This is a genomic window from Aquirufa sp., from assembly GCF_044239315.1.
Taxonomy (GTDB): Bacteria; Bacteroidota; Bacteroidia; order Cytophagales; family Spirosomataceae; genus Aquirufa.
This window is the reverse complement of sequence record NZ_JBIIBQ010000017.1, coordinates 1-57,139: the sequence shown is the minus strand read 5'-3', so window position 1 is coordinate 57,139 and position 57,139 is coordinate 1. Positions and strand designations below refer to the sequence as shown.

54 protein-coding genes, 1 tRNA gene and 1 rRNA gene are annotated in these 57,139 nt (G+C 42.4%); 37 read left to right on the top strand and 19 right to left on the bottom strand.

The annotated features are described in order from the left end of the window. Positions 1-92 (top strand): 5S ribosomal RNA (gene rrf / locus ACILP5_RS07725); the annotation flags it as partial. A 267-nt stretch (positions 93-359) separates the two neighbouring features. Beyond that, positions 360-1,622 (top strand): DNA recombination protein RmuC, encoded by a 1,263-nt coding sequence (locus ACILP5_RS07720; RefSeq protein ID WP_395618083.1) that lies wholly within the window; start codon positions 360-362, stop codon positions 1,620-1,622. A gap of 65 nt (positions 1,623-1,687) precedes the next feature. On the opposite strand, the gene ACILP5_RS07715 is transcribed toward ACILP5_RS07720, so the two are convergent. The 3 genes from ACILP5_RS07715 to ACILP5_RS07705 all read right to left on the bottom strand — a co-directional run bounded on the left by ACILP5_RS07715 (position 1,688) and on the right by ACILP5_RS07705 (position 4,435). After that, the gene (locus tag ACILP5_RS07715; RefSeq protein WP_395618082.1) at positions 1,688-2,218 is read right to left on the bottom strand and encodes a hypothetical protein; all 531 of its coding nucleotides are present in this window, start codon (positions 2,216-2,218) and stop codon (positions 1,688-1,690) included. A 103-nt stretch (positions 2,219-2,321) separates the two neighbouring features. After that, a complete protein-coding gene (locus ACILP5_RS07710; protein ID WP_395618081.1) occupies positions 2,322-2,549 on the bottom strand; it encodes a zinc ribbon domain-containing protein YjdM in 228 nt (75 codons plus the stop codon). A gap of 38 nt (positions 2,550-2,587) precedes the next feature. Continuing rightward, positions 2,588-4,435: a YgiQ family radical SAM protein gene (locus tag ACILP5_RS07705; RefSeq protein WP_395618080.1), complete on the bottom strand. Its 1,848-nt coding sequence runs from the start codon at positions 4,433-4,435 to the stop codon at positions 2,588-2,590. 118 nt (positions 4,436-4,553) lie between these two features. Here ACILP5_RS07705 and ACILP5_RS07700 point away from each other — a divergent pair, with 118 nt between their 5' ends. The 8 genes from ACILP5_RS07700 to ACILP5_RS07665 are packed head-to-tail and all read left to right on the top strand — an operon-like array spanning position 4,554 to position 13,506. Then, positions 4,554-5,321, top strand: coding sequence for an EboA domain-containing protein (locus ACILP5_RS07700; protein WP_395618079.1), 768 nt, complete (start codon positions 4,554-4,556; stop codon positions 5,319-5,321). 1 nt (position 5,322) lies between these two features. Then, the gene (locus ACILP5_RS07695; RefSeq protein ID WP_395618078.1) at positions 5,323-6,342 is read left to right on the top strand and encodes a TatD family hydrolase; all 1,020 of its coding nucleotides are present in this window, start codon (positions 5,323-5,325) and stop codon (positions 6,340-6,342) included. Next, complete coding sequence (gene eboC / locus ACILP5_RS07690; protein WP_395618077.1) at positions 6,342-7,217, top strand: UbiA-like protein EboC; 876 nt, start codon at positions 6,342-6,344, stop codon at positions 7,215-7,217. The genes ACILP5_RS07695 and eboC overlap by 1 nt, the downstream gene beginning before the upstream one ends. Positions 7,218-7,221: 4 nt before the next feature. Then, on the top strand, positions 7,222-8,367 hold the full coding sequence (locus ACILP5_RS07685; protein ID WP_395618076.1) for a 3-dehydroquinate synthase: 1,146 nt from the start codon (positions 7,222-7,224) through the stop codon (positions 8,365-8,367). Between the two features lies 1 nt (position 8,368). Then, the gene (gene eboE, locus ACILP5_RS07680; RefSeq protein ID WP_395618075.1) at positions 8,369-9,526 is read left to right on the top strand and encodes a metabolite traffic protein EboE; all 1,158 of its coding nucleotides are present in this window, start codon (positions 8,369-8,371) and stop codon (positions 9,524-9,526) included. Beyond that, complete coding sequence (locus ACILP5_RS07675; protein ID WP_395618074.1) at positions 9,523-10,884, top strand: alkaline phosphatase family protein; 1,362 nt, start codon at positions 9,523-9,525, stop codon at positions 10,882-10,884. The genes eboE and ACILP5_RS07675 overlap by 4 nt, the downstream gene beginning before the upstream one ends. A 1-nt stretch (position 10,885) precedes the next feature. Next, entirely contained in the window at positions 10,886-11,245 is a 360-nt protein-coding gene (locus ACILP5_RS07670; protein WP_395618073.1) for a hypothetical protein, read from the top strand. Between the two features lie 5 nt (positions 11,246-11,250). After that, positions 11,251-13,506 (top strand): carboxypeptidase regulatory-like domain-containing protein, encoded by a 2,256-nt coding sequence (locus ACILP5_RS07665; protein WP_395618072.1) that lies wholly within the window; start codon positions 11,251-11,253, stop codon positions 13,504-13,506. Here ACILP5_RS07665 and leuS read toward each other — a convergent pair whose 3' ends face one another. Then, entirely contained in the window at positions 13,507-16,323 is a 2,817-nt protein-coding gene (leuS, locus tag ACILP5_RS07660; RefSeq protein WP_395618071.1) for a leucine--tRNA ligase, read from the bottom strand. A gap of 118 nt (positions 16,324-16,441) precedes the next feature. Here leuS and ACILP5_RS07655 point away from each other — a divergent pair, with 118 nt between their 5' ends. The 4 genes from ACILP5_RS07655 (at position 16,442) to purQ (ending at position 20,912) form a co-directional block, all read left to right on the top strand. Further along, positions 16,442-17,374, top strand: coding sequence for a sulfite exporter TauE/SafE family protein (locus ACILP5_RS07655; RefSeq protein WP_395618070.1), 933 nt, complete (start codon positions 16,442-16,444; stop codon positions 17,372-17,374). Positions 17,375-17,404: 30 nt separating this feature from the next. Further along, complete coding sequence (gene murF, locus ACILP5_RS07650) at positions 17,405-18,703, top strand: UDP-N-acetylmuramoyl-tripeptide--D-alanyl-D-alanine ligase (protein ID WP_395618069.1); 1,299 nt, start codon at positions 17,405-17,407, stop codon at positions 18,701-18,703. 52 nt (positions 18,704-18,755) lie between these two features. Beyond that, complete coding sequence (ahcY, locus tag ACILP5_RS07645) at positions 18,756-20,072, top strand: adenosylhomocysteinase (protein WP_395618068.1); 1,317 nt, start codon at positions 18,756-18,758, stop codon at positions 20,070-20,072. Between the two features lie 153 nt (positions 20,073-20,225). Beyond that, positions 20,226-20,912 (top strand): phosphoribosylformylglycinamidine synthase I, encoded by a 687-nt coding sequence (gene purQ / locus ACILP5_RS07640; protein ID WP_395618067.1) that lies wholly within the window; start codon positions 20,226-20,228, stop codon positions 20,910-20,912. Between the two features lie 60 nt (positions 20,913-20,972). On the opposite strand, the gene ACILP5_RS07635 is transcribed toward purQ, so the two are convergent. From ACILP5_RS07635 to ACILP5_RS07625, 3 genes are all read right to left on the bottom strand, one after another. Continuing rightward, complete coding sequence (locus ACILP5_RS07635) at positions 20,973-21,575, bottom strand: outer membrane lipoprotein carrier protein LolA (RefSeq protein ID WP_395618066.1); 603 nt, start codon at positions 21,573-21,575, stop codon at positions 20,973-20,975. Between the two features lies 1 nt (position 21,576). Continuing rightward, the gene (locus tag ACILP5_RS07630) at positions 21,577-24,018 is read right to left on the bottom strand and encodes a DNA translocase FtsK 4TM domain-containing protein (RefSeq protein WP_395618065.1); all 2,442 of its coding nucleotides are present in this window, start codon (positions 24,016-24,018) and stop codon (positions 21,577-21,579) included. A gap of 61 nt (positions 24,019-24,079) precedes the next feature. Then, on the bottom strand, positions 24,080-25,108 hold the full coding sequence (locus ACILP5_RS07625; RefSeq protein WP_395618064.1) for a quinone-dependent dihydroorotate dehydrogenase: 1,029 nt from the start codon (positions 25,106-25,108) through the stop codon (positions 24,080-24,082). A 117-nt stretch (positions 25,109-25,225) separates the two neighbouring features. Between ACILP5_RS07625 and ACILP5_RS07620 the strand changes: the two genes are divergently transcribed. From ACILP5_RS07620 to ACILP5_RS07610, 3 genes are read left to right on the top strand one after another with little or no spacing between them, the layout of a single operon-like run. Continuing rightward, on the top strand, positions 25,226-26,188 hold the full coding sequence (locus tag ACILP5_RS07620) for an alpha-E domain-containing protein (RefSeq protein ID WP_395618063.1): 963 nt from the start codon (positions 25,226-25,228) through the stop codon (positions 26,186-26,188). A 58-nt stretch (positions 26,189-26,246) separates the two neighbouring features. Beyond that, positions 26,247-26,972, top strand: a complete 726-nt coding sequence (locus tag ACILP5_RS07615; protein ID WP_395618062.1) for a peptidase — start codon at positions 26,247-26,249, stop codon at positions 26,970-26,972. Continuing rightward, the gene (locus ACILP5_RS07610) at positions 26,969-27,823 is read left to right on the top strand and encodes a transglutaminase domain-containing protein (protein ID WP_395618061.1); all 855 of its coding nucleotides are present in this window, start codon (positions 26,969-26,971) and stop codon (positions 27,821-27,823) included. Before ACILP5_RS07615 ends, ACILP5_RS07610 begins: the two co-directional genes overlap by 4 nt. Here the strand turns inward: ACILP5_RS07610 and ACILP5_RS07605 are convergent. Continuing rightward, a complete protein-coding gene (locus tag ACILP5_RS07605) occupies positions 27,820-28,551 on the bottom strand; it encodes an MlaE family ABC transporter permease (RefSeq protein WP_395618060.1) in 732 nt (243 codons plus the stop codon). The genes ACILP5_RS07610 and ACILP5_RS07605 overlap by 4 nt on opposite strands. Before the next feature lie 38 nt (positions 28,552-28,589). On the opposite strand from ACILP5_RS07605, the gene ACILP5_RS07600 reads away from it, so the two are divergent. Genes ACILP5_RS07600 through ACILP5_RS07585 form a run of 4 tightly spaced genes read left to right on the top strand, consistent with a single transcriptional unit; the run spans position 28,590 to position 31,350 of the window. Beyond that, positions 28,590-29,291, top strand: a complete 702-nt coding sequence (locus ACILP5_RS07600) for an SDR family oxidoreductase (RefSeq protein WP_395618059.1) — start codon at positions 28,590-28,592, stop codon at positions 29,289-29,291. After that, positions 29,288-29,719: a tRNA (adenosine(37)-N6)-threonylcarbamoyltransferase complex ATPase subunit type 1 TsaE gene (tsaE, locus tag ACILP5_RS07595; protein WP_395618058.1), complete on the top strand. Its 432-nt coding sequence runs from the start codon at positions 29,288-29,290 to the stop codon at positions 29,717-29,719. Before ACILP5_RS07600 ends, tsaE begins: the two co-directional genes overlap by 4 nt. Further along, positions 29,704-30,924: an alanine dehydrogenase gene (locus ACILP5_RS07590; RefSeq protein ID WP_395618057.1), complete on the top strand. Its 1,221-nt coding sequence runs from the start codon at positions 29,704-29,706 to the stop codon at positions 30,922-30,924. The genes tsaE and ACILP5_RS07590 overlap by 16 nt, the downstream gene beginning before the upstream one ends. Before the next feature lie 3 nt (positions 30,925-30,927). Then, positions 30,928-31,350: a hypothetical protein gene (locus tag ACILP5_RS07585; RefSeq protein ID WP_395618056.1), complete on the top strand. Its 423-nt coding sequence runs from the start codon at positions 30,928-30,930 to the stop codon at positions 31,348-31,350. Between the two features lie 63 nt (positions 31,351-31,413). Here the strand turns inward: ACILP5_RS07585 and xerD are convergent, their stop codons facing one another. Continuing rightward, positions 31,414-32,313: a site-specific tyrosine recombinase XerD gene (gene xerD / locus ACILP5_RS07580; RefSeq protein ID WP_395618055.1), complete on the bottom strand. Its 900-nt coding sequence runs from the start codon at positions 32,311-32,313 to the stop codon at positions 31,414-31,416. A 73-nt stretch (positions 32,314-32,386) separates the two neighbouring features. On the opposite strand from xerD, the gene aroQ reads away from it, so the two are divergent. From aroQ to mog, 8 genes are read left to right on the top strand one after another with little or no spacing between them, the layout of a single operon-like run. Then, positions 32,387-32,812, top strand: a complete 426-nt coding sequence (gene aroQ / locus ACILP5_RS07575) for a type II 3-dehydroquinate dehydratase (protein WP_395618054.1) — start codon at positions 32,387-32,389, stop codon at positions 32,810-32,812. A gap of 3 nt (positions 32,813-32,815) precedes the next feature. Beyond that, a complete protein-coding gene (locus ACILP5_RS07570) occupies positions 32,816-33,862 on the top strand; it encodes an aminotransferase class V-fold PLP-dependent enzyme (RefSeq protein WP_395618053.1) in 1,047 nt (348 codons plus the stop codon). Then, complete coding sequence (locus ACILP5_RS07565; protein WP_395618052.1) at positions 33,852-34,427, top strand: MarC family protein; 576 nt, start codon at positions 33,852-33,854, stop codon at positions 34,425-34,427. Before ACILP5_RS07570 ends, ACILP5_RS07565 begins: the two co-directional genes overlap by 11 nt. Next, complete coding sequence (locus tag ACILP5_RS07560) at positions 34,428-35,051, top strand: viroplasmin family protein (protein WP_395618051.1); 624 nt, start codon at positions 34,428-34,430, stop codon at positions 35,049-35,051. Continuing rightward, positions 35,038-35,757: a tRNA1(Val) (adenine(37)-N6)-methyltransferase gene (locus tag ACILP5_RS07555; RefSeq protein WP_395618050.1), complete on the top strand. Its 720-nt coding sequence runs from the start codon at positions 35,038-35,040 to the stop codon at positions 35,755-35,757. The genes ACILP5_RS07560 and ACILP5_RS07555 overlap by 14 nt, the downstream gene beginning before the upstream one ends. 21 nt (positions 35,758-35,778) lie before the next feature. Beyond that, the gene (locus tag ACILP5_RS07550) at positions 35,779-36,732 is read left to right on the top strand and encodes a glycosyltransferase family 2 protein (protein WP_395618049.1); all 954 of its coding nucleotides are present in this window, start codon (positions 35,779-35,781) and stop codon (positions 36,730-36,732) included. 2 nt (positions 36,733-36,734) lie between these two features. Next, positions 36,735-37,526: a ThiF family adenylyltransferase gene (locus tag ACILP5_RS07545; RefSeq protein ID WP_395618048.1), complete on the top strand. Its 792-nt coding sequence runs from the start codon at positions 36,735-36,737 to the stop codon at positions 37,524-37,526. Then, on the top strand, positions 37,504-38,019 hold the full coding sequence (gene mog, locus ACILP5_RS07540) for a molybdopterin adenylyltransferase (RefSeq protein WP_395618047.1): 516 nt from the start codon (positions 37,504-37,506) through the stop codon (positions 38,017-38,019). Before ACILP5_RS07545 ends, mog begins: the two co-directional genes overlap by 23 nt. 129 nt (positions 38,020-38,148) lie before the next feature. Here mog and ACILP5_RS07535 read toward each other — a convergent pair whose 3' ends face one another. Both ACILP5_RS07535 and folP read right to left on the bottom strand, forming a co-directional pair. After that, complete coding sequence (locus ACILP5_RS07535; protein ID WP_395618046.1) at positions 38,149-38,964, bottom strand: aminotransferase class IV; 816 nt, start codon at positions 38,962-38,964, stop codon at positions 38,149-38,151. Continuing rightward, complete coding sequence (gene folP / locus ACILP5_RS07530) at positions 38,942-39,811, bottom strand: dihydropteroate synthase (RefSeq protein ID WP_395618045.1); 870 nt, start codon at positions 39,809-39,811, stop codon at positions 38,942-38,944. Before folP ends, ACILP5_RS07535 begins: the two co-directional genes overlap by 23 nt. A 75-nt stretch (positions 39,812-39,886) precedes the next feature. On the opposite strand from folP, the gene ACILP5_RS07525 reads away from it, so the two are divergent. Genes ACILP5_RS07525 through ACILP5_RS07515 form a run of 3 tightly spaced genes read left to right on the top strand, consistent with a single transcriptional unit; the run spans position 39,887 to position 42,071 of the window. Next, positions 39,887-40,465, top strand: coding sequence for a DUF1599 domain-containing protein (locus tag ACILP5_RS07525; protein ID WP_395618044.1), 579 nt, complete (start codon positions 39,887-39,889; stop codon positions 40,463-40,465). After that, a complete protein-coding gene (locus ACILP5_RS07520; RefSeq protein ID WP_395618043.1) occupies positions 40,465-41,547 on the top strand; it encodes a BT_3928 family protein in 1,083 nt (360 codons plus the stop codon). The genes ACILP5_RS07525 and ACILP5_RS07520 overlap by 1 nt, the downstream gene beginning before the upstream one ends. 5 nt (positions 41,548-41,552) lie before the next feature. Then, positions 41,553-42,071 carry a shikimate kinase gene (locus tag ACILP5_RS07515; protein WP_395618042.1) on the top strand — a complete coding sequence of 173 codons (519 nt, stop codon included), beginning with the start codon at positions 41,553-41,555 and terminating at the stop codon, positions 42,069-42,071. On the opposite strand, the gene ACILP5_RS07510 is transcribed toward ACILP5_RS07515, so the two are convergent. Next, a complete protein-coding gene (locus ACILP5_RS07510; RefSeq protein WP_395618041.1) occupies positions 42,068-43,621 on the bottom strand; it encodes a hypothetical protein in 1,554 nt (517 codons plus the stop codon). The two genes, ACILP5_RS07515 and ACILP5_RS07510, sit on opposite strands and share 4 nt — an antisense overlap. A 9-nt stretch (positions 43,622-43,630) precedes the next feature. Then, positions 43,631-44,635, bottom strand: a complete 1,005-nt coding sequence (locus ACILP5_RS07505) for a hypothetical protein (RefSeq protein ID WP_395618040.1) — start codon at positions 44,633-44,635, stop codon at positions 43,631-43,633. Positions 44,636-44,753: 118 nt separating this feature from the next. On the opposite strand from ACILP5_RS07505, the gene proS reads away from it, so the two are divergent. Further along, positions 44,754-46,226: a proline--tRNA ligase gene (gene proS / locus ACILP5_RS07500; RefSeq protein WP_395618039.1), complete on the top strand. Its 1,473-nt coding sequence runs from the start codon at positions 44,754-44,756 to the stop codon at positions 46,224-46,226. Here proS and ACILP5_RS07495 read toward each other — a convergent pair. Together ACILP5_RS07495 and glmM are read right to left on the bottom strand one after the other, a co-directional pair. Further along, on the bottom strand, positions 46,223-47,365 hold the full coding sequence (locus ACILP5_RS07495; RefSeq protein WP_395618038.1) for a cysteine desulfurase family protein: 1,143 nt from the start codon (positions 47,363-47,365) through the stop codon (positions 46,223-46,225). The genes proS and ACILP5_RS07495 overlap by 4 nt on opposite strands. Then, complete coding sequence (gene glmM / locus ACILP5_RS07490; protein ID WP_395618037.1) at positions 47,366-48,754, bottom strand: phosphoglucosamine mutase; 1,389 nt, start codon at positions 48,752-48,754, stop codon at positions 47,366-47,368. It abuts the gene before it with no gap. A gap of 87 nt (positions 48,755-48,841) precedes the next feature. Between glmM and ACILP5_RS07485 the strand changes: the two genes are divergently transcribed. Genes ACILP5_RS07485 through ACILP5_RS07470 form a run of 4 tightly spaced genes read left to right on the top strand, consistent with a single transcriptional unit; the run spans position 48,842 to position 52,715 of the window. Beyond that, entirely contained in the window at positions 48,842-49,792 is a 951-nt protein-coding gene (locus tag ACILP5_RS07485; RefSeq protein WP_395618036.1) for a bifunctional heptose 7-phosphate kinase/heptose 1-phosphate adenyltransferase, read from the top strand. Beyond that, the gene (locus tag ACILP5_RS07480) at positions 49,773-51,029 is read left to right on the top strand and encodes an AGE family epimerase/isomerase (protein ID WP_395618035.1); all 1,257 of its coding nucleotides are present in this window, start codon (positions 49,773-49,775) and stop codon (positions 51,027-51,029) included. The genes ACILP5_RS07485 and ACILP5_RS07480 overlap by 20 nt, the downstream gene beginning before the upstream one ends. After that, on the top strand, positions 51,026-51,805 hold the full coding sequence (locus tag ACILP5_RS07475) for a TonB-dependent receptor plug domain-containing protein (RefSeq protein WP_395618034.1): 780 nt from the start codon (positions 51,026-51,028) through the stop codon (positions 51,803-51,805). Before ACILP5_RS07480 ends, ACILP5_RS07475 begins: the two co-directional genes overlap by 4 nt. Further along, on the top strand, positions 51,792-52,715 hold the full coding sequence (locus ACILP5_RS07470) for a sugar phosphate isomerase/epimerase family protein (protein WP_395618033.1): 924 nt from the start codon (positions 51,792-51,794) through the stop codon (positions 52,713-52,715). The genes ACILP5_RS07475 and ACILP5_RS07470 overlap by 14 nt, the downstream gene beginning before the upstream one ends. A gap of 42 nt (positions 52,716-52,757) precedes the next feature. Here ACILP5_RS07470 and ACILP5_RS07465 read toward each other — a convergent pair. The 4 genes from ACILP5_RS07465 to ACILP5_RS07450 all read right to left on the bottom strand — a co-directional run bounded on the left by ACILP5_RS07465 (position 52,758) and on the right by ACILP5_RS07450 (position 57,040). Further along, a tRNA-Gln gene (locus ACILP5_RS07465) sits at positions 52,758-52,828 on the bottom strand. A 122-nt stretch (positions 52,829-52,950) separates the two neighbouring features. Then, complete coding sequence (gene fabD / locus ACILP5_RS07460) at positions 52,951-53,832, bottom strand: ACP S-malonyltransferase (RefSeq protein WP_395618032.1); 882 nt, start codon at positions 53,830-53,832, stop codon at positions 52,951-52,953. A 45-nt stretch (positions 53,833-53,877) separates the two neighbouring features. Further along, a complete protein-coding gene (locus ACILP5_RS07455) occupies positions 53,878-54,213 on the bottom strand; it encodes a thiol-disulfide oxidoreductase DCC family protein (protein ID WP_395618031.1) in 336 nt (111 codons plus the stop codon). Between the two features lies 1 nt (position 54,214). Further along, positions 54,215-57,040, bottom strand: a complete 2,826-nt coding sequence (locus ACILP5_RS07450; RefSeq protein ID WP_395618030.1) for a gliding motility-associated C-terminal domain-containing protein — start codon at positions 57,038-57,040, stop codon at positions 54,215-54,217. Between the last annotated feature and the right edge of the window lie 99 nt (positions 57,041-57,139).

The following is a 57,139-nucleotide window of genomic DNA, read 5'->3' as shown; positions in this document are numbered from 1 at the left end:
TGTTCACCTCTTCCCATCTCGAACAGAGAAGTTAAGCCCCGCACCGCTGATGATACTGGGATCAAACCCGGGAAAGTAAGTAAGCTCCAAGTTATTTAAAAACAACCGCCTCCTAACAGAGCGGTTTTTTTTTGCATAAAAGTAATCAGTAGTCAGTAATCAGTAGTCAGTAATCAGTAGTCAGTAAACAGGGAATAGAGTAGAGAGTATAGATAGGAACACCGGATACCGACTACCGGATACTGACTACCGGATACCGATTACTGATTACTGGATACCGATTACCGACTACTGGCTACTGTCGACCGATTATCAGCTTTATTCTTTGTGCTTTATGCTTTATGCTTTACTTTTACAGCATGACAATTCTCTACATCATTCTAGCCCTCGTAGCCGGTGCAGGCGCTACCTATCTCCTATTTCAAGGAAAATTAGCCCTTTTACAGAGCCAATTAGCTCAAGCAAGTCAAGACCAAACGAAACAAGCTAGTTTGGAGGCAGAAAATAGAGCCCTTTTTGGCAAATTATCCCAAATAGAAGGACAAAATGAGACCTTAAAATTAACGGTAGAAAGTCAAAAAGCGGACGAAGACAAACTCCGCAAAATGCTGGTGGATATCAGTAATGAATCGGTGCTGAGACAAGGAAAGATGTTAAGTGATCAACAGCAGGTGAAATTAAACGACGTTTTAAACCCGCTGAAGGAGAAATTAAAAGAATTTGAGGAGAAGGTTAACTTAGGCCAAAAAAACAGCCTAGAGCAAAGTACTGTGCTCATGGAGCAAATCAAGAATTTGACGAGCTTAAATCAGACCGTTACACAAAAAACAGAGGATTTAACGAATGCGCTCAAAGGTTCGAATAAATCGCAAGGAAACTGGGGAGAGATGATTTTGGAGCGCGTTTTAGAAAGCTCCGGATTGAAAAATGGGATGGAATACCAGACTCAATTTGTCACTAAAAACCAAGACCATGATACGATCAAACCTGATGCGGTGATCTTTTTACCAGACAATAAAAACTTAATCATTGATAGTAAGGTTTCCTTAGTGGCTTATGAGAGATACACAAGTGCTGAAGAAGGAACTGTGGAAAAAGAAATCGCTTTGAAAGCGCACATTGAATCCTTGAAAACACACATTAAGGAGCTTTCTTCCAAGGATTACCATACTGCTTTAGATTTGACTAGTCCTGATTTTACTTTGCTGTTTATCCCGATTGAATCGGGTTTTGTGGCAACTATCAGCCAAGATACGAGCTTATTTAACTATGCCTGGGACCGTAAAATTGTGTTAGTCTCCCCTTCTACCCTTTTGGCGACATTAAGAACCATCGCATCTGTTTGGAAAACTGAATACCAAACCAGAAATGCAATTGAAATTGCTCGTCAGGCTGGAGATTTGTATGACAAATTTGTGGGCTTCACTAAAGACATGGAAGATGTAGGAAAGCATATAAAAAGAGCCGAAGATTCCCATAACGATGCATTAAGCAAACTTAGCACCGGAAAAGGAAACTTGATCAATAGAGCTCAAAACCTACACAAACTAGGCATTAAATCCACCAAGAAATTAAATCAAGGATTGGTTCAGGATGAGGAGCTGGAGGTTGATGAAGAGTAAATAATGGTAAATGGTAAGCGGTAAATGGTGGATAAAATCATACTCTATAATCTCTACTCTCCTATTTAGCAACCTCCTTTAGCCACTCGTTTGTAAACCACCTTGCTGTCTTTTTCAAGGTAGTCGCCGTTAACAATTGGATAGGCATACTTAGGTGCTTTTGATACGAAACGGCTTCTGATGACAATTTTGTCGTTTACTTTTAGACTTTTTAATTGGGCTAATTCAGCTTTAGATAATTGACCTAGGGAAAGAATGTAGTCTTCACGATCAATCTTAACCATTAGACCATAACCTAATCTAGATCCCTCAGGAAGAGATAATGAGGTCACAATTCCCTGCATATTAGCGTTACTGCGAACAAATTTTCTGATTTTGGCTGCACCTGCATGTACTTTTTTACCTGCTGGAGATGCTTCCCAATTTTTGAATTGGATGCCATCCGGACTTGCTTCCCATTTCTTCAACGCGGCTTTATTTTCAGCAGTTGTTAAAGTTTTTGGGGTGGATTTTGCAGTCGTTTCACTTATCGAATCATAAGAAGTAATTAACAATCCGCTCGCTAAAACAAGTGATAACACAAAATTCGCTTTCATACATTTAAATTTTAAGAATTACTGACCACAGACTAGTGACTAGCGACTACTGACCAACGACAACTGTCTACTGACCACCGATTACTGACTACCGACTACTGTGTTATGCTTTCTTCAAAAACTCCGTCTTCAAAACCATCACCGATTTCTCCACTTTACCTTCAACCTCATCCGCATCGTCTGTTAGTCGAATGTTCTTTACCATCGTGCCGCGTTTGATCACGCTAGAAGAACCACGAACTTTTAAATCCTTAATAACAGTAACGGAATCGCCCTCTTTCAAAACAGCGCCATGGCTATCGCGAACGATTAATTCATCGTTTTTATCCATTGTATTCTTGTTTTTTGGTTAATTAATGAACGGCTGAATTATTTATTCCAGCTATTTTTGTTATTTCTAAATCCTAATAAGCGCTGCGCTAAGTCAGGACGTTTTAATTGTGTCAAGCGGTTGCGAATCCAATCCTTGTATTCTGCTTTGTACCAGAAGAAATACTTGTTTTGATTTTGCTTCTCTTCCCTCGTTTTAGCCGTTTTTACAGGCTGCAACGTGTATGGATGAACGCCTGAATAATAAATTACCTCAGCCACCGTCATCGGGGTAGGTGTAAAATCTTGCACCTGCTCTAAGTGAAATCCTAAGTCCTTTGTCTCTGCGGCTAAGTTTGCCATATCCTCTTCTTCACAACCAGGGTGAGAAGAGATGAAATACGGAATGAGGGGTTGTTTTAGGCCAAATTTGGCAGAAATCTCATCATACTTCTTCTTAAAGGCGTGAAAATACTTGAAAGAGGGCTTACGCATAACACGTAAAGTGGCATCAGAAGTATGCTCCGGAGCTACTTTCAAACGACCCGATACGTGGCGCGTTATTAATTGCTCCATGTATTCATCGTGATTTCCATCCTGATTATTCTTATTGAAATCATCTACTAAAAGATCATAGCGAACTCCTGACCCCACAAATGCCTTTTTAATGGCTGGATGGCTATCGACTTTGCGGTAAATATCCGTCAAAGGTTTATGCGATGTATCTAAGTTATTGCAAATCACCGGGTGTATACATGAAGGGCTAACACAGCGCGCACAAATCTCCTCGTCCTTCCCTTTCATGCGGTACATATTCGCAGATGGGCCACCTAAATCAGAAATGTATCCTTTAAAGTCGGGCGCCTTAGTGATCTGCTCGACCTCCTTCATGATTGATTTCTCACTTCTTGAGGCAATAAACTTGCCTTGGTGAGCCGAAATCGTACAGAAGCTACAACCTCCAAAACATCCGCGATGCATATTGACCGAGAATTTAATCATCTCAAAAGCGGGAATAGGTCCACGCTTTCTATATTTTGGATGTGGCAAACGGGTATATGGCAAATCAAAGGATTTGTCCATCTCCACCTCTTCCATCGTCTTGAATGGTGGATTAATGACTAGGACGTCCTCTCCTACTTTTTGGATGATTCGGTTCGCTTGCCACTTATTGGATTCAACTTCTACTATCTTAAAGTTAGCCGCGTATTTGATCTTGTCTTCTAAACAAACTTCATGGCTCGCTAATTCAACCGTTTCCCAGTCGCAAGTTGGTGCTGTTTTTCCTAAGAATGCTACTTGATTAATATGGGTCAAATCCCCTAATTTCTTTCCTTCCTTCACCCCTCGCATAATTTCGCGCAAAGGCTGCTCCCCCATCCCATAAACGAGCATATCTGCTCCAGAATCCACTAGAATGGAAGGGAATAATTTATCTGCCCAGTAATCGTAGTGTGTAACGCGGCGCAAAGAGGCCTCGATACCGCCGATTAAAACGGGAACATCTGGGTATATTTCTTTTAAAATTTTCGTGTAAACGGTGGTCGCATAATCGGGTCTGAAACCTGCTTCTCCACCTGGTGTATAAGAATCATTCGAACGAATGCGCTTATTCGCTGTGTAATGATTCACCATGGAATCCATACAACCGGCAGTAACTCCAAAGAAATACTTGGGCTTACCTAGTTTTTTGAAATCACGTAAATCGTCTTTCCAGTTAGGTTGTGCAACAATGCCCACCTTCAAACCTTCACTTTCCATGATGCGACCGATGACCGCCGTACCAAATGCCGGGTGATCCACATAGGCATCACCTGAAATTAAAATCACGTCTAGTTCATCCCAGCCACGTTTTTCTACCTCTTTTTTCGTGAGGGGCAGCCAGTCGGTTATCGGTCTTTCTTCCATAAAGCAAAATTAACGGAATTTAGGGGCTAAACCTATTGCACATCCTGCCAAAAATCAGGAAGCAATTCACATTTTTTTAGTAAATTCGTTCAAAGAGAAGAATCAAACCTATTTTAAATTGACTACCGCCGAATTAATCTTTCAATCCATCACATCCCTAGCTAATCCAACAGAGTTAGCCTGGATAGAGGAAAAAAGAGAAGCTGATGCAAAAAGCTTGGCTTTGGCCTTTGTTATGGTGCCGCGGAAGGTATCTAAAAATCCTATTAATAAAGATCTGGGATTATTAGCAGGGTGGAATTGGCAACACGGAACAGTAGATCAACTCATTCGCGTTTATTTCTTAATTCATTTAGCAGAAAAAGAAGACGGGAAATCTCGGATCGAGACCCTATTCGATACAGCCGAGATGAATGAATTAGTTGCACTTTATCGTGCACTACCTGCGTTAAGCAAACCTGAAATGTGGTTACATCGTGCCACGGATGCGGTAAGGTCGAATATGGGACCGGTGTTTGATGCGATTGCTTTCGGTAATCCGTATCCCAAAACCTATTTCAGCGAATTAGCCTGGAATCAATTAGTACTAAAATGTATCTTTAATGACAAGCCCATACACCTAATTGAAGGATTGGATGAGCGGGCTAATCAAGCTCTGGCAGATACCTTAGCAGATTTTGCGCAGGAGAGATGGTCAGCTGGAAGGCGAGTACCTTCACAGGTTTGGCGATTAATCCGTGAATTTGATACAAAAACAAAAAAACAAGACCTCGAAAGACTAGCAGCAAGCCAGGATCCAAACGATCAAAAAGCAGCCCAATTAGTCCTAAACAATAGCCCTCTAGAAGCCTGGAAGGTGTTAGAAAAAGAAGAAACAGCCTATTAATATGTGCCAAAACCCAAACGAACATAAATTAAATCCATCGCATTTCGAAGGATCCTCTGAAGAAAAACAGACTGCTCAAGAAGTGGAGGGCGGCTTTGCAGCCTACACGCAAGGGATGAAGTTTTTCGATCCACACTTGCACATGACTTCACGCACGACGGATGATTACCAAGCCTTGGCTGATGCAGGTGTGGTGGCTATCATTGAGCCGGCTTTTTGGCTAGGACAACCACGTACGGGATTAGCGTCGTTTAAGGATTATTTTGCGAGTTTAGTGGGTTGGGAACGTTTTAGATCGTCTCAGTTTGGCATAAAGCATTATTGTACGATCGGGTTGAACTCTAGAGAAGCAAATAATGAAGCACTAGCGGAGGAAGTGATGGACATTCTACCCCTTTTCCTTCAAAAAGAAGGCGTGGTGGGTGTCGGTGAAATTGGTTTTGATGACCAAACAGCTGCCGAAGAAAAATACTACCGGGCGCAACTTGAATTAGCGAAAGAGATGAATTTACCGGTTCAAGTACATACGCCACATAGAGATAAGAAAAAGGGAACAGAGCGCAGTATGGCCATCGCTTTAGAACATGGCTTAGCGCCTCATATGGTAGTGATTGATCACAATAATGAGGAAACTGTGAAGTCGGTTTTGGACCAAGGTTTTTATGCCGCTTTCACCATTTATCCCTTTACAAAAATGGGAAATGAGCGGATGGTGGAGATTGTAAAGCAATATGGTTCGGAGCGAATTATGGTTAATTCCGCCGCGGATTGGGGTATTTCAGATCCCTTAGCGATTCCTAAGACAGCTGCCTTGATGAAAATTAAGGGAATTTCAGAGGAAGATATTCAGAAGGTAACCTACCAAAACGCCTTGGATTCCTTCGCCCAAAGCGGACAAATCAACGAAGCCGATTTCATTCATGGTCTAGAAATAGATCAATCTTTGAAGTTCAATGGTAACACGGTTCTCCGAGGTGGCCAGGCTCCACGAGTTGATAAAAACTCCATTTTCATCCGCTAATGAGTAAATTAAGAGCTTTTGCTGAATTAACGCGACCTGCTAATGTTGTGACCGCCTTATCCGACATCATGGCGGGCTTAGCGATTGTGGGATTTACTTTTGGTAGTTTAGATTACCAATTCTACCCTGCCCTATTTTTAGGACTTTCCAGCATGTGCCTCTATGCAGGAGGTGTGGTATTCAATGACATTTTTGATCACGAATTAGATTCAACGGAAAGGCCAGAAAGAGCCTTGCCGAGTGGGAGAATTAAACGTTCTGAGGCCGTAACAGGTGGGATTTTATTGCTGGCGGCAGGTATTTTCCTCGCATTCTGGCAAAGCCGCTTGAGTGGATTTGTGGCGATTTTTATCACACTTTTAGCCTTATTTTATGATTGGAAGGGAAAGCACATGCGGATTTTTGGCCCAATCAACATGGGTTTATGTCGTGCCTACAATTTGCTATTAGGGATGAGTGTGTACGAATTAGGTGTTTTAGAGCATTTTTCCGTCATCCTAATTCCACTGATTTACATTGCTGCAATTACCTTAGTGAGTCGCGGTGAAGTACATGGTGGCAAGGCCACTACCCTCTATTTTGCTGGATTCTTGTTTTTAATTGTCCATGCCTCCCAACTTTATTTTGCAGAAAAAATTGAATTTGCGCTCGTTTTTGTGCTAGCCCACTTTATCCTGATTTTCAGAAAACTAGGTGTTGCAATTAAGAATCCGATAGGTAAAAACATTGGATTAACAGTAAAAACGGGGGTTTTGACACTTATATTAATGAATGCCGCTTGGGTCGCATCAAGTGGACAATGGATTATGGCCCTCTTTGTTTTAGCCTTATTACCCGTATCTTTGGGTTTAGCTAAGAAATTCGCCGTTACGTAAACCTATGCAATCCTTAAAACAACATTTTCAAGTACCGTATTCCTACGAAGTATTCTTCACAGAGCGTCTGTTTGCGGCCGAAAATCGCGTTTTTGCGGATTTCATACAAAACTACGGCAACCCCACTTTTCGCAAGAAAATACTTTTCGTAATAGATAAAGGGGTAACCGATATTCAAACAAAGTTAACAGCAGAAATTGTAGCTTATTTTCAAACTCATTCAACAGCTGATTTAGCCCCAGAAATCTTAGTATTACCCGGAGGTGAGGTCTGTAAAAATGACCCCCGTTTTTACGAAGAAGTGATCAGGGCTTTAGATGAGCACGGCATTGATCGCCATTCGTTTGTGGCGTGCATTGGTGGTGGTGCCTTCTTAGACATGGCAGGATATGCAGCAGCGATTTCCCACAGAGGCGTTAAATTCATCCGAATTCCTACGACTGTCTTGTCTCAAAACGATTCAGGTGTGGGAGTTAAAAACAGTGTCAACTATTTAGGCAAAAAGAACTTCCTAGGGACTTTTGCCCCTCCAGTGGCTGTATTTAATGATTACATTTTCCTTGAAAGCTTAGGGGATCGCGATTGGCGTTCTGGGATTGCTGAAGCGGTGAAAGTGTCCCTCATCAAAGACATCAGCTTCTTTAGCTGGCTAGAATCAACTGCCGAAGCGATGAATAATCGCGACAAGACAGTAATGGTAGAACAGATTTACCGCTGTGCCTCGCTGCACATGCAGCATATCGCAAGTGGTGATCCTTTCGAGCAAGGTTCGGCAAGACCCTTGGACTTTGGGCATTGGGCGGCGCATAAATTAGAATACTTAAGTGATTTCAAAATCCGTCACGGCGAAGCGGTGGCAATTGGTATTGCCTTAGATAGCGTTTATTCACACCTAATGGGTTATTTAACGAAAGAAGAGGTAGACCGCATTTTAGATTTATTACAAAAATTAGGTTTTGCTATTTTCCACCCGGCTTTGGCAGAAAACGATAAAGTAAACTTAACGAACGGACTGAACGAGTTTAGAGAGCATTTAGGTGGTCAATTAACCATCACTTTACTCGAAAAACTAGGCAAGGGAGTCGAGGTGCATGAAATGGATTTCGATATGATCAAAAAATCAGTCGATTATTTAGCCCAATTCGCCTAATATGAAAACGCCCTCCGGACATCTGAGTTATTGTAGTAATATCCATACCGGGGAGATTTGGTCTGAGCATTTTGCGCAATTAAAAGCGCATGTTCCTGCAGTCAAAGCACAGGTTTCACCTGACGAGAAGATGGGTTTAGGTCTGCGATTTGCAAATCAAGCGAGTATTGATTTGCAAGATTCGGTACAATTAAAGGCCTTGCAATCCTGGCTAAAAAAACAAAACCTTTACGTTTTTACACTCAATGGCTTCCCATACGGCGGATTTCACAATACAATCGTTAAAGACCAAGTACACGCACCCGATTGGACGACGACGGACCGCAGAGATTATACGATACGCTTAGCCCATATTTTAGCTCAGCTTTTAGAGGAAAATGAAGGGGGTATTTCCACTTCCCCACTCTCCTATCGCTACTGGTTTAAATCGGAGAAAGAACGGGAAGACGCCATGCTAAAATCAACTCAGCATTTGCTGGAGGTAGTGGAGGTTTTGGACCAAATCGCCCAAAATACAGGTAAAGTAATTCATATAGACATAGAACCAGAACCGGATGGTTTGCTGAGCAATCATACAGATTTCGTTCACTGGTACGAGGAGGTATTATTGCCTTTAGGAGATGCTTCACTCATCCGCAAACATGTACAATTGTGTTTTGACATTTGCCATTATGGGGTGAGTTTTGATGATCCTGAGGCTAGTATAGCAGAATTAAAGTCAAAAAACATTCCGGTGGGCAAGATTCAAATCAGTTCTGCACTGCGCATCGATCTTCGAAATCAAGAAGAGGCGAAAATAGACGAATTAAAGAAATACCGTGAACCCGTTTATTTGCATCAGGTCAAAGCCTTGCGCAAAAACGGCACCTACGAAGAATTCAAAGACTTGGATGAGGCTTTCGAAGCCTATCAACCGGAGACCTACGACGAATGGCGGGTACATTTTCATGTACCCTTGTTTTTAGAAAACTACGGGCTTTTAGGCTCGACCCAAAAAGAAATTAGAGAGACTCTTTCCATTCAGAAAGAAAATCCATTTACCAACCATTTGGAAATCGAAACCTATACCTGGGGAGTGTTGCCAGCCGCATTTCAAGTACCCATCGCGGATTCTATTAGCCGCGAAATCAAAACGATTCAAGATCTGTTAGGCTCATGAAAAAAACCGCTGTTATCGATGTGGTGGGACTCAGCGAAAGCGTAATTTCAGCTGAATACACGCCTTTTTTGTATGCCTATATCCAAAAGAAGCGGATTCAAAAAATCCAGCCTCCATTTCCAGCTGTAACGACGACATCCCAAAGTGTGTATGTTACAGGGAAAAATCCTTCTGAACACGGCATCGTGGGAAATGGATGGTATGATAAAACGGATTCGGAAGTGAAGTTTTGGAAGCAATCTAATCCCTTAGTAGGTGCTGAAAAAATCTGGGAGGCTGCAAAGAAAAAAGATCCAAATTTCACCTGTGCCAAAATGTTTTGGTGGTACAACATGTACTCTAGTGCGGATTATTCCGTTACTCCTCGTCCCCAATACCATTCAGACGGCGTTAAGGCTCCTGATTGTTACTCGCATCCAGCCGAATTAAGAGATGAATTACAAGCTAAATTAGGCACATTCCCCTTGTTTAACTTTTGGGGGCCTAATGCGAATATTAAGTCCACCCAATGGATTGCGGATGCGTCCATCTTTGTGGATGAGAAATACGATCCCACTTTGAACTTAATCTATTTGCCGCATTTAGATTATTGTCTACAGAAATTCGGAGTAGATTTGCCGGCGATTGCGAAAGAATTGAAAGAAATCGATCAAGTTCTGAAGCAATTAATCACCCATTTTGAATCGAAAAATTCGGAGATTATTTTACTTTCTGAATATGGAATAAATGACGTAAATACGCCTATTCACTTGAATCGTATATTGCGAGAGGCTGGTAAGATAGCGATAAGGGAAGAACAAGGATTGGAATTATTAGATCCAGGGGCAAGTGAGGCTTTTGCTGTTTCTGATCACCAGATTGCTCATATCTATTGTAAGAACGTAAAAGAGATCAAGGCGCTATTCGAAAAGGTGCCTGGCATTGCGAAAGTGCTAAGCGGAAAAGAATTAGAGGAGTACCAAATAGCCCACGAACGCTGTGGTGATATCGTTTTGGTCGCAGATTCTGACAAATGGTTTACCTACTATTATTGGTTAGATGACGCAAAGGCGCCAGACTTCGCACGCTGTGTGGATATCTTCAAAAAGCCAGGTTATGACCCTGTCGAAATGTTTATGGATCCTAAAAATCCGCTTATAAAGCTCAGAGCGGCCTATAAATTAGCTCGAAAGCTGTTAGGATTCCGCTACCGAATGGACGTGATTCCACTCGATGCAAGTCTTGTGAAGGGTTCCCACGGAAGTCCGTTCTGCGATGAAGCGTATTATCCAGTTTTTATTTCGTCGCAAAATATCACTGATCAGATACCAGCAACTCAAGTATATCAATATATTTGGGAAACTATTTTCCCCAAATAAAATGAAAAAGATCAGCACAATTTTAGCCTTCGTGGTAGCCATGATGGCATTCAGCACAAACATCCATGCGCAAGGAATGGATCCACAAGTTATGATTCAACGTCAAGTAGAACGCATGACGACTGAATTAAGTTTATCAAAAGATCAAGTAGCTAAAATTGAACCTCTGATCGAAGCTCGCATGAACAAGATGATGGAATTACGTCAGCAAGGAATGGAGAGAGAAGAAATGATGGCTGAGATGAAAAAAATCAACGATGCGCAAGCGGAACAATTTAAAGCGATTTTAACGCCAGAGCAATTAGAGAAATACAAAACGATGCAGAATCAAACGCGTCAAGGTGGGCCGCCAAGAAATTAAAAACTTTGAGAGTATTCATAATTATAGGACTTTTCATTTCTTATACTAGCTTTTCTCAAACCCAAAACATTAGAGGTAGGCTGTTGGATAAACATATCCAACAGCCTATTTTTTTTGCAGATATTTATCTTTCACCAGGCAACCAAGTCGTTAAATCTGACTCCTTAGGCTACTTTGCCTTTCCAAAACTTCCCTTAAATAGTTACCAAATACGAGTTAGAGCCTTGGGTTACGAAGAATTTAGTATTCCGAAGATTGAACTCATAGCTGGAAAAGAAAGCTATTTAGCCATCGAAATGGAAGAAAAACCGATCTTTTTGCAAGAAGTACGCATTCAAGCAGAGAAGTCAAAAGAGGTCGCCAAAAACGAATTTACCTTAGTAAGTGCTCGACAATTCAGCCTTTTAGAAGCCCAACGCTATGCCGGTGGATTTCAAGATCCTGCAAGAATGGCCCTAAATTTTGCGGGCGTCACAAACGCTGGTTCAGATCAAAATAATGAGATCATTATTCGAGGCAATTCACCCAAAGGATTATTGTGGCGAATGGAAGGAATTGAAATTCCTAATCCTAACCATTTTGGTGATGGACAAGGATCAACAAGTGGCATCATTTCCATGATTAACTCTACCAGTTTAGCGAATTCTGACTTTATGTCAGGCGCCTTCCCGGCTGAATATGGGAATGCCTCCTCCGGTGTCTTTGATTTGAGCTTACGAAGGGGAAATAACCAAAAGAGAGAATGGATGACTACGCTTTCCGTTGTCGGATTAGACGTAGCTGGAGAAGGACCATTAGGGAACAAAGGGGGGTCCTATCGAGTTGGTTTGCGGTATTCTACTTTGGAAATATTACTTAAATCAGGTTTGGTTAATATCAATACCGGGAATTTCAAACCCGCCTATCGAGATTTAAATTATTTATTTGAATTACCAACAAAAAAATCAGGCACCTTCACCTTATGGGGCATCGCAGGGGCTAATAATACAGAAGATATAAAAACAACTACGAGTGATTTTACAAATAGTCAGGTAGTTGTAGGTGGATTATCACATAAACTACCGGTTAAGAGTGGACATATTAAAACGGTTTTGGCCTACATGACAGAATCCACCGAAATTATTCAGGAGACGAGGTCAGTAACGACGCGAGAGCAAACTTACCAGTACCCCACCTGGCGTCTCAATTCCTATTATTTACATCGATTTAACTCCACCGCACAACTTAAAATAGGGGTTAATATGAGTCAATTAGGGTATAATCTGTACGAATTCCGTAATAAATTAATTTACTTAAACGATAAAGACAAAACGTATTATTGGCAACAATATATTCAATTTCATAAAAAATGGACCTCGCAATTGAGCATGACGGCTGGGATTCACCGCTATGAATTTGAACTAAACAAGGCCCAAGGATGGGAACCTCGCATGTCTGTTTTATGGGAAACTAAATCAGGGGGACGCCTTGGACTCGGCTTAGGTGTACATTCCCGATTAGATCCTCTCTCCTTGTATTTCTATAAAAGGTATACAGGTTCTACCTCTAGGCTACCTAATATGAATATAAAGCCTGCCATATCGCTTCACCAAGTGATTTCATATGATCAAAGAATAGGGGAAAATACACGCCTTAAACTTGAAGCTTATGTACAGAATATCAGTCAAGCGCCCGTGGACTCGAATAGAAATAGCCCTTTTTCACTCTTAAATTATAGTTCTGGAATTCCTACTCAAGTATTAGAAAATAGCGGAATAGGGGAAAACAAGGGTATTGAATTAACACTGGAGCGGTTTTTAAGTAATGATTTTTACTATTTAATTACTGCCTCAGTATTTGACACTAAATACCAGGCGAAAAAAAACGTTTGGTACAATACGCAATTCAACAATAACTATGCGGCAAATGTATTAGTGGGAAAAGATTTTCGCCAAAAATTTTCGGTGAATTTGAGGTATTTAATCAGAGGAGGTAATCGGTATACGCCCATTAATTTATCGGAATCCATCAAAAGAAATACGACCGTATTAACTTCTAGTCAAATAATGCAAGCGCAATATCCTACCTTCCAAAGACTAGATCTGTCAATTGCGTATAAACTGAACCGGGCAAAACATACTTGGACCATCAGAGCTGACCTCCAAAATATCTTAGACATCGATAATGTCATTGAAGAAAGATATGACTCAAATGCAAAAGCGCTTACCTACCGGTATGCGCTTCCACTGATCCCTATTCTAAGTACAAGAGTCGATTTCTAACTATTTTCCTAAAACGATATTCACTATTCGCTTCGGAACTACAATCACCTTCGACGGCGTCTTGCCCTCTAAATGCTTTGTCACTTGATCATTCGACAAAACGGCTGCCTCGATTTCCGCTGGCGTTGCTGTTACTGGAAATGCAAGCGTCAATTTCACCTTCCCATTAAAAGAGATAGGGTAATTGAAATCATTTTCCTCTAAGAAAGCAGCATTAAATACCGGGAATTTAGCGGATGAAATGCTTCCAGCTTCCTCACCTAAGGCAACCCATAATTCTTCTGAAATGTGCGGTGCATAAGGTGACAATAAGATAACTAATTCGCGTAGAACGGACTTCTTGGAGCATTTTAAAGCACCTAAATCGTTCACGCAAATCATTAAGGTTGAAACCACCGTGTTAAACGAGAAGCGATCTAAATCATCTTGTACTTTGCGAATCGCTGTGTGCAATACTTTTAATTCTTCTGGAGTTGCGGGCGCATCCACCACTTTCGAGGTATTCGCTTGATCGTCAAAGAATAAACGCCACACCTTGCGCAAGAAATTATGTGATCCAGAGATACTATTCGTATTCCATGGCTTAAATTGTTCTAATGGCCCTAAGAACATTTCATAGACACGAAGGGTGTCTGCGCCGTATTTAGCAATTAAATCATCCGGATTCACGACGTTAAACTTCGACTTCGACATCTTCTCCACTTCCCAACCGCACACATATTTACCCTGCTCTAAGATGAATTCTGCGTCTGCAGGAACATCGTTACGGGATTTTTTGAAGGCTTCCAGATCTAACACATCGTTTTCTACGATATTCACATCCACGTGCAGCGCAGCCACATCATATTGATCTTTCAAGCCGTGGGAAACAAAAGTGACTTTAGCTGAATCCTTTAGGCGATAAACGAAGTTCGAACGACCTTGAATCATCCCTTGGTTGATCAATTTCTTCGCAAATTCCTCTTCTGGCACATAGCCTAAATCTTTTAAGAATTTGTTCCAAAAACGAGAATACAACAAGTGACCCGTTGCATGCTCCGATCCACCGATATATAAATCAACGGCTTTCCAGTAGTTAATCGCCTCTTTCGAAGCGAATTCTCCCTCATTCAAGGCATCCATGTAGCGGTACCAATACCAAGAAGAACCCGCCCAACCAGGCATCGTCGACCATTCGTAATCGTATTGCCCTTGGTACTTCCATTCCGCAGCAGCACGACCCAAAGGTGGCTCGCCTGTCTCAGTAGGCAGGTATTTATCGATTTTAGGTAGTTCCAATGGCAATTCTGATTCTTCAATCAAATAAGGCAATAATTCGCCATTTACTGCTGTTTTGAAGTAAACCGGAACCGGTTCTCCCCAATAACGCTGACGGCTAAATACGGCATTGCGCATTCTGTACTGCACTTTCCCTTTGCCTATCCCCTGCTCTTCTAACCAGGCGATTAACGTATTCGTGGCTTCCTTATAACCCATACCATTAATCATTCCTGAATTAATGTATTTACCTTCTTTCGTGTTATCGGCTTGAATATCGATGTCTTTTTGAGCATCTAAAATAGATGGAATCGGCAAATCAAAATGCTTCGCAAAGTTCCAGTCACGCTGATCGCCTGATGGTACCCCCATCACCGCACCCGTTCCGTAACCGGCTAACACATAGTCAGCTAAGAATAAAGGAACGCGCTCTTGGTTCACAGGGTTGATCACGTATGTGCCTGTGAAAACACCTGAAACGGTTTTCACTTCGGAGACGCGGTCCAGTTCTGAACGAGTTTTGGCCCAATTCACATATTCCTCCACCGCTTCTTTCTGAACTGGTGTCGTCAATTCCTCCACCCACTCATGCTCCGGAGCTAACACCATAAAGGAAACACCATAAATGGTGTCCACGCGCGTCGTAAATACTTTTATTTTCTTATCAGAGACGTTTTCAATGGCAAATTCCACATCCGTTCCGATTGATTTCCCGATCCAGTTACGCTGTTGTTCCTTTAAAGAATCAGCCCAATCTACCTCGTCCAAACCACGCAATAAACGATCTGCATAGGCCGTAATGCGCATCGACCACTGACGCATTTTCTTTTGCTCGACAGGATAACCGCCACGCTCTGAAACGCCATCTTTCACTTCATCATTCGCCAAAACTGTTCCTAATTGAGGGCACCAGTTAACGACTGAATCATCTAAATAGGCTAAACGAAAGCTCAATAAATAAGCATATTGCTCGTCCGCAGACATCGCATTCCATTCAGATGCTGAAATTCGCTGAACATCTTCATCGCAAACGGCTTTTAAGCCGATGGAACCTTTGGCCCCTAAAATAGTCTTCAACGTCTCAATAGACTCCGCTTTATCTGTTTCCTGGTTATACCATGAATTAAATAATTGCATAAAAATCCACTGCGTCCACTTATAATACGACGCATCAGAGGTTCTGACTTCCCTCGACCAATCGAAGGAAAAGCCCATATTCTTTAATTGCTCAATGTAGCGCGTGATATTTTGTTCCGTCGTAATCGCCGGGTGCTGACCCGTTTGAATCGCATATTGCTCCGCAGGAAGTCCAAAAGAGTCGAAACCCATCGGATGCAACACCTCATAACCCTGCAGACGCTTGTAACGCGCAATAATATCAGAGGCAATATAACCTAGCGGATGACCCACGTGTAAGCCTGCACCTGAAGGATAAGGAAACATGTCTAAGACATAATATTTCGGCTTTGCCGGATTCACCTGAGCCTGGAAAGTTTTATTGGTTTCCCAAAAGCCTTGCCACGCATTCTCGATCTCTCTGAACTGATACTCTGTACGCATAAAATGTTTTTATTGTAAAAGGAGATGCAAATTACGCCTTTTTTGTGAAAAAATATTTACTCTACTTTGTTGGTAGATTAAGTAAAGTCTATTAGCTTTGTAGGGATTTAGAAAAACGATGCCTCCTAAAAGAAATTTTCCGAGTATTTTTAATGCCATCCAAACCATCTGGATGCGGGATCGCAGCATCACCGAAGTGATCATTCACATCAGTAATGCACTTGCGTTGATGATCGTGGGGCATCTATTATTCTCTTACCTAACCGCTGAAAAAGTCATTGCCGTTTTTAATACGGTGGATTCCTCGATTTTATATTATGTTTTGGGTGGTTTCATCGCCCAAATGATTGATGGCGCACTGGGCATGGCTTACGGTGTAACAGCCACCACTTTTTTATTATCGGTGGGCATCACCCCAGCCGCGGCTTCAGCCAGTGTTCACGCTTCAGAGGTATTTACTTCTGGTGTTTCAGGTTATATGCACTTGAAATTTGGCAATGTGAATTCCAAATTGTTTAAAACCTTAGTCATCCCTGGCGTCATAGGGGCCATTTTAGGGGCCTATTTACTATCGAGTTTAGAGCAATACGCCGGATATATTAAACCTATTGTTTCCGTCTATACCTTATTCCTAGGAGCTATCATTATCCGAAAAGCGATCATTAAACGCCAAGAAAAGAAACAATTGAAAAGAGTAGGCTGGTTAGCCTTATTCGGCGGATATTTAGATTCCATAGGTGGCGGCGGCTGGGGACCCATCGTTTCCTCTACCCTCATCGCATCTGGACGTCATCCGAAATATACGATCGGCAGTGTGAACTTGACCGAATTCTTCGTTTCTCTGGCGTCCTCTTTAACCTTTTTCGCGGTGATCGGTCTAGGTTATTTACATGTCATCATCGGTTTAATTCTAGGTGGCGTTATTGCAGCTCCTATCGCAGCACGATTAGCGAATAAGTTACCGGTAAAATCCATGATGATTCTCGTGGGTATCGTCATCATCATCGTCAGTCTACGTCAGATTATCTTAGGGGTTCCAAAATTTTTGTAGATATTTGCAGTCAATTGTCATAACAGGCTAATGATTGTCAATACACAAACGCTACTAGAAAAGTTTTTATCCTCCACTGGCGTATCTACCGATACCCGAAAAATCCAAGCAGGGAATTTATTTTTTGCCTTAAAGGGACCTAATTTCAATGCCAATGCGATGGCGGATGAGGCTCTGGAAAAGGGTGCTCAATATGCGATTATCGATGATGCGGATTATTTAGCAGGAGAACGAACGCTTCTAGTGGAAGATGGTCTGTTAGCATTGCAATCTTTAGCTACAGCTTATCGACAGACATTAACGATACCCATCGTAGGACTTACTGGATCTAATGGCAAGACCACGACGAAAGAATTAATCTTCTCTGTATTATCCCAAAAATACCATTGCTTTGCCACCTCAGGCAACCTGAATAACCACATTGGTGTTCCCCTTTCGGTACTTTCAATCAAAAAAGAACATGAAATAGCGGTCATCGAAATGGGCGCTAATAAGCAAGGGGATATCAAAGAATTAGTGGATATCGCACAGCCGACTCATGGTTTGATCACGAATATCGGGAAAGCGCACTTGGAAGGATTTGGAGGAATTGAAGGGGTTAGAAAAGGGAAAGGTGAACTTTTTGATTTTTTAAAAGCATCTGGAGGGATTACATTTCTTCCACAACAGGCTAGCGCAGTGACAGAAATGTACCTGGAAAGAGGAATGAATAAGTCGGTATATGTCAACGAGGCTCTTCCTACGACTTTAGTAGAAGCAAAACCGATGGTTCGCTATGCCCTAGCCACTGGAGAAGTAATCGATTCCCACTTGCCGGGCATCTATAACTTCGAAAATATCCAATTAGCCATTGCCGTAGGTAAATACTTCGACTTAAGCGATACGCAATGCACTACAGGAATCAGTACCTATATCCCCAATAATCACCGTTCGCAATTCATCAAAATAGGATCAAACCAAGTTTTGATGGATGCCTATAATGCGAATCCATCGTCTATGTCAGCGGCTATTTCTCATTTCGCTGAAACGGAAGGTGCTCCCAAAATTGTTATTTTAGGAGATATGTTTGAATTAGGGGATTCTTCCGCTTCAGAACATGCGGATCTTGGCCAATTAATTGCGCCACTAGGCTTCGAAAAGGTCTTACTAGTGGGTTCGCACATGCAGCATGCCTTACCTCATTTACCTGCAGCTTATTATTTCCCTGATAAATTTGGCCTACATACTTGGCTTCAAGATCATCCTATAACAGATAGCTTTCTTTTAGTTAAAGGTTCTAGAGGAATTCAACTAGAAAGTGTTTTGGCATTTCTAGAAAATTCCAAATAATTGCATTAAATTTGCACTTTATTAAGAAAATACCTTTCAAAAAATACAAACAATGGCATCACAATCGGGTACATATGTACCATTCAAAGTTAAAGACATTGCATTAGCGGACTGGGGTCGCAAAGAAATTCAATTAGCAGAAGCAGAAATGCCAGGTTTGATGGCATTACGTACCGAATTCGGTGCAGCTCAACCTTTAAAGGGTGCACGTATCGCAGGATGTCTTCACATGACAATCCAAACAGCGGTTTTAATCGAAACATTAACAGCTTTAGGAGCTGACGTTACTTGGTCATCTTGTAACATCTTCTCTACACAAGATCACGCAGCAGCGGCTATCGCAGCAGCGGGTATTCCAGTTTATGCTTGGAAAGGCATGAACGAAGAGGAATTCAACTGGTGTATTGAGCAGACTTTATTCTTTGGAGAAGATCGTCAACCATTGAACATGATCTTAGATGATGGTGGTGATTTAACGAATATGGTTTTTGATGAGTATCCTGAGTTAATCGAAGGCATCAAAGGCTTATCAGAAGAAACTACGACGGGTGTTCACCGTTTATACGAGCGTATGAAGAATGGCACGTTATTCTTGCCAGCTATCAACGTGAATGACTCGGTAACGAAGTCTAAATTTGATAACAAATACGGTTGCAAAGAGTCATTAGTAGATGCGATTCGTCGCGCGACTGACTTAATGTTAGCGGGTAAAGTAGCGGTAGTAGCTGGTTATGGTGATGTAGGAAAAGGTTCTGCTGATTCATTACGTGGTGCTGGTTGCCGTGTATTAGTGACTGAAATCGATCCAATCTGTGCTTTACAAGCAGCGATGGATGGCTACGAAGTAGTTCCAATGGATGAGGCAGCGACTCGCGCAAACATCTTTGTAACAGCGACTGGTAACGTGAAAATTATCCGTGACCGTCACTTCAAAGCGATGAAGGACAAAGCAATCGTTTGTAACATCGGTCACTTCGATAACGAAATCGATATGGAGTGGTTAAATGGAAATTACGGTTCGACTAAGGATCAAATCAAGCCACAAGTAGATATGTACACGATCGATGGCAAAAACGTAATCGTTTTAGCAGAAGGTCGTTTAGTAAACTTAGGTTGCGCGATGGGTCACCCATCATTCGTGATGTCGAACTCGTTCTGTAACCAAACGTTAGCACAATTAGAGCTTTGGGCTAACTCAGCTAACTACGAGAACAAAGTTTACATTCTTCCTAAGCACTTGGATGAGAAAGTAGCGTTCTTACACTTAGCGCACATCGGAGCTAAATTAGAGAAGTTAGAGAAAGAGCAGGCGGATTATATTGGTGTAAATCAAGCAGGTCCATTCAAGCCAGAGCACTACAGATACTAGGATTAATTTCCTTTTTTTTAAAAGCAGCGACTCTTCGAGTCGCGGCTTTTTGCTTTTATTATAATAGGCGGCTAAATGTAAAATAAATGCCAGCGAGCATCTGCATTTTTCCATCAAAAGCCGTATTTTTGCACAAATAATAGCAAAGAACATATGAAATTTGGCGTAGTCGTATTCCCTGGATCCAATTGTGACGATGATACAGTAGGAGTTATTCAAAGTTTAGGTCACGAGGCCGTTAAACTTTGGCACAAAGAAACTGATCTACAAAACTGCGATTTCATTATCATTCCGGGCGGTTTTTCTTATGGAGATTACTTACGTTCTGGTGCTATTGCCCGCTTCTCTCCTATTATGGATCACGTTATTGAGCATGCCAAAAATGGCGGTTATTTAATGGGCATCTGCAATGGTTTTCAGGTATTAGTAGAAGCGCATTTATTACCGGGTATTTTACTAAGAAACAATTCTCAGAAATTCATTTCAAAGAATATCTACTTAAAGGCGGCAACAAACAATTCTTTATTAACACAAGAATTGGATACGAACAAAGCATACAAAATTCCTATCGCGCACGCAGAGGGCCGTTATTTTACAGATGAGAAGACATTGGCTTCTTTGAAGGCAAATGACCAGATCTTATTCTACTATTGCAATGAAAACGGTCAGGTAACGGAAGAGTCAAATCCAAACGGAAGTCTTTTGAATATTGCGGGTATTTGTAATGAAGGAAGAAACGTATTCGGAATGATGCCTCACCCAGAAAGAGCAGCTGATTCAGATTTGAACAATACAGATGGATTGGAAATTATGAAACAATTAATATTGCAAACAGTCTAAACAAAATTAAAAAAGGCCTATCGACAGAGAGGCCTTTTTTAATGCAAATAGGTAGATTGATTAACGTAAATCGTTCACCTCTACACCTGGAAACGCTTTCTTATCAAAGGTGAAGAATTTGTCTTCAGCATTTGCCTTCGGATTTAATTTAGAAACTTTATAGTATTGTTTCTTACCCTCCTTATTGACGATCGTCCATTCGTTAATAGATTGGTCTTTCGTCTTGATCTTAAGGGTGATACTTTTAACCTGAGTCCCTTTAGCAACTGGCGCTAACTCTACCGTTGCGACTCCAGCAGATTCTCCCTTTAAAGAAACCTTATAAGCTTTCTTATCGAAGGTGTAGATCTTTGCTATATTCAAATCTCCTTCAGAGGGATCAAAGCTGGAAATGTTTACTTCGTTGATTTCCTTAATATAGGTTGCCACTTCTTTTCCATTATTGAAGATTTCTTGACCTGCCGTCTTTAAACGAAACTTTGTGCCTTTTACCGTAATGGAGCCGGACATGGTGGCAGCTCCTTCAGTTTGATACGTAAAATTAGCGGAGAAGGACCCCATGGCTTTATATTTCTTTTGCATCCCATCAATCAAGCTAATGGCCTTATTCGACTGAGCAAACACACTAAAACCAAGACAAATAAACAATAAGACTTTTTTCATATTACAGATTTTTCAAAATTTCTTCTAATTCAGTTTCTGACTTAACTAATACTTCTCTAGCCTTCGATCCACCAAAAGAACCAACAATTCCTGTCGCCTCTAATTGATCAATCAAACGACCTGCCCGGTTATAGCCTAATTTTAACTTACGCTGAATTAAAGAGGTACTACCTTGCTGGTGCATTACGACTAAGCGAGCTGCCTCATCAAAGAAAGAGTCTCTATCGCTTGGATCAAAATCACCGCGATCTTGTCCACCCATCTCCTCTGAATCGGGTTCAGGCAACAAATAAGCTGATGAATATCCCTGTTGGTTTCCGATGAAATCACAGATATCTTCTACCTCTGGGGTATCTACAAAGGCACATTGCAAACGAATCACTTCTGATCCCATCGATAACAACATATCCCCCATACCCACTAACTGATCTGCGCCACCGGCGTCGAGGATGGTGCGGGAGTCAATTTTAGACATTACTTTGAACGAAAGACGCGCTGGGAAGTTTGCTTTAATAGTACCGGTAATAACGTTCACCGAAGGCCTTTGAGTAGCCACAACTAAGTGAATACCGATGGCACGCGCTAATTGAGCCAAACGGGCAATCGGGTGTTCTACCTCTTTCCCAGCCGTTAACATTAAATCTGCTAACTCATCGATCACTAAAACGATGTACGGCATGAAGTCGTGCTCATTCGGATTCAAACGACGATTAATGAACTTCTGGTTATATTCCTTAATGTTACGGCAACCTGCGTCTTTTAACTTATCATAACGCAAATCCATCTCCTTACAAAGTGAATTAAGCGTATTAACCACTTTCTTGGTATCGGTAATAATGGCCTCCGCAGAATCTGGAAGACACGCTAAGAAGTGACGCTCCAATTTATTGAATAGCGATAATTCCACTTTCTTAGGATCGACCAAAACAAACTTTAAGGTCGCCGGATGCTTCTTATAAATCAATGAAGTCAAGAGCATATTTAATCCTACAGACTTTCCTTGACCCGTTGCACCGGCCATTAAGAGGTGAGGCATTTTGGCCAAATCAGCAACGAAAATTTCATTCGAAATCGTCTTTCCCAAGGTGATAGGAAGATCGTAGGTGGATTTTTGGAACTTCTCTGAACCGATCACGGCACGTACTGGAACCATTTCCCGGTTCTTATTTGCGACCTCGATACCGATGGTATCTTTTCCTGGCATTTGACCGATAATACGAACGCCCATCGCTGCCAATGAAAGAGATAAATCATCCTCTAACGAAGTGATTTTACTCACACGAACACCGGCTTTAGGAACAATCTCATACAAGGTAACGGTGGGTCCGATCGTCGCTTCGATCTTCTGAATTCCGATGCCGTAATTCAATAAAGTCTCCACAATCTTCTCCTTATTCGCCTTTAACTCATCCATCGTCACTTGTGATGTCTGATTCTTTTGGTCGTATTCCTTTAATAAATCAATCGTAGGGAACTGGTATTTAGGTAAATCGGCAGTAGGATCGTATAGGCCAAACTGCTCGACTAAATCATTCGCCTTCATCTCACGGGAGATAGGTGTAGGTTCTTCCTCGATCACCTCATCTGCCACATCAGCAACCTTATAGGTAAAATCTAAGTCATCCTCTTTCTTTTCTTCTACAAGTTCTTCAAACACTGCAAGCGGCTCAGTTGCAGGTTCAGGCTCTGGCGCAACTTCTTCCATAACCGGCGGAACAATCGGTCTAAATTCCTCTATATCATCATTGTCCACATGGATCGCAGGGCCATCTTCATCGATAAATAAACTCTCCTCTTCTACCTCTTCTTTTTCGTCTACTTCGGGTGCTACCACCTTCGCTTTCTTAGGGTTTAATTGGTAGAATAGGACCAAAAAGATAAATCCGCCAAACCCAATCACAAAAATGGATAGGTAGCCTAATAATTGATACAATTTCTCATTTATAAAGTAACCTACGCCTCCACCAATGGAATGCGGTAAATCTAACGAGAACACAAAAAATCCAGCTAACAAACTAATCCACAAAATGTAGAATAGTACCTGCCACGAAAGACGCTCTAGCGAGTATAGCTCTTTTTTAAACCCTACTTTAAGGGCAGATAAATAGAATAATGGAATCAGCAAAAAGGTCGACCATCCAAAAGTCTTGAACAAAAAGAAGTGCGCAATTTTAGCTCCTAAAAGACCCGCAAAGTTTTTAATGGGAATATCGGAACCTCTAATCGTGTCCACGACACCACGCTCTACCTCACTTTGGTCTGAAATACCTACAAAAAAACTAGATCCAAAAGAAACCAATAAAAGGGTGCCAATTAGAAATAAAAATGCGGCTATGATTAATTGAAATCGATATAGAACAGCGCCGTCCATTTTTCTTTTGGGCTTATCTTGCTCAAAATTAAGTTGTAAGGTGCTCGTAGGGTTACTAATCTTTTTTGCCATTGAAGGAACTAGGAGTTAATCTTATAAATTTCGCTTTTTTGATTCGATTTACAAAATCAAATTAAAGGCCAGCGGCTAAAATCTCTTGGTTAATTTCTTTTATTAAACCTGGACCTTCATAGATGAAGCCAGAATAAATTTGGACTAAGGAGGCCCCCGCTTTTAATTTCTCCACCGCATCTGCCCCAGAATGAATTCCACCCACCCCGATGATCGGGAATTGGCCATTTGATTTTTGATGCAAATAGGCAACTACCTCGGTAGATCGACGAGTCAAAGGCTTCCCGCTTAAACCTCCCATTTCTTCCTTATGAGCGGATTGCAAACCTTCACGAGATAAAGTCGTATTCGTTGCTATGACCCCTGCTAACTTTGTTTCTAACACAATTTCGATTACATCATCCAATTGATCATTACTCAAATCCGGAGCAATTTTCAATAAAATCGGCTTCTGTGCCGGCTTCGCAGCGTTTAAATCTTGTAAAGTCTGCAACAATTGCTTCAATGGCTCTTTTTCTTGAAGTGCTCTCAAATTAGGCGTATTAGGAGAACTTACATTGACCACGAAATAATCCACCACCTCATACAAGGCCTCAAACCCTTGGCAATAATCATCATCTGCTAACTCATTAGGAGTCACTTTGTTCTTGCCTAAATTCCCTCCCACAATCACTTTAGACGTACGTTTAGCTAAACGTGACTTCATTGCCGCTAATCCCTCATTATTAAAACCCATTCGGTTAATAATACCTTCATCTTCAATTAGGCGAAATAAACGGGGCTTGGGATTTCCATCTTGCGGCTTAGGTGTTACGGTGCCTACTTCAATAAAGCCAAATCCGAGTTCAGCAAATTCATCTACCAATAAGGCATCTTTATCAAAGCCCGCCGCTAAACCCACCGGATTAGGGAAATGTAGACCAAAAACCGTCCGTTCTAAGCGTTTGTCTTCTACCTGAAATAAAGCTTTAAAGAGGGAGGACATCCCCGGAATGCGCAAAGTGAAACGAATTAAATCAGCTGCCACATAATGCGCACGCTCTGGATTGAACAAAAAGAAAAGAGGTTTTATGAAAATTTGATAAAACATGTGGATTTTTTGAGCGAAATAATAGACAAAAATACAAAAAAGGATGGGTCGATGCCTTACTCTGAAAAAAAAACCTAATTTTAAGATAATAAGCATTTTTGATCAAATTTATAGCCTATGTTAAGTCGAGTAGCCAATTCCATTTATTGGATGAACAGGTACATCGAGAGAGCTGACAATTACGCCCGCTTCATCTCGGTGAATTTCAATCTTGCTTTAGATTTACCACCTAACGTTCCCGAGCAATGGGAGCCTTTAATTGTGGCCACCGCTGATCATTATAATTTCTTTGAGCATTACGCAGAAGCAAATCGGGAGAACGTCTTGTACTTCATGACTTTCGATGTTAACAATCCGAATTCTATACTTTCGTGTCTTTTTTCTGCTCGAGAAAATGCACGAACGATACGCGAAAGTATTTCCAAAGAAATGTGGGAATATGTCAACCAAATCTATTGGAAAGTAAAGGACCGCGTAGAGGGCAGTAAAAGCTGGGAATTAGCTCGCTACCAAGGATTTTTGGAGGAAATCAAATCAGGAAGTCAATTGTTTTATGGAATTGTAGATTCGACGATTACACGCGGTGAAGGCTGGCATTTTGGGCAATTAGGTAAATTATTGGAGCGGGCAGACAAGACGACTCGATTCCTAGACGTTAAATATTTCACATTACTTCCTAATGTAGATTCTGTGGGTTCTCCCCTGGATCTATTGCTATGGTCATCCGTTTTGAAATCAGTTTCAGCCTATAACATGTTCCGTCAGCAGTATAAAGTGGTTAATCCCACCAATATTGTGGAATTTTTAATTTTAGATAAAGGTTTCCCGCGTTCGGTGGTTCATTGTTTAACCGAAGCAGAACAATCGCTTTATGCTATTTCGGGCACCTCTTTTGATCACGGCTATTCGAATCTGGCAGAGAAAAAACTTTCTAAAATTCTTTCTGAAGTGCAATTCACAGAAATCGATGATATTTTAACTACCGGATTACATCAGTTTTTAGATGCTTTCCAAACCTCGAATAACGACATCGGACAGACCATTCATAACACCTATTTTGACCTGAAGCCGGTCAATTAAACCCATCTTTTCAAATAAATAGTGTAATATTGCGCTCCCAATTGCCACCCATCATCGTATGACATTTTGTTTAGGAATTACCGTTAAAGAAGGCATTATTGCCATTGCAGATACCCGAATCACAGCGGGTAACGAAGTATATTCGAATAAAAAAATCTCCATTCACGAGATTAACCAACATTCTCTTTTTATCATGACGGCTGGATTGCGTTCAGTTCGTGATAAAGCGGTTACCTATTTTAATCAAGCCATCGAGGACGAGGAGGAAAGCTATGATTATATGTTTCAGGCTGCGACCTCTTTTGGGACTAAACTAAAACAGGTAGCAGCAGAGGATCGGGAAACTTTAGAAAAAGAAGGCTACGCTTTTAATTTACATGCCATTGTAGGAGGACAAATGCCAAAAGATGCAGAACACAAGCTATTTCTCATCTTCCCTGAAGGCAATTGGATCGAGATTAATGATGGACTAAAATACCAGATCATTGGTAATTCAAACTACGGAAAACCTCTGTTAAATAGAAATTTGACTCATGAAACCTCTTTAAAAGAGGCCTTAAAAATGGGTTTCCTATCTTTCGATGCTACGCAAGTGAGTGCGAACGATGTAGACTATCCCATCGATGTAGTGGTTTATGAGAAAGGCAGCTTCAAGGCGAAAGAGATAAGATTGTATAAAGAAGATATGGAAGCCATTTCAGATGACTGGAATGAAGCCTTGCGTCAATCTTTAGCGAGAATAGATGAAGGTTGGATGAAAGATTTAATCTCCCCCTCGAAATGATCGCTCGCATAAATCACCACCTACGATATGATTACAGTGAATCGGTCACTTTGGACCCTCACGTATTGTATTTACATCCGCGTAAAAGTGCCCTTTTAACTGTTCAGGATTTTCAATTAACTATCCAACCAAGCCCAGTTCAAATTTCCAAAAACCTGGATCCAGAAGGAAATATTCAAAATATTTTATTTTTCAAAGAGCCTACCTCTTTTTTATCCATTGAGGTAAATGCCGTAGTGGAAACGACTGAATTCAACCCATTTGACTTCGTCTACTTCCCCTTTGAAAGCAAAACATTACCTATTACGTATTCAAATTCCTATCAAAAGACCTTAAGCCCCTATTTAGGTTTGGAAGGTGTAACACCTACGGTAGAACAAATGGCTCGCCAGATAGCATCAGGTGTCCGTTACAGCACATCAGACTATCTTTCTGCATTGAATGAGTTCATATTTTCTAATTTTGCCTATGAGATTCGTGAGGAAGGAAATCCGAACACTCCGGAATTTACCCTGATTAATCGGAAGGGTTCATGTCGTGATTATGCTGTGCTTTTCTCTGCTTTATGTAGAGCAATGGGATTAGCCACACGATTTGTATCTGGCTATTACATAGGGATAGCACCGGTAGACATGCCTAATCAAACACATCAGTTGCATGCGTGGGTAGAGGTTTATTTACCCGGAGGTGGCTGGAGAGGCTACGATCCCACCCAGCACGAAGTAGTTTCAGGAAATCACATCCCGTTAGCCGCGTCTTGTTTGCCGGAGGAAATCACACCTGTCCATGGATCATATCGTGGCGCCGCAAGTTCGCTACTAACAACAAACGTATTTATTGAAAGAATCTAGCCGACTAATAATTGGGCCAAAAGATAATCTGCAATCAAAATCGCAATACACGAATTAGTTACTGCAGCGGTACTTGCCGTACCTACTTCATAAGCCCCACCTTTCGTATAGAATCCTTTAAAGGCGGAAATCGTTACGATTAAAAAGGCGAACACCACTGATTTTGTCAAAGCAAAAATCATGTAGTTGCCTTTGAATTGAAATTGAAGTCCTTTAATGTATTCTTGTGGAGAGATAGCTCCTGTTAACCATCCCGCTAAATAACCGCCATAAATGGCCAGAAAACAGGCTAAAGTCACTAACATAGGGAAAGTGATAACAGCGGCAATAATTTTAGGCAAAACTAAATAAGAACGCGAGTTAATCCCCATCACCTCTAATGCATCGATTTGTTCAGTTATACGCATCGTTCCTAACTGACCAGCGATATTCGAACCTATTTTACCAGCTAAAACCACGCAAGTAATCGTGGGTCCCATCTCTAAAATGGTCGAATCTCGTACGATTAAGCTGATAATGTATTGGGGAACGAAAGGATTATCCATATTTGCCGCTGTCTGAACACAAGTCACAGCACCAAGGAAAGAGGATACAATCGCTACAATTAAGACTGAATTAATTCCGATGTCTACACATTCTTGAAATGTCAAGGCGAGATAAACCCGAAATTTTTCTGGATTTGTGAAAAGCTTACCCAGGAAGATTAAATATTTGCCTAATTTTGACATCTGATTGGTATATTACACATCGATATTCTTCAAAGATAATGAACAAAACGGCAATAATTAGTGGGGGTAGCCAGGGAATTGGCAAAGCTTTAGTAAAAAAATTCTTATCTGAAGGATTTACCGTATTTACCTGTTCCCGAAACGGCGATAAATTAAAGGCCCTTTCAACCGAATTCAATACAAACGCCCTGCACACATTTGTAGCAGATTTAAGTGTTAAAGTTGAATGCCAGGATTTCGCAAAATGGGTTTTAGGCCAAACCAAATCCATCGATGTCCTGATCAACAATGCCGGCTTTTTTATGCCAGGACAGATTCAGAACGAGGAAGATGGGGTTTTGGAAAGCCAAATCGAGGCGAACTTGTACAGTGCCTATCACTTAACAAGAGCCTTTTTACCCACATTTCAAGCCCAAAAATCAGGGCACATCTTTACCATTTGTTCTACCGCATCCATCACCGCTTATACCGCTGGGGGATCGTATTGCATCAGTAAATTTGCCTTACTAGGCTTCACGAAAGTCTTGAGAGAAGAAACCAAAACACAAGGAATCAAAGTGACGGCCATCTTGCCAGGCGCCACTTTAACGCCGGCATGGGATGGAGTGGAATTACCCGAAACACGATTTATACCGGCAGATGACGTGGCTTCCACGATATTCTCTGCTTACTCGATGAATCCGTCGACCGTTTTAGAAGAAATACTGATCAGACCACAATTAGGGGACATTGAATTATGAGACCCTGGGACAAATATAGCATCACGGAATTACCCGAAATAGCGTCTAGCTTGATCAGGGAGACTAAGAACTACCCTAATGTCTGGTTATTTCGCGGTGAAATGGGTGCAGGGAAGACGACCTTAATTATAGAGATTTGCCATCAATTAGGCGTGGCTCAATCGGTTCAAAGTCCCACCTTTTCCTTAGTAAATGAGTATGTGGATGCGATGGGGCAACCGGTTTATCATTTTGATTTATACCGTTTGAAGAATGCCCAAGAGGCTTTTGACATCGGATTAGAAGAATATTTAGACTCTGGACATCTGTGTTTAATTGAATGGCCGGAGCAGGCGGAGGAGTTTTGGACCTTTGAACACCTCGAATTAAACGTATCACACGTAGATGATACGCACCGTAAATTAGAAGTCGTATGGCGAAGATACTAGAACATAATCCGTTTCAGGAGTTGCTTTCGAAGCAAGGAATCGCACCTTTAGAGGCGATGGCATGGACGAAGCAGAATGCCCAAAGCATCCGCATTAGCCTTCCCAAGGAATCCGATCCGAATGAGAATCGCATTTCATTAAGCCCGCAGGCGGTCACTTTATTGACCAATAACGGCCATGAAATCGTGATTGAAAAGGGCGCTGGAGAACGAGCCGGGTTTAGCGATTCAGATTATTTATTAGCCGGAGCCAGTGTGAGTGAGGATGTGGCCATGATTTGGCAGAGTGCCTTAACCTTAAAAATCACTCCTCCCACCATCGCGGAAATAGCGCGCATGAAAGAAGGGCAGGCCTTTATTTCCAGTGCTTCTTACCAGCATTTATCCTCCGAGTTAATCGATGCGATTAATGCCAAAAAGCTGATGGCCATCGGCCTCGAGTTCGTCGAAGACAATGGAGGCGGCTTCCCATTCATCAAAATCATGGCGGAGATCGCTGGGCAATTGATTTTACCCATCGCTACCGATTTAATTCAAAAGAAAAAAGGATTGCTTTTAGGAAATGTAACTGGGGTTCCTCCCTGCAATATGGTGCTTTTAGGTGCTGGGCAGGTGGTGGAGCAGGTGGCGCGAGCGGCAGCGAGCGCAGGCGTGCAGTTCCAAGTATTCGATAAAGATATTTACAAGTTACAACGCCTAAAAGCAGCGCTAGGTTTCCCAGTCGTAACTCAAGTAATTGACTCCGAAAATCTAGCCAAAGCTCTTCAAGAGGCCCAAATAATCGTAGGAGCCCTTCGTTCAGACACTGGAATCACGCCTTGTATTGTAACCGAGGAGATGGTTAGCAAGCTAAATCCTGGAACGTTAATTATTGATATTTGCATTGACCAAGGAGGCTGTTTTGAAACTTCTGAAGCGAGCACCATTCAAAAACCAACCTTCGAAAAATACGGTGTAACACATTATTGCGTTCCGAATATACCTTCTTTAGTAGCACATACGGCTAGTTTAGCTATCAGCAACCTGATGACCTCCTTCATCTTGAAGGCTGGCAAGACGGGGGGAGTGGAAGAAATGCTTTGGCAGGGAAAATCCTTCATGAAAGGGGTATTCTGCTATAAAGGCTTCGTAACGCAACCGAGTACGGGGAAATTGTTTCACAAACCCGTGAAAGACATTCAATTATTATTACTAAGTAAGAGTTAAATCATGATCGAAGATTACACCGCCCTCTCAAACGCGCCTAATTCCCCTGACTTGAACGGGAAATATTTAGGCCTTATCTCGTCCGACTTCATCAAAGTCGCAGACGCCTTAAAAGAAGCATCTTACCAAATCAAGAAGCGCGGCTTCTCCGATTTCCCCATCTTTGTCACCTCACAACGTCCCATCGAAATAGGCCAAAAGCTCATCGGAGTAGGCGAATTGCACGAAAACAAATGGAATTACCACGCTTCCATGATGGAAGAATTCGTGCAACGCAAACTAATCGCAGAAGAAAACATGGAGCTATTTGTCCAAAACTTTAGAGACATCGAAGAATACGCCTGCCTATTTGTGGTGGATGGACAGTTTACGAATTTTGTGTTTATTCCTTTCCCAGAAGAAGGGAGAGAAGAGATTGTAGAGTAGAGAGTATAGATGAGAGAGCGGAGAGAGGAGATATTTTATCTTTACTCTATACTCTATAATCTCTTATCTAATTTTCGAAAAAGGATGAAAATCCCTTACCATTTGCGTCAAATAAGCCCTATCCAAGTGCGTATAAATCTCTGTCGTCAAGATCGATTCATGGCCTAACATCTCCTGAACGGCACGTAAATCTGCACCACCTTCAATCAAATGCGTGGCAAATGAGTGTCGAAAAGTGTGGGGACTTATCACTTTAGTGATTCCAGCTTTTGCAGCCAGATCCTTACAAATTAAAAATACCATTACCCGACTTAGGCCTGAGCCCCTCCTATTTAGGAAAATAACGTGAGTCGAATCTTTCTTTACTGGTACAGAGGGTCTAACTGATTCCAGATACAGATTGAGGTATTTAAACGCATCACGGCCTGCTGGAACGAGACGTTCTTTGTCGCCTTTTCCGCGAACTTTGACGAAGCCTTGATCTTCGTATATATCTTCTCTTTTTAGCCCAATTAACTCGGAGACGCGTAATCCGGCTCCATATAAGAACTCTAGCATAGCCCGATTTCTTACTCCTTCCGGACTGGAAAGATCGGCTTGTTCGAGGATGGCTGTGATTTCATCAAAGGAAAGGGTGTCGGGAAGTTTTCGGCCCATTTGGGGATTCTTCACGTGCACCGTAGGATCCGCTTTTAGGGTCCCGTCGAATACGAGAAATTGAAAAAAGGCCCGGATGCCAGACAAGGTTCTGGACTGAGTACTCGCCTCGATTCCTAAGGAGTGCAGGTCTTTTAAAAAGGCCAAAATATGGGTTTCGTCTACTTTATCAATTGACACAGGTGAAACGGCCAAATAGGTTTCCAGTTTTTGGATGTCTCGCAAATAGGCTTCGTGGGAATGTTTTGACAAACCCCGTTCTATTTTCAAGTAATCACCAAAAGACTGGATTTCTGTCTCCCACATATAGAATTTATACCATGAATCCCGTAAATTTAAAGTAATTACGTATTTTTACACCGCATGTTCCCTTATTAATATGGTAAGAAAGAAAATATTGATCCTGAATGGCCCTAATCTGAACTTATTAGGCACGCGTGAACCAGAAATTTATGGGGCACAGACGTTCGAGCAGTTTTTGGAAATCTTACAAGACAAGTTCGGTGAGCAATTAGATATCTCCTATTTTCAATCCAATGAAGAGGGAGTTCTGATTAATAAATTACACGAAGTGGGTTTTAGTTATGATGGCATTTTATTCAATGCAGGAGGCTATACACATACTTCGGTGGCTTTGGGTGATGCCGTTGCGGCCATTAAAACTCCAGTCATTGAAATACATATTTCTAATGTGCACGCTAGAGAAGATTTTCGTCACCACAGTTATTTAAGTCCTAAAGCAAAGGGAATCATCGTGGGTCTAGGCCTTCGTGGTTACGAATTAGGACTTTATTCCTTTATATAACCCATGTTATCTTTCTACCCTGGTCCTTCTAAGGTTCATCCAGAGGCCCTTGGATACATTCAAGAGGCTTTTGAGCAGGGTATTGTGAGCATGAATCACAGAAGTCCGCAGTTCGAAGCATTGCTGGAAGCTACGTTTCAGGAGCTTCATGCTAAATGGAATATCCCGGCTGATTATACTATTTATTTCGTTTCTTCGGCGACCGAAGCTTGGGAAATTGTTACTCAATCTTTGGATAGAAAAAAGTCTACCCACCTTTATAATGGGGCTTTTGGTAAGAAATGGGCTCATTATGCCAAAGCGACAGCAGAGTCATTTGAGTTTACCTTAGACCAAAGTCTAGCCGAACTAGGTCAGCAATTAGGACCCATCTCAGGTGATACTTTGTGTTTAGTCCAAAGCGAAACGTCGAATGGAAGCGGCCAGCAAATACGTCGTGCTGATTTTCAGTTAGGCGAAGACGCTATTATCGCCGTAGATGCCACTTCCTCGATGGGCGGCATCGAATTGCCTTGGAATGAGGCAGATGTTTGGCTGGCCTCGGTTCAGAAATGCATTGGAATTCCTGCAGGTATGGGTTTGATGATCTGTTCTCCTAAAGCTTTAGCACGTGCGAAAGAAGTAGGACGCGCAACACATTACAACGATGTGTTATTTTTAGAAGAGAATAGGCGACACTTTCAGACACAAATGACGCCGAATGTGTTAGGCATTTACCTTGTTTATCGACTAACTCAACAGCTTCCTTCATTATCAGAAACACATCGCGCTACTTTGGCAAAAATGAAAATCTGGACAGATTTCTGGGATCAGCAGCGCGATTTCACTTACTTAATTGAAAGGGAAGACTTACGCTTGCCTACCGTTTTAGCCTTGAAAGGCCCTGCAGAGAAGATTCAGGCCTTGCATGCCCGCTGTCAAGCGAACGGGATTGAACTAGGCAAAGGATATGGCGAATGGAAAAAAACGACGTTCCGAATCGCAAATTTCCCAGCCCACACTATAGAAGATATTGAAACACTCATCAAACACCTTACTAATGACCTTTAACTTTAACTCTAAAGAGATACTCTCCTCCTCGCTGATTTTATTTTCCGTCATCGATATTTTGGGATCCATTCCCATCATCATCGAATTGCGTAAAAAGAATGGCGACATTCACCCGGGTCAAGCGACCTTAGCCTCTGGAATCATCATGGTTGGATTTTTCTTTGCGGGAAAGTTCATCTTGCACCTTTTAGGAGTGGACACAAATTCCTTCGCGATGGCGGGTGCTTTGATCATTTTCCTTATCGGTATGGAGATGACTTTGGGCCGTAGCATCTTTAAGAGTGAGGAAATTGAGACAAATACCCATTCGATTGTGCCTTTAGCCTTTCCGATTATTGCAGGTGCGGGAACGATGACCACTTTGATCTCATTGAAATCACAGTTCGAAGAGGAAAATATCATCATCAGTATCTTCATTAACCTGATTTTTATTTATATCGTTTTGCGCTCTAGCGTTTGGATTGAAAAGAAATTAGGAAGTGCTGGGACGCAGATTTTGCGTAAGATTTTTGGGGTTATTTTGATTGCGATCGCGATTAAGATCTTTAAATCACGTTTGATGTAGATGGCCAAAAAACAAAAATATTATGTGATTTGGGCAGGTCATCAGACCGGAATCTTTGATTCCTGGGCAGAAACCGAGAAAAACATCAAAGGATATGCGGGTGCGCAATACAAGTCTTTTGAGTCGAAAGCCGAAGCAGAAAGCGCGTCAAAAAAGAACTATTGGGCAAGTGTGTCTCCTGCATCCAAGACTAAAACACCCCGAATAAACGCAGCTAAAGTTGTTATTCCGAGCATTTCAGTAGATGCTGCCTGTGCAGGCAACCCAGGTGTTTTAGAATACCAAGGGGTAAATACAGAAACAAAAGAGGTATTATTTGCGCGCGGGCCATTCCCAGAAGGAACCGTTAACCTAGGTGAGTTTTTAGCCATCGTTCATGGGCTTGCCTACCTAAAGAAATTAGATTGCCCCTACCCTTTGTATTCAGATTCGAGAACGGCTATTGCCTGGGTTCGAAACAGAGCCATCAAGACGAATTTAGAGCGCAATGCGGGAACAGAAGAGTTATTCAAGATGGTCGATAACGCCATCGCTTGGTTAAAAAGTAATCACTATTCCACGAAAGTCTTGAAGTGGGAGACAGAAGATTGGGGTGAAAATCCGGCAGATTATGGCCGAAAATAGATCCCTTTTCGAGTTCAAGCAGTTCTCATTACACCACGGAAATCCGGGATTGAAGATCAGCACGGAAGCTTGTCTGTTCGGTGCTTGGGTCTCCTTGAAAGCGCGTGGTAATTGCTTAGATATAGGAACTGGTTGTGGCTTATTGGCATCCATGATAGCCCAAGCAAATACAAACTGCACCGTAAAAGCACTAGAAATACATCCTGAGGTAACTTTATTAGCCGCAGAAAACTTCGAAAAAAGTCCCTTCAAAGAGCGTCTTCAAGTCATCCAATCTGACGTTAGCGCATACCATCCAGACGAAAAATTCGATTTCATCTGTTCTAATCCTCCCTTTTTTACAAATCATCTTCCTGCAACGGATCAAGCCAGGCACATGGCTATCCATGCAGATCATTTGAGTTCAGCTGATTTAGCGGCCTCGATTGATCGATTACTGTCGGAAGGCGGAGAATTTGCGGTTTTGTATCCAGAAGATGTTTTGGTACAATTCGAAAAAACGCTCCAAACAAAAGGATTATATATCCATGAAAAAGTGACCATTCATTCGAATCCATCCAGCCCAGTTTTGCGCGTTATGGCGTGTGGATCAAGGAAAGAAAAGCAAACAGAGGAGCGCAGCTTACATATCAAAACCGAACAATGCGAAAACAGCCCGGAATTCATCGAATTATTAAGACCCTATTATATCATTTTTCCTTCGTAATTATTTTGTACTTTTGCGCGTATGTTACAGCTATCCATCGTAGTACCTCTTTATAATGAAGCCGAATCGCTTCCAGAACTGTGTTCTTGGATCGACCGCGTCATGAAAGAAAATGCTTTTCCTTACGAAATGATCTTCGTGAACGATGGAAGCAACGACAATTCTTGGGAGGTATTAAAACAATTATCCACGCAATACAGCAGTCTTTTAGCTATTTCCTTCGCTCGCAATTACGGCAAATCAGCCGCGCTTCACGAAGGATTCTGTAAGGCATCTGGCCAAGTAGTCATCACCATGGATGCTGATTTGCAAGATTCCCCGGATGAAATTCCAGAATTATATCGATTGATTACAGAAGAAAATTATGATTTAGTTTCGGGCTGGAAACAAAAACGCTTCGATCCTTTATCGAAAACGATTCCAACCAAATTATACAATGCGGCGACGCGCAAACTTTCTGGGGTTAAATTGAATGACTTCAATTGCGGTCTGAAAGCCTATAAATTAGAGGTAGTGAAAACGATTCGTTTGTACGGCGAAATGCACCGCTACATTCCTGTTCAAGCGAAATGGAACGGCTTTACCAAGATTGGCGAGAAAGTGGTTCAGCACCAGGCACGTAAATATGGTGTGACGAAATTTGGCTTAGAACGATTCTTGTTTGGATTTTTAGATCTATTATCGATTTCGTTTGTGCAGATTTTTGGCAAGCGCCCTATGCACCTTTTTGGCAGTTTAGGCATCCTTTCTTTCCTAACGGGTTCTAGCTTAACTATTTACCTTATCGGTGTTAAACTATACAACATTGCCTATAATTTGAAGTACCGCAATGTCACGGATAACCCACTCTTCTTTTTGGCATTAGTTGCCATCATTTTAGGGGTTCAATTATTTTTAGCCGGATTCATAGGGGAGTTATTAATCACTAATTCGGATAAGACGACGAATTATCAAATCAAGGAAGAAATATCCTAATTATGCCAAACAATGATCTGAGCTGGCTTTCGCGTTCCGAGTTATTAATCGGTTCGGAGGGAATCCAGAAATTACAAAAAGCACATGTTTTAGTCGTCGGTTTAGGAGGAGTAGGTTCTTTTGCCGCAGAATTCATCGCACGTTCCGGCGTAGGAACGATGACCATAGTCGATGGAGACGTAGTAGATCCAACTAACCGAAACCGTCAATTACCTGCTTTAGCCACAAACCATGGAGTTTCGAAAGCCCAAATCATGGCAGAGCGATTATTAGCCATCAATCCAGCCCTTCAATTAACTTCAGTCGAGCAATTTTTAAGCCCAGAAGAGGCTAAAAAACTCCTAGAAACCACCAAGTTCGACTATGTGATGGACTGCATCGACTCAGTCACCCCTAAAATTACCCTATTAAAAACAGCCTACGACCTCGGTTTTAAAATCGCCAGTTCGATGGGCGCTGGTGGCAAAATGGATCCCACTCAAATCAGAACAGCCGATTTACTCAACACACGTGAATGCTATCTAGCCTCTTTAGTACGCAAACGTATTCGCAAGATGGGGGTTGGAAAAGGAATTAAAGCGGTTTTCTCTTTGGAAAAAGTCAAAGATGAATCACTCATCCTGACTGACGGAAGCAACTTCAAAAAGTCAGCCTACGGTACCATCTCCTATTTACCGGCAGCCTTCGGAGGCGTAGTCGCATCCATCGTCATTCGTGATTTATTAGACGAGCCAATCCCGATGGAGAAGAAACTAAAATTACCCAAAAAGAATGATCAAAATAGGCGTAATTAATGTGTCAGACCGGGCAAGTGCGGGTATCTACGAAGATATTCCGGGCAAAGCCGTGGTCGAATTATTAAAAGAATACCTGGAATCTGATTTCGAGGTAGTTTACGCTGTCGTTCCCGACGAACAAGATCAACTGGAGGCTAAGATGATTGAAATGTCTAAAGAAGTTTGTCTTCTTGTGACAACCGGCGGAACTGGACCAGCACTGCGCGACGTTACCCCAGAAGCAACAGAAGCAGTTTGCCAAAAAATGATGCCGGGCTTCGGCGAACTCATGCGCTCTGTCAGCCTGCAATACGTTCCTACAGCCATCCTTAGCCGCCAAACAGCGGGCATTAGAAATCAAACATTAATTTTAAATCTTCCCGGAAAACCGAAAGCCATCAGACAATGCTTGGAGGCTGTTTTCCCAGCGATTCCCTATTGCATCGATTTGATCGGTGGACCTTTTTTGGTTTGTAGGGAGGAAAATATGAAGGCTTTTAGGCCAAAATAGCCCGCAGGGCTATTTTCAAAGTTCAAAGAGCAAAGTTCAATTCTTGTCTTTGAACTTTGAAAATAAATGGTGAATGGTAAATGATGAATGGTGAATAATCATTAACCATTTACCACTTACCATTAACCATTATTGCTCATTTTCGAGCAACATCTCATAAAGCCTCTCCGTCACCTCTCCCCTCTTCCCATCACCTATCTGCTTTCCATCGATCGAATAAATAGGCAAAACGCGCTTCGTGGAACCTGTCGTAAATACCTCATCAGCATTCATAAAATCGGCTAGTGAGCAAGGACCCACAAGAACTTCGTAAACCGATGAAGCAAGTGCAATCACCTTTTTGCGGGTAATCCCTTCTAAAATATGATCAGCTGGCGTGTGAATCACACCATCTTTGACATAAAACAAATTAGAACGCGAGGACTCTGAGACACCAAACTCAGGCGTATGATATATTAAATCATCTCCACCGGCTGCACGAACTGAAGGCATTTCGCGCAAGGCATAGGCATAATTCAAGGATTTTATATCTGCCATCTCGCGTTTGTACTCTCGGCTAATTAATCGCAATCCGGAAGTAGGCTCTGCAAAAGAGAAGACACCCGGGAAAATATATAATTCGGAATCGCCGGATGGATCGAAGCCATTTGGACTAAATCCGGCTGTTAAAACCAATTTAACACCCAGGCAGGGATCGACAGATTGCGCGGCGATCTCGTGAATTAAAGTACCTATTTGTTCTTTATTATACGTATGTGGCAGACCCATCTTTGCAGCCGAACTTAAAAAGCGATCCAAATGATCCGACATAAAGATGGGCTTGCCATCCATGATACGGAAGAAATCGAAGATGCCGAAACCACGCAGAAAGCCAACATCCTTAATGGAGACAGTTACTTTGTCGGGGTCTTGCCACGCGCCTTTATAATAAATGGGATAGGCCATTTTGTTGTAGTTTTTGAACTAAATGAATCGTTTCTTTGGCTTCCTTCACATCGTGCACCCGCAAAATGGAAGCACCCTGTTGGAGTGCAATGGTATGCAACACAGTGGTTCCATTTAATGCCTCATCAGCGGTTATACCTAATTCCTTCCAGATCATCGTCTTACGCGAAAGCCCCGCAAGAATAGGTGCACCTAGCAATTTAAAGGAACGTAAATGAGCTAATAAAGAATAATTGTGATCGAGGGCTTTGGAGAAACCAAAACCTGGGTCAACAATCAAATCTTTGAATCCTCGGGAACGCAATTCCTGGACTTTGGGCAATAAGTCGTGTAATACTTCAGCCACCACATTCTGGTAATCTGGCACTTCGTGCACTTGCTCGAAACGCCCTATGCTGTGACTGAGAATATAAGGAACTTGATTCTCAACGATGAAATCGAAGACGCCCTCGTCCATTTGGCCTGCACCGATGTCATTAAATAAATGTGCACCAGCCGCTAAAGCCTCCCTCGCTACAGCTACGCGATAGGTGTCGATCGATATAATCACCGAAGGAAATGCATCGGAGATAGCCGAAATAATCGGACAAACCCGCTCTATTTCTTCTTCCAGACTGACCGGGGCCGCTCCTGGACGAGTAGAATGCCCACCTATATCTAAAATCAAAGCGCCTGCGTCGATCATGGATGAAGCTTGCTGTAAGGCTGCTTCAACTGAAGAAACACGACTTCCTTCGAAAAAAGAATCCGGGGTGATGTTTAAAATCCCCATGATTTTAGGCGCTGAAAAATCAATCAATTGCCCATTTAAACGGATTGTTTGACTGGTGGAAAAAAGAGCGTCCAAATCGAGTGAATTTTAGGATAATTTAAATAATTTTGTAGGCTATAAAAACGCGAGCATCGTATAAAAACTGTATCTATGAACAGGGACTCAACGCCTTCCCAAACCGAAATCGAATATCGCCAAGTAATTTCATACTGCAAAGCCTTGTTTGATAAAAAAAACAAAGATTACGGCACTTCATGGAGAATTTTACGACTATCTAGCTTAACCGATCAAATCTTTATCAAAGCCCAACGCATTCGTAGCATTCAAGAAAAAGGAGCGCAAAAGATTGAAGATGGCATCGAAGGAGAATTCATCGGAATCATCAATTATTGCATCATCGCTTTAATTCAAAAATCGTTGGAAGGATCCGATCAAATGGAATTCGAAGCCACTGAATTAGGCCGCATATATGATGAGCAAGTGGAGATCACTTTGGAATTATTGCGCAATAAAAACCACGATTACGGTGAGGCGTGGCGCGATATGCGAATCAGCAGCATGACGGACTTAATTCTAATGAAGATTTTCCGTACGAAGCAAATAGAAAACAATGATGGTGTGACCCTAGTTTCAGAAGGGGTTGAGGCGAATTACCAAGACATGCTTAATTATGCCGTGTTCTGCCTCATCACATTGAAAAACGAGCAACAGCAGCAACAACAGCAATAATGACCAAAATCGCGAAGTTTTTATTGGTGGGTATTTTCATCTTCTCTGGTCTCATTAAATTGAATGACCCGATCGGAACCCAACTAAAATTAGAAGAATACTTTGACGTATTCTCTGTGGACTTCGCCTTTATGGCTGGTTTTTGGAAGTTCTGGATTCCTTATGCGCTGATTTTATCTATCTTATTAAGTAGTTTAGAAATCATTTTAGCTATCGCGCTAGCACTTAATTACCGCATTAAACAGACTTTGTATGCCTTTTTAGGGATCCTTGCCTTTTTCGGATTCTTGACCTTCTATTCCGCCTATTTTAACAAGGTAACGGACTGTGGATGCTTTGGAGAAGCGATAAAATTAACGCCTTGGACGTCTTTTGGAAAAGATATATTCTTAATTGTTTTGACAGCTATTCTACTAATTGCTAAGAAACCGAAAGATGAAAAAACAGGCAAATGGGTGGCAGCAACAGCAGTTGCCAGCATTGTCGTTGGGACCTTTTGCTATTTATATCTACCTATCAGCGATGGTTTACCCTATGCCGTTGGAGACAATATCCCATCGAATATGAAGGAGCGCGAGCCATTGAAATTCTCCTACGTCTACAAAATCAAGGGGGTAGAAACGGAATTAAGTGAAATGCCTACCGATACGACGGCGCAATTCATTTCGATGCAGGCGACGAACGAGAAAGAGGCAAAACCATTGATCACAGATTACCAATTATGGGCAGAGGGCGATACCACTAATTATACACAAGAAAGCTTCAAAGGGGTAAAATTGATGGTTATTATCCCAAACATCCACCACATGAATGAGGGGGCATTACCAGCAATTGAAAAACTAACAAAAGAATTGAAAAACATGACCGTTTGGCTTGTTTCTGCTTCTCCAGATGCGGAAGTGAATGCCTTACGACATAAGCACCAGTTAGCGTTTCCAGCGCTTTCTGCCGATACGAAAATACTTAAAACCATTGTTCGCTCTAGCCCAGGTTTATGGCTGTTAAAAGATGGAACGGTAAAAGGAAAATGGTCTTCCTATGCCCTACCGTCTGCGGATGAAATTCAACAAAGCCTACAATAAAACGAATGAAGAATATCTATTTAGTGGGAATGCCCTCCTCGGGTAAAAGTACCTTAGGAAAAGAATTAGCAAAGAATATCGGTTACTCGTTTATGGACATGGATAAGTTAATTGAAACCCGTGAACAGAAGACTGTATCTGAGATATTCTCGAATTTTGGTGAGGCGCATTTTCGTGAAATAGAAAAAAAGACCTTGCGAGGTTTTCAACCGGATCAATCGATGGTTATCGCCACAGGTGGTGGAGTTCCCTGCTTTAATGACAATATGGATTTCATTAAGACGAATGGGGTCAGTGTTTTCCTAAATGTAGATGTGACTGATTTAGCTACGCGTTTGTACAAAGCGCAAGGAAATAATCGTCCTTTATTAGATAAGTCCCAAAGCGAAGAAGTCGTCATCGCCTCCATCAAAAAAACCTTCGAGGAGCGTCTTTCATTTTACCAGCAAGCTGATATCCAGGTAGATGGAGAAATTACGGTGAGTCAATTGCTTTGGCTTTTAGACCAATACTTACCGGTCTAGAAATAAATCCCACCTCCAAGCATGATTTGAGTAGAGCTTAGGTTCAAGGTGGCAGAGCTATAATCTTCTACATTCTTCAATGTATACGGCGTATAGGCATCTTTCTGTGTTCTTTGAATGGCCGTTAAATCTAAATAGAAAGTAGAATTTCGGTATCCAATTCCTCCAGAGAATTGAAAAGCATTGCGATTAATGGTATCATACGTAGGAGCATAACCACCTCCAAGCATAGCAGCACCACCTCGGATACTCAACATAGGTAAAACTCGAATTTCAGTACCTACTTTCACATTCAATGCACCCTCATAATTGCGGGAGATTTGACCATTGTATTTTGTCTGAAATGACTGATTAGCAGAGCCTCCTAATTCAGCCGAATACACTTTCATTCCACCATAACCTACGTATTCCAGGTCAGCAGTCAGAAAACCTCTTTTAGAGAAGAAATAAGCGAAGCCTCCTGAAACCCGTAACGGACTTAAGAATTGATAGGTAAATTCATTAGTCGTTAAACGGATCGGATTCACTTTTGTAATTGTAATAGGGTTTCCAGTAGACCCTGTGCTTGGAATTCCGATAACATCCGGATTTAATCGCGCATTAAAGGTCTCGTTCATTTGATCATAATAGGTGGGTGTTCGTAAGGCAAACGAAAGCCTTAGTGAGGAATTTAACTTATAAATACCCCCTAAACTAAGGGCAATTCCTGACCCATTTGTTTGTAATGTCTCATCGAATTGAAATCCAGCTACCTGTTTTGCTCCGATGTATTCTTCTTCCCAATTAGTGGTTGAACTAGCGGTTATTTTGGAAAAATGTAAGGCAGCACCTAAGTAAAATTTATCACGATAAGAAGCGCCGTAGGCAAAATCCCAAGAGGTTAATGCACCAGAATTGGAAGCAAAGCCTTGTTGATAGGTGGGTAATAATGGCTGAAAACGTTCAAATGGAGCTCCACCCGTTCTAAAATTCGGATTGATTAAAAAGGTTTGATAGGCTAAGGCCTCTGCAGAAGATGCTGTTCCTGAGCTAGTATCATATTCTTCATCTAAGCTAGCGCCTGTTGCATCTTTATCATTTGCCTTTTCAATGAAATTATCGAGTAATGAACTACGGTTATTAGTTCCAGAAACTTGAATTGGCTGAATAAAAATGGCTTGTCGAGAATAGCCGAAACCAAACGACCCATGCCAATCACTACCACTGAGTGTATTACTTGAAATCACCATCCCTAGGGTAGGCACTTGCAACTGACTTTCAGATGCTTGATCCGAGGATGACAAATAGGTTGATTTCGTTTGAACACCCGTAAAAGCTAGACTCATATTCACCTCAGAACGGGTATAAAAACCCAACCCAGCTGGATTTCCTGAAATAGCACTTAAATCAGCACCTAAAGCGCTATTTGCGCCACCTAATGCCTGAATTCGAGCAGTTCCAGATGAATAAATAGTGGAAAATTGCTTAGCTAAACCAGGGTAGGTATAGATTTGGGCCACAGCCTCGCTCAACGTAAACACGCTGAAAAGTAAAAAAAGAGCTTTTTTCATGATCGTAAATTAACGAGGACCGCGACTAGAACCACCTCCGCCGCCACCGCCGCCGCTGTACCCTCCGCTAGAGCTAGGACTACTGTAAGAAGGAGTGGAATAAGAGTTAGTTCTTTGGCCTCCGTCAACAGGCGCTGCCTTATATTCGTAATTCGAATTACGGCGAGGAGCTACGTAAGCCGGCTGAGAACTAGAACCTGAAGATTGACTTGCCGGTTGCGTATTCACACGTGGCAAATTATTTCCTTCCGTATTGTAGTAATTATTCCCACCACGAGGTGAATTGGAATAATTGGCACCTGAACCACGGTTCGTTGATCGATCCTCGCGCGGTCCAAAGTTCCTTCTTTCACGTGTATCGTTAGTCATACTTTGTTGACCACCAAAACCTGAATTAAATCCTCCAAGACCATAAAAATTATTAAAACTGTAGAAATTATTAAACCCAAAACGATTAAACCCGAAATTATTGAATCCAAAAGGACTGTAAAATGAACCATAGAATGGATCAAAAAACGGATTAAAAGGATCGTTAAATGGACTGTAGAAAGAGTAAGGATTAAACGGCGAGAATCCAAAACCGACACCTACACCAATCCCGATATTCAATGTCCTGAACGGTCTACCAAAAGTAGAGAAACCCGGATTCCAATAGTTAAATGGGGTATAACGATAGCCATATCCTAAATAAGGGCTATTAAACAATCCATCGCTAAATCCTTGCTGGTAAGCAGATTGATATAAATTAGGATTAACGCGGGTAAAAGATTGTTGCGCTAAACCTTCCTCTTCTTCGATAATTTCGGCTTCTACTTCCGACTCTTCTAAATCTTGAAAATCAAGGTATTTCTTATCTTTAGCGGCTTTAGCGGCCTGAACTTTAGCCACCTGAACGCTGCGATTCGACTCATCGTATAAATCATCAGTCGCGTATGAATTGTTCGTCACATTCACACAGCTTGAAAGGATTCCAAATCCTGCAAGCATTAAATAGGCAAAGGATTGATTTTTCATGGTTTTTAGCGGATGATGTCAATTAAAAGCCTAACAAAACGTATCTTTGTATCGTTCCATTTTTCAAATGTAAAGTAAACGAAAAAACGAACATTACATTACGATTTTAACATATTTTATGAGTAAATCCCTACCAAGTCGCGCAGAAAATTATTCTGAGTGGTATAACGAATTAGTAAAGAGAGCAGATCTAGCTGAAAATTCAGCAGTGAGAGGCTGTATGATCATTAAACCATATGGCTATTCCATTTGGGAGAAAATGCAGCGCGCATTAGATGATATGTTTAAGGAAACAGGCCACACGAACGCCTATTTTCCCCTTTTTATCCCTAAGTCTTTTCTTTCGAAGGAGGCCTCACACGTGGAGGGTTTTGCCAAAGAATGTGCAGTCGTAACGCACTACCGTCTAAAAAATGATCCGAATGGCGGCGGAGTCATCGTCGATCCAGACGCGAAATTAGAAGAAGAATTAATTGTGAGACCGACGTCGGAAACGGTGATTTGGTCCTCTTATAAAAACTGGATTCAATCCTACCGTGATTTGCCTCTATTGATAAATCAGTGGGCAAACGTGGTTCGATGGGAGATGCGTACCCGCTTATTCTTACGAACAGCTGAATTCTTGTGGCAAGAAGGCCACACGGCACATGCCACAAAACAGGAGGCGATCGAAGAGACCGAGCAAATGTTAGAAGTCTATGCGGAATTTGCAGAGACCTTTATGGCAATGCCCGTGTTGAAAGGAATTAAAACGGCGAATGAGCGTTTTGCGGGAGCGGATGAAACCTATTGTATCGAGGCGTTAATGCAAGATGGGAAGGCACTTCAGGCGGGAACATCACACTTTTTAGGTCAAAACTTCGCTAAAGCATTCGATGTGAAATTCGTCAACAAGGAAAACCAATTGGATTACGTTTGGGGAACCTCCTGGGGTGTTTCCACGCGTTTAATGGGTGCTTTGATTATGGCGCACTCGGATGACCAAGGTTTAGTATTGCCTCCAAAATTAGCTCCTATTCAGGTCGTTATCGTACCTATCTACAAAGGAGAAGAGCAATTAGAAAATATCAAAGCGCGTATTAATCCATTAGTGAAAGCGTTAAAGTCTCGTGGGGTTTCCGTGAAGTTTGACTTCGCAGAGAACCAAAGCCCAGGATTTAAATTCGCAGAATACGAATTAAAAGGAGTTCCGGTTCGTTTAGCGATTGGAAACCGCGATATGGAAAATGGCACGATCGAATTAGCGCGTCGTGATACGAGAGAGAAGACGAGTATGCCATTCGAGGGAATTGAAGACGTGATTGTGGATACTTTGGAAGACATCCAACGCAATATCTATCAAAAAGCCTTCGATTTCAGAGCTGCGAATACCTTCGAAGTGAATAGCTGGAATGAGTTTACCTCGAAAATCGAAGAGGGTGGATTCCTTTCTGCGCACTGGGATGGTTCATCTGAAACAGAAGAGAAAATTAAAGAATTAACGAAGGCAACGATTCGTTGTATCCCACTAGATGCAAAAGAAGAAGCTGGAAAATGCATCCTAACAGGAGCACCTTCCAGCCGCCGAGTAATCTTTGCTCGCGCCTACTAGGCCACGATTTTTTTCAACACTTCTAATACCCGATCGATCTCCGCTCGGGTATTATTTTTGCTAAAGGAGAAACGAACGGCAGCACCCGTTGCTGTCGGATTCAAGGCTGTTAATACGTGTGATCCCACTGAGGTACCGCTCGAACAAGCGCTGCCGCCTGAAGCGGAAATCTTCTCTATATCTAGTTGAAATAAAAGCATATCTCCGTCTGCCACTGATGGAAAGCGTACGTTCAATACCGTATATAAGCTATTTTCTACGTCCCCAGAGGCTCCATTGAAGGAAATGCCTGGAAATTGCTTTTGTAAACCTTCGATGAAATAGGCTTTCAAGCCTTTGATGTAGGATGCATGCTCATCCATGGCGGAGTAGGCTAATTCTAAGGCTTTGGCAACACCTACCATTCCATATACATTCTCGGTGCCTCCGCGCTGGTTACGCTCTTGCGCTCCGCCGTGCATTAATGGACTGAACATCGTTCCCGCTTTGGCATACAAGAAACCGATGCCTTTAGGACCGTGGAATTTATGCGCTGCTCCCACCATGAAATGGACTTTCAAGGCTGAGGCGTCGTGCTTGTAGTGACCCATAGTTTGGACTGTATCCGAATGAAATAAGGCACCATATTGCTCGCAAAGGTCTCCCACCGCGTGTAAATCCAATAAATTACCGATCTCATTATTGCCGTGCATTAGACTGACAATCGCCTTCTCTGAAGAAGACAATAATTCTTCCAAATGGCCTAAATCGATCGATCCATCTGGATTTACGCGGACTAATTTCAATTCTGCTAATCCCAATTTCGCCCAAGCCTCCGCCGTATGTAATACCGCATGGTGTTCAACTGGAGAAGTGATAATCACCTTGCATCCACCGTGTAAAACGGCCGATTGCAAGACCGTATTATCTGCTTCCGTTCCGCCTGAAGTAAATAGAATCTCCGAAGGCGACGCATTTAATAAAGTCGCGATCGTCTTTCGGGCCTTTTCTACCGCCACTTTTGCTTGACGCCCGTGGGAGTGAATCGATGACGGATTCGCGGTAAAATGCTCGAAATAAGGTTGCATCTCAGCCCAAACAGCCGGATCCACCGGAGTGGTCGCCGCGTTATCTAGGTATATGGGAGTTTTATCTGACATCTACGCTTTCGCGATCTCTTTGATCACGTCTATAATTTGTTGTGCAAGTGTATCTGCTTCCGCCTCCGTAGAAGCCTCCGCATAAATTCGAATAATCGGTTCCGTGTTCGATTTGCGCAAATGAACCCAACGATCTGGGAAGTCAATTTTCACGCCATCAATCGTGTTCACCTTTTCATTCTTGTATTTTTCAGCGACCGTTGCTAGAATTAAATCAACGTTTAGGTCGGCAGATAATTCAATTTTGTTTTTCGAAATCACATAAGCCGGATAGCTCGCTCGTAATTCCGATGCTTTGATGCCTTTGTTTGCCAAATGCGTCAAGAACAATCCGATTCCCACTAGAGAATCACGTCCGTAATGCGACTCTGGGAAGATCACGCCTCCGTTTCCTTCACCACCGATGATTGCGTTCACCGCTTTCATTTGGGTCACCACATTCACCTCTCCTACCGCAGCCGCAAAATACTCTCCGCCAGCTTTGCGCGTCACATCCGCTAAAGCACGCGTAGAAGAAAGATTGGAAACGGTATTGCCAGGCTTCACAGAAAGCACATAATCAGCCACCGCCACTAAGGTATATTCTTCGCCAAAAGGCGTTCCATCTTCTGAAATAAAGCAAAGGCGATCCACATCCGGATCCACCACGATACCTAAATCGTAGTTACCACCTTTCATTTTCGAGATCATCTCCGTTAAGTTCTCCGGAAGTGGTTCCGGATTGTGGCCAAAACGCCCCGTCGCCTCCCCAAAAATCACGTCCACGTGCTGAACGCCCAAAGCCTTCAACAACATAGGAACTACGATTCCACCTGTTGAATTCACTGCATCCACTAGGACACGGAAGTTCGCTTTCTCTATCACTGATTTATTTACCCAGCTTAAGCCTAACACATGATCCACATGTTGCTGTAAAAAGCTATCGTATTGGGTTAATTGACCTAACTTCATCACATCTGCGAAATCAAAATCTTGATTTTCCGCGATCGTTAATAAGTCTTTTCCATCCTGATCGGAGATGAATTCTCCGCTGTCATTCAATAATTTCAAGGCATTCCATTGCGCTGGATTGTGGCTAGCGGTGATGATAATTCCACCGGCTGCTTTCGTCCAAGGCACGGCTAATTCAACCGTTGGGGTCGTCGAAAGACCGATATCTACTACATCCCAACCCAATCCGATTAAGGTATTCGCCACTAAGGAACTGACCATTTCACCGGAGATTCGCGCATCGCGACCTAACACGATAGAATTTGATGGATATCCTTTTTTCTTTAACCAGGTGCCATAAGCCGCTGCGAAGGTAACCACGTCCAAAGGACTTAAACCTTCACCGGGTTTTCCACCGATGGTACCACGTATGCCAGAGATTGATTTAATTAGTGCCAAAGCAAATAAGAATTAGAATGAATAGTTGATCAAAATTAAAGAAAATATCCCTATTTTTCGATGAAATTTTAGCTAAACCTACCAGACATGAATTCCGAAAGATTGGAGAACCTGTTAGCCAGAATCCAACAGCTGCGCATAGCGGTTATGGGGGATTTTGCTTTGGACTTCTATTTCGATATTCAAACCTCCACTGGCGAATTTTCCATTGAAACCGCTAAAGAAGTTCATCTCGCCTCTAATCCGCGTGCTTATTTAGGCGGTGCGGGCAATGTAGCAAAGAATCTAGCCGTTTTAGGCGTACAAGTTTCAGCCTTTGGGGTGCGAGGAAATGACCTCTTCGGACGAGAGATGGCACATCAAATGCAGTCCCTGGGAATCGATGCCACGAACATAAAGGGAATCGCCATCGACACCCCTACCTATTCGAAACCGATGAGCGGAATAGTGGAGCAAAATCGGATTGATTTTGGGACAAGGTCCATGAATTTTCAGGATCATACAAACGAGTTAATCGAGGCGCTTGAAAAAGAATCCTTTGATTGGGTCATCTTTAACGAACAATTCAGTATTCCCTTATTGCAATCCCATCACATCGAGGAAGTCCAAAAAACAAACGCAATAGCAGACCTGCGTTCATTAGGCAGTTATGCAAAACATATACCTTTAAAAGTTAACGAGGCCGAGTTCACAAAGATTCATTCAAAACCGGCTACTAAAGAACATATTCAGGCCTGGGCCACAAACAGAAAACAACCTGTCTTGGTCACCTTAGGGGAAAAAGGAATGGTTTATGCCAGCGAGCAAGAGTACCATCACCAACCTGCCTTTCCGGTTAAGGGACCCATCGATACAGTGGGTGCTGGCGACATGGTGGTGGCGGGATTTTCGGCGGCGAGAGCGGCAGGGGCCTCGGTGGAAGAGGCATGTGAGTTTGCCTCTTTGGCCGTACATATAACAATTCATCAACTAGGCGTGACCGGCTCAGCGAGTCCGGAAGCCATAAGACAATTACAGGATGGACATTCAATCGCTTAGATCAGAAATCAAGGAATATACGGAAGGGGCGCTGTTGCCCTTCTGGATTCAGCGGACCGTAGATCGGGAAAAAGGAGGATTTATTACCCATTTTAATGAGTTTGGGGAGGATGCGGGTGATGATGAAAAATCATTGATCGCCATGACACGTTCCGTGTTTACGTATGCACAAGCGTATAGGCATGGTTTTGGTGGGGAGGTGATGAAGGAAATGGCGGCCCATGGGGTTCGGTTTTTACTGGACAAAATGTGGGATGCCGAGCACGGTGGTTTCTATTGGATGGTGAACCGGGCTGGAGAAGCGACGAATAAGCAGAAGATTGGTTATGGGCATAGTTTTGCCATTTACTCCTTGAGCGAGTATACCTTGGCCACGGGGGATCCTGTGGGATTAGAATATGCGGAGAAAGTCTTTGATTTACTCCAAAAGTATGCAGTGGATACTAATTATGGAGGATATTGGGAGTTCTTCGCGGAAGATTGGTCGCTGATGGGACCAGGTGCTCCGGGTGGAGATCGCAAGACCTTGGATGTGCACATGCACCTGATGGAGGCATTCACGACACTGTATGAGGCGAGTGGTAAAGAAATACACCGCAGAAAGCTGAAGGAATCGATTGATATTTTGATTCAAAAAATCATGGATCCGGCGACAGGAACGGGGATTCCGCAGTTTTGGGCGGATTGGAGCGTGGCGCCACAGATTAAATTTGATATCGTGTGGGGCTGGGATCGTTTTCAGGATGGAGGCCAAAAAGCCTCAGCCGTCGATAATACCTCCTATGGTCATAACTCGGAATTTGGCTGGTTATTAATGCACGCGCTGAAGGTGGGTAAGATTGATACAGCACCGTATGTGGCGAATATTAAGAAAGCCTTCTACCATTCCATGGAAAATGGCATTGACTGGGAGCATGGCGGTGTGTTTGTAGAAGGATCCCATAGTGGTGGGCCTACGGATTTAGAGAAGGAGTTTTGGCAGCAAGCAGAAATGCTTATCGGCATGTTAGATGCTTATCTTTTAACAAAAGATGAGAAATTCCTGAAGGCTTACGAACAAGTACATCGATTCGTGTTCGATAAGATGATTAACCGCAATACTGGAGAATGGTGGCCGTTGATGACCCGCGAAGGGGAACCGATTTGGCGCCACATGGCTCACAACTGGAAAATTAATTACCATAATGTTCGTTCGATGATTCTCTCCTATGAGAAGCTAGGCGAAATCAACCTATGAAAAAGCTATTAATTCTACTCGTATTTCCGTTTGTCGTATTTGGCCAAAAAAACACCTTTTTTGACCTCCTCAAAAAACATTTTGAGAACCCGAAGCAACAATTCACCCTTCGAAACGACACGCTTTTCGTTCAGCTTTATGAGCCTGCAACAGCCACTCAAGAAGAGTTTCGAGAAACATCTATCGTTCCACTCGGCTCTATCGATCACATAGAGCTCGTAACTGGCAAGGATCAGAAAGGCCATGCTGGGATTAGTCTTCAAATTCATCCGATGCGATTAACGAAAACTTCTCCCAATAAGGAACTAAATACCATCACCGCAGATCGCCTCAGTCAAGTTAACGCGGCTTCGGTGAATCAAAAAATTCAAGGCCAGGCGGCCGGCGTTACCGTCAGCAGTGATAATTCTCCAGGCGGCGGGACCATGGTTAGAATACGCGGAATAGGCTCTATTAATGCGAATGGCCCCCTTTATATTGTGGATGATGTTCCTTTAACAGGAAACATTAATTCCATTAATCCAAACGACATCGAGAGCGTTAACGTCCTGAAGGATCCGTCACAAACCGCTATCTATGGTGTCAGAGGGGCCAATGGGGTTATAGTGATCAAGACTAAAAAGGGACCCAATGTGACCTCAAGCATCGATTTAGGTGAACAAGAAATTCCACTTATTTTGTGGACCTGGGCAGATGCCTACAAACAATTAAAAAAATCTGGTGACCTTAACACCTTGAAATCGATTCTATCTGCTAAATCTTATGCCAAAAATTAGTCGCCGCGAATTACTATTCGCCTCTGGAACCGCTGCCGGAGCAGCTTTATTACCCTTTTCAGCCTCCGCAACTCCTACAGCTAAAGTACAAAAATTCGAATTTTCGTTGAATATGAGTACGATTATGGGCCAAAAGTTAGGGCTCATCAAAGAACTCGAAGTCGCCTCTGCAGCTGGCTATCAGCACTGTGAGATTTGGGTTCCTACCTTAGAAGCCTATCTGAAATCAGGTGGGAAACTATCTGAGGTCAAGAAGCGCATCGATGACCTAGGCATTAAAATCCAAAATGCCATTGGTTTCGCCCAATGGATCGTCGATGACGAGGCGACACGTAAACAAGGTTTAGAACAAATGAAACGCGAAATGGGCATGCTAGCTGAATTAGGCTGCTTCCGGACCGCCGCTCCACCCATGGGCGCCACAAAAGAAGCGGGCCTCAACCTTCGCCGCGCCGCCGAACGCTACCGTGCCATCCTTGACATCGGTGTCAGCACCGGCGTCACACCCCAGCTCGAAATGTGGGGACACTCAAAAAACCTAAACCGCGTGGCTGACGTCCTATTCGTCGCCGCCGAAGCAGGCCAACCCAACGCAAAACTATTATTAGACGTATTCCATCTATATAAAGGCGAATCCTCCATTGACTGCCTCCACCTGGTAGGCGAAAACTCGATCGACGTCTTCCACGTAAATGACTACGTCACCTCCATTAAACCGACCTCTATCACTGACGGAGATCGCATCTACGCGGGCGACGGCGAAGCACCGATCAAAGAAATCATCAAACGCTTAAAACCATCTGAAAAACCAGTTATCCTTTCACTCGAATTATTTAACAAGGAACTTTGGGCTCAGGATCCACTGAAGGTGGCAAAAACGGGGCTGGAGAAGTTGAAGGGGGTGGTGTAAACAAAAGGAGCTCATCTTGCGATGAGCCCCTTCAAATTTCTGTTGACCTACCAGGACTCGAACCTAGAAAACCAGAACCAAAAACTGGTGTGTTACCATTACACCATAGGTCAATTCCATAATGTGATGCAAAAGTAAGGGCTTGCACCCAATTTATCAAACGTTACCGGAAAAATAATTGAATAATTTCCATCGTTTAAAGCTTAAGCGCTCAAAATCAGCGCATCAAATTCGATTATTCCAACTCCATCGAAGAAACGATAGCCTCTGCATGAATCTTGCGAACTAAGCCTTGTAATACCTTGCCAGGGCCACATTCGATAAATTCAGATGCGCCTGCTGCGACCATTGCCTCCACGGACTGTGTCCAACGAACGGCACCCGTTAATTGGGAGATCAAATTCGCTTTGATTTCGGCTGGGTCTTGGGATGGTTTGGCGTTGACGTTTTGGAAAATAGGGCAAATAGGGCGAACTATTTCGGTTGCCTCGATGGCTGCTGCTAACTCTACGCGTGCTGGCTCCATGTAGGGTGAGTGGAAAGCACCGCCTACTGGAAGTGGCAATACACGCTTCGCTCCTGCTTCTTTTAATTGGACTCCTACTGCCTCAATTCCTTCTACTGAACCGGAGATCACGACTTGACCCGGGCAGTTAAAGTTCGCTGCCACTACGGATGGACCGTAAGCTTTGCAGATATCTTCGATTGTTGCGTCAGGAAGGCCTAAAACGGCTGCCATGGTGCTTGGTTCGATTTCGCAGGCCTTTTGCATGGCGAGGGCTCTTTGGTACACTAGTCTTAATCCATCTTGCCAGCTCAAGCCTCCCGCTGAAACTAGCGCAGAGAATTCGCCTAACGAGTGACCTGCGACCATAGAGGGAGCGAAGTCTTTACCTAATTTGGGGATCAAAATTGAATGCAAATAGATTGCAGGCTGCGTCACTTTCGTTTGCTTTAATTCCTCGTCCGTTCCATCAAACATCACAGAAGACAGCGAGAAACCTAAGATGGCATCTGCCTCATCGATGATTTGCTTTGCTAAAGGAAAATTCGTGTACAAATCCTTTGCCATACCCGGAAACTGAGAACCCTGACCTGGGAAAATATATGCTTTCATTTGAATAATTTTTGATTAAATGTTCACAAAGATAGGCCAAAAGCCCTAAATGGCACAATCGTCCACCGATTTACCCCAAAATAATCGATTCTTTGCCACCCAATCGTAGCCTTTGTCTAGTATAAAAGAAGGCAATATAAACACGACACGAATAGGCTGAAAATACCAATGCGAATTAGCTAAAATGCGAGAGATGGCATCCGACTTCACATAAACGTCGTTACCTACCACCCACTTAATACTATCGATATCAGGAAGTGTAAACTCTTTAAAGGAAGTCTCTGGTATAATCTGTAAGTCACCTAACACCATGCGCTTTAAGAGCTTAGAGGCGAAGCGACAAAAGCGGCAATTGCCATCAATTAATACGATTCCGTCCATCTTAGCGAACTAGTTCGACCCACCCTTTCAAGCTTTTGGTTTGTTTATCTGTATCTAGAACATCAAAAATGACGTCTACCGAGTAAAAATAGGTAGAAGCAGCCATTTGATTACCATTAGCACCTGTACCATTCCAGCCAAAACCTTCCAATGGTCCAGCATATTTATACACCCATTGTCCGTTCCGATCAACGATCGTCGCGACTACTTGTGTAACAAAGCGCGGGCATCGCATTGGTCTGAAGGTATCGTTCAAACCATCTCCATTCGGACTAAATATGTTAGGTAAATCGAATGATGCACAATTATCTACACATAGTTTAGCACTGGGACCACTCTCCTTACCTAGGCCACTAATCGCGGTAACATAATAACAACCACGGAAACTACTCTCCATTACATGGGCAAAATTAGTATTAGACCCCGTATACAAGACGGAATAAGCAGAAGTAGGATCTTTCGCATAATAGAGCTTATAACTGACGATATCTGGATCACAAATTCCAGATACGGTAGGAGTCCAAGTCAGTTGGTTCGTAAAACTAGAGAATTCACAATCTGCTTTGGCATCCAAAGCAGCACAATCCACCGCGTTCAAAACAAGTTTAGGAGGACAAGGTGAAATATCTGACAAAGATTTAGCACAGGTGATTTGGGAGGCATTAATTAATTGCATGACTGGCAAACCAGTTCCATAACTTCCCAAGGTCTCCACATAATAGCAATAAGAGGAATCCACCTTCATGGTGTAATTAAATGTCCCATCTCCAGCGAACGTGTCTTGTCCCAAATCCGTGAATTTAAAGGATCCCGATTCACCTACTGGCACATTTGCTATTTGATTAAACTTACCAGATCCGCGGGGGTATTCTCTGTAAACCCGGTGTATCCTATTTTCATTCGACCATGGAACAGAAGCAGACCAACTTAATTTCACGGAATTAATGCCTGAATTGGCCACTAATGCCACATTCGTAGCCCCCGATGGAGGGTCCATTAATACTTGTTTCCCATCTACGGTATAATAAAACAACGTGCGGTATCGGTACGATTTTTCTTCTGTATTTAATCCCGTATCCGTGAAGGTGGTATCATTGACAGCGGTAGAAATACTCGCTGGAATTAATGATCCAATGGATTTATAGTCCAAAATCGCGGTGCCCTCTGCTCGCTGAATCTGATAAAAATAAGGGCTAGGATAAAGCGATGGATTAAATTTAAGAGGCTTTGTCCATTTCACCTCGATCTCTCCAGTTGTTTTATTTGTTTTTTTAACAGACACATTGGTCATAATTGACGAAGCTGTTAAAATCAAATTACAGGAAGAATTAGAGAGCGGGCTGTAAGCTAGATTCCCTTTGGAATCAATAAATGAAACCAATAAGATATAATTATAATTGATGTTTTTAGCGACCGAAAGATCGACAAAAGAGGTCGCTGTAGAAGTCAAGGTACCAATTTCAACAAATCCTGTTGCCGTCATTCCCGTCTCACACGATTTTTGAACTACTTGGAAACAGTCTCCTACCTTCCTGAAAACGCGAATTTTTGCTGAAGGTAAAGCGCAGGTATAGGGATCCCATGTTAACCTGATACCGGTAGCAGGAACAGGAATCGTAGTCCTTAAATTCTTTATGGCAGGAGCCTGCACCTGAATTTTCCACAACTTGCTATCCACTAAATACCCTCCTAAACCTACTGACATAGGTGGCAAATCTTCAACCTTGAATAGAACATCATATGCCTCCTTCCGGATGTGAATACAATCTGTTTGCCAATTAAAAGTCCCCACCGCCTGAATCAAGGTCTGTCTAGGGGTACTCACAAAAGTGGCAAAAGGTGGATCAACCGCATAAACTGTATCAATCGGATATACATTACCTGTACTGGTAATCGTTAAGGGGTCTACCCTACCCGTCTTGGATGCCTGATCGATGGCTGTAACCGTCTGAGAAATCCGAGTCCCCGCCTGAACGCACACGTCTGCAGGAATGGTTATTTTAGGTCCTTTGTTATCTAAATCTTTCACTTCGATCTGCATATCACGCACCGTCTCAGAAATCTTTACTCCATTACGCCACTCCTCAATGATAAAGGCACAATTATATAAGCCTACTTGCTGAGGTGAATTCCATTTTAGATCGCCTGATTTTGAATCGATCAAAAAAGTAGAAGGTACCGTACCGGCCACCTCGTTAGGTTGCCTGAAATTAGGAGCCATCAACCCACGGCTTGCTGGATCACAAGTAGCCTCTGTTCCTGTTCTGGAAACGGATAAACGATAAGCTAAAGAGTCTCCTTCTGCATCTACCGCATTTGCATTATGAATAAAGGGTTGACCTACAATCGCGGTCAAATCGACCGCTGGATTCAATAAGATAGGGGTAGAATTTAATCCTAAACCGGCATTGATGGAGAAAATAGTCTCCACATAAAAGGGCACTTCCACTGAACGTGTTATGTTTAGAACGCCTTCGTTTCGATTAGGAACTGCTACAGATACTTTATAGAATAGGGATGCCGCAGGATAAGTATATTGAACTTTATATACATTTTTTAATGTACCATTACCCAGATTAAGTGGGAATCCGTTTGAACGCTTAGCCACTAAGGTGGTGGAACCATCACCGAAGCAAAATTTAACTTCGTTTTGCTCCTGGTTTGCTCGGTTATTTTCTGTGTAGGTGGTCAGCGTAAATTCGAAAGTTAACGTTCTTTCCGAAATTCGCTTAACGGATATCTCGCCTCCTTTTAAATGAGTTGCGTGAGAAGCAAAGCTCAACATACACAGGAACAGAAAATAGAGACTTGTCTTTTTCAGAAACATAAAACATTTTTGATTAGCTGTAAGTTAAGCAGGCAAATCGTTTTTTTCAAAAAAAACGGATTTTTTACGTTTTAAATTTGATAGAGCGGCGTTTCGATT

Bases quoted from the DNA above. Each gene is read 5' to 3' on its own strand.
- ACILP5_RS07720 (WP_395618083.1), top strand. From the start codon at position 360: ATGACAATTCTCTACATCATTCTAGCCCTCGTAGCCGGTGCAGGCGCT.
- ACILP5_RS07715 (WP_395618082.1), bottom strand. From the start codon at position 2,218: ATGAAAGCGAATTTTGTGTTATCACTTGTTTTAGCGAGCGGATTGTTA.
- ACILP5_RS07710 (WP_395618081.1), bottom strand. From the start codon at position 2,549: ATGGATAAAAACGATGAATTAATCGTTCGCGATAGCCATGGCGCTGTT.
- ACILP5_RS07705 (WP_395618080.1), bottom strand. From the start codon at position 4,435: ATGGAAGAAAGACCGATAACCGACTGGCTGCCCCTCACGAAAAAAGAG.
- ACILP5_RS07695 (WP_395618078.1), top strand. From the start codon at position 5,323: ATGTGCCAAAACCCAAACGAACATAAATTAAATCCATCGCATTTCGAA.
- eboC (WP_395618077.1), top strand. From the start codon at position 6,342: ATGAGTAAATTAAGAGCTTTTGCTGAATTAACGCGACCTGCTAATGTT.
- ACILP5_RS07685 (WP_395618076.1), top strand. From the start codon at position 7,222: ATGCAATCCTTAAAACAACATTTTCAAGTACCGTATTCCTACGAAGTA.
- eboE (WP_395618075.1), top strand. From the start codon at position 8,369: ATGAAAACGCCCTCCGGACATCTGAGTTATTGTAGTAATATCCATACC.
- ACILP5_RS07675 (WP_395618074.1), top strand. From the start codon at position 9,523: ATGAAAAAAACCGCTGTTATCGATGTGGTGGGACTCAGCGAAAGCGTA.
- ACILP5_RS07670 (WP_395618073.1), top strand. From the start codon at position 10,886: ATGAAAAAGATCAGCACAATTTTAGCCTTCGTGGTAGCCATGATGGCA.
- leuS (WP_395618071.1), bottom strand. From the start codon at position 16,323: ATGCGTACAGAGTATCAGTTCAGAGAGATCGAGAATGCGTGGCAAGGC.
- ACILP5_RS07655 (WP_395618070.1), top strand. From the start codon at position 16,442: ATGCCTCCTAAAAGAAATTTTCCGAGTATTTTTAATGCCATCCAAACC.
- murF (WP_395618069.1), top strand. From the start codon at position 17,405: ATGATTGTCAATACACAAACGCTACTAGAAAAGTTTTTATCCTCCACT.
- ahcY (WP_395618068.1), top strand. From the start codon at position 18,756: ATGGCATCACAATCGGGTACATATGTACCATTCAAAGTTAAAGACATT.
- purQ (WP_395618067.1), top strand. From the start codon at position 20,226: ATGAAATTTGGCGTAGTCGTATTCCCTGGATCCAATTGTGACGATGAT.
- ACILP5_RS07635 (WP_395618066.1), bottom strand. From the start codon at position 21,575: ATGAAAAAAGTCTTATTGTTTATTTGTCTTGGTTTTAGTGTGTTTGCT.
- ACILP5_RS07630 (WP_395618065.1), bottom strand. From the start codon at position 24,018: ATGGCAAAAAAGATTAGTAACCCTACGAGCACCTTACAACTTAATTTT.
- ACILP5_RS07625 (WP_395618064.1), bottom strand. From the start codon at position 25,108: ATGTTTTATCAAATTTTCATAAAACCTCTTTTCTTTTTGTTCAATCCA.
- ACILP5_RS07620 (WP_395618063.1), top strand. From the start codon at position 25,226: ATGTTAAGTCGAGTAGCCAATTCCATTTATTGGATGAACAGGTACATC.
- ACILP5_RS07615 (WP_395618062.1), top strand. From the start codon at position 26,247: ATGACATTTTGTTTAGGAATTACCGTTAAAGAAGGCATTATTGCCATT.
- ACILP5_RS07610 (WP_395618061.1), top strand. From the start codon at position 26,969: ATGATCGCTCGCATAAATCACCACCTACGATATGATTACAGTGAATCG.
- ACILP5_RS07605 (WP_395618060.1), bottom strand. From the start codon at position 28,551: ATGTCAAAATTAGGCAAATATTTAATCTTCCTGGGTAAGCTTTTCACA.
- ACILP5_RS07600 (WP_395618059.1), top strand. From the start codon at position 28,590: ATGAACAAAACGGCAATAATTAGTGGGGGTAGCCAGGGAATTGGCAAA.
- tsaE (WP_395618058.1), top strand. From the start codon at position 29,288: ATGAGACCCTGGGACAAATATAGCATCACGGAATTACCCGAAATAGCG.
- ACILP5_RS07590 (WP_395618057.1), top strand. From the start codon at position 29,704: ATGGCGAAGATACTAGAACATAATCCGTTTCAGGAGTTGCTTTCGAAG.
- ACILP5_RS07585 (WP_395618056.1), top strand. From the start codon at position 30,928: ATGATCGAAGATTACACCGCCCTCTCAAACGCGCCTAATTCCCCTGAC.
- xerD (WP_395618055.1), bottom strand. From the start codon at position 32,313: ATGTGGGAGACAGAAATCCAGTCTTTTGGTGATTACTTGAAAATAGAA.
- aroQ (WP_395618054.1), top strand. From the start codon at position 32,387: ATGGTAAGAAAGAAAATATTGATCCTGAATGGCCCTAATCTGAACTTA.
- ACILP5_RS07570 (WP_395618053.1), top strand. From the start codon at position 32,816: ATGTTATCTTTCTACCCTGGTCCTTCTAAGGTTCATCCAGAGGCCCTT.
- ACILP5_RS07565 (WP_395618052.1), top strand. From the start codon at position 33,852: ATGACCTTTAACTTTAACTCTAAAGAGATACTCTCCTCCTCGCTGATT.
- ACILP5_RS07560 (WP_395618051.1), top strand. From the start codon at position 34,428: ATGGCCAAAAAACAAAAATATTATGTGATTTGGGCAGGTCATCAGACC.
- ACILP5_RS07555 (WP_395618050.1), top strand. From the start codon at position 35,038: ATGGCCGAAAATAGATCCCTTTTCGAGTTCAAGCAGTTCTCATTACAC.
- ACILP5_RS07550 (WP_395618049.1), top strand. From the start codon at position 35,779: ATGTTACAGCTATCCATCGTAGTACCTCTTTATAATGAAGCCGAATCG.
- ACILP5_RS07545 (WP_395618048.1), top strand. From the start codon at position 36,735: ATGCCAAACAATGATCTGAGCTGGCTTTCGCGTTCCGAGTTATTAATC.
- mog (WP_395618047.1), top strand. From the start codon at position 37,504: ATGATCAAAATAGGCGTAATTAATGTGTCAGACCGGGCAAGTGCGGGT.
- ACILP5_RS07535 (WP_395618046.1), bottom strand. From the start codon at position 38,964: ATGGCCTATCCCATTTATTATAAAGGCGCGTGGCAAGACCCCGACAAA.
- ACILP5_RS07525 (WP_395618044.1), top strand. From the start codon at position 39,887: ATGAACAGGGACTCAACGCCTTCCCAAACCGAAATCGAATATCGCCAA.
- ACILP5_RS07520 (WP_395618043.1), top strand. From the start codon at position 40,465: ATGACCAAAATCGCGAAGTTTTTATTGGTGGGTATTTTCATCTTCTCT.
- ACILP5_RS07515 (WP_395618042.1), top strand. From the start codon at position 41,553: ATGAAGAATATCTATTTAGTGGGAATGCCCTCCTCGGGTAAAAGTACC.
- ACILP5_RS07510 (WP_395618041.1), bottom strand. From the start codon at position 43,621: ATGAAAAAAGCTCTTTTTTTACTTTTCAGCGTGTTTACGTTGAGCGAG.
- ACILP5_RS07505 (WP_395618040.1), bottom strand. From the start codon at position 44,635: ATGAAAAATCAATCCTTTGCCTATTTAATGCTTGCAGGATTTGGAATC.
- proS (WP_395618039.1), top strand. From the start codon at position 44,754: ATGAGTAAATCCCTACCAAGTCGCGCAGAAAATTATTCTGAGTGGTAT.
- ACILP5_RS07495 (WP_395618038.1), bottom strand. From the start codon at position 47,365: ATGTCAGATAAAACTCCCATATACCTAGATAACGCGGCGACCACTCCG.
- ACILP5_RS07485 (WP_395618036.1), top strand. From the start codon at position 48,842: ATGAATTCCGAAAGATTGGAGAACCTGTTAGCCAGAATCCAACAGCTG.
- ACILP5_RS07480 (WP_395618035.1), top strand. From the start codon at position 49,773: ATGGACATTCAATCGCTTAGATCAGAAATCAAGGAATATACGGAAGGG.
- ACILP5_RS07475 (WP_395618034.1), top strand. From the start codon at position 51,026: ATGAAAAAGCTATTAATTCTACTCGTATTTCCGTTTGTCGTATTTGGC.
- ACILP5_RS07470 (WP_395618033.1), top strand. From the start codon at position 51,792: ATGCCAAAAATTAGTCGCCGCGAATTACTATTCGCCTCTGGAACCGCT.
- fabD (WP_395618032.1), bottom strand. From the start codon at position 53,832: ATGAAAGCATATATTTTCCCAGGTCAGGGTTCTCAGTTTCCGGGTATG.
- ACILP5_RS07455 (WP_395618031.1), bottom strand. From the start codon at position 54,213: ATGGACGGAATCGTATTAATTGATGGCAATTGCCGCTTTTGTCGCTTC.
- ACILP5_RS07450 (WP_395618030.1), bottom strand. From the start codon at position 57,040: ATGTTTCTGAAAAAGACAAGTCTCTATTTTCTGTTCCTGTGTATGTTG.